The organism is Sphaerotilus sulfidivorans, from assembly GCF_013426975.1.
Classification (GTDB): Bacteria; Pseudomonadota; Gammaproteobacteria; order Burkholderiales; family Burkholderiaceae_C; genus Sphaerotilus; species Sphaerotilus sulfidivorans.
Window position 1 is genome coordinate 55,198 of sequence record NZ_JACCPY010000010.1, and the last position, 55,793, is coordinate 110,990.

The 55,793-nt window shown below is 69.7% G+C and carries 52 protein-coding genes (2 of these 52 only partly in view); 25 read left to right on the plus strand and 27 right to left on the minus strand.

Annotated features, from left to right (window positions below):
- Together HZU84_RS08495 and HZU84_RS08500 are read right to left on the minus strand one after the other, a co-directional pair.
- On the minus strand, positions 1–1,866 hold the start of the coding sequence (locus tag HZU84_RS08495) for a glutamate synthase-related protein (RefSeq protein WP_149504392.1). Its footprint begins 2,892 nt before the window's first position; 1,866 of the gene's 4,758 nt are visible here — the first part of the coding sequence; the start codon lies at positions 1,864–1,866; its stop codon lies off the left edge, out of view.
- Positions 1,867–1,991: 125 nt separating this feature from the next.
- Positions 1,992–2,702 (minus strand): transposase, encoded by a 711-nt coding sequence (locus HZU84_RS08500; protein ID WP_149504393.1) that lies wholly within the window; start codon positions 2,700–2,702, stop codon positions 1,992–1,994.
- 133 nt (positions 2,703–2,835) lie between these two features.
- Here HZU84_RS08500 and cysK point away from each other — a divergent pair, with 133 nt between their 5' ends.
- A complete protein-coding gene (gene cysK / locus HZU84_RS08505) occupies positions 2,836–3,759 on the plus strand; it encodes a cysteine synthase A (RefSeq protein WP_149504394.1) in 924 nt (307 codons plus the stop codon).
- Positions 3,760–3,774: 15 nt separating this feature from the next.
- On the opposite strand, the gene HZU84_RS08510 is transcribed toward cysK, so the two are convergent.
- The 14 genes from HZU84_RS08510 to HZU84_RS08575 form a co-directional block, all read right to left on the minus strand.
- A complete protein-coding gene (locus HZU84_RS08510) occupies positions 3,775–4,962 on the minus strand; it encodes a HupE/UreJ family protein (RefSeq protein WP_149504395.1) in 1,188 nt (395 codons plus the stop codon).
- Positions 4,959–6,209, minus strand: a complete 1,251-nt coding sequence (locus HZU84_RS08515) for a hypothetical protein (RefSeq protein ID WP_149504396.1) — start codon at positions 6,207–6,209, stop codon at positions 4,959–4,961. The genes HZU84_RS08510 and HZU84_RS08515 overlap by 4 nt, the downstream gene beginning before the upstream one ends.
- 21 nt (positions 6,210–6,230) lie before the next feature.
- Positions 6,231–6,515 carry a hypothetical protein gene (locus HZU84_RS08520; protein ID WP_149504397.1) on the minus strand — a complete coding sequence of 95 codons (285 nt, stop codon included), beginning with the start codon at positions 6,513–6,515 and terminating at the stop codon, positions 6,231–6,233.
- A 47-nt stretch (positions 6,516–6,562) separates the two neighbouring features.
- Complete coding sequence (locus HZU84_RS08525) at positions 6,563–8,110, minus strand: DUF4331 domain-containing protein (RefSeq protein ID WP_375139028.1); 1,548 nt, start codon at positions 8,108–8,110, stop codon at positions 6,563–6,565.
- Positions 8,111–8,268: 158 nt separating this feature from the next.
- Entirely contained in the window at positions 8,269–8,994 is a 726-nt protein-coding gene (locus tag HZU84_RS08530; protein ID WP_149504399.1) for an anti-sigma factor, read from the minus strand.
- Between the two features lies 1 nt (position 8,995).
- Positions 8,996–9,625, minus strand: coding sequence for a sigma-70 family RNA polymerase sigma factor (locus tag HZU84_RS08535; protein WP_149504400.1), 630 nt, complete (start codon positions 9,623–9,625; stop codon positions 8,996–8,998).
- A gap of 66 nt (positions 9,626–9,691) precedes the next feature.
- Positions 9,692–10,819: a 3-dehydroquinate synthase gene (gene aroB / locus HZU84_RS08540; protein ID WP_180692854.1), complete on the minus strand. Its 1,128-nt coding sequence runs from the start codon at positions 10,817–10,819 to the stop codon at positions 9,692–9,694.
- Between the two features lie 34 nt (positions 10,820–10,853).
- A complete protein-coding gene (locus tag HZU84_RS08545) occupies positions 10,854–11,402 on the minus strand; it encodes a shikimate kinase (RefSeq protein ID WP_149504402.1) in 549 nt (182 codons plus the stop codon).
- A gap of 185 nt (positions 11,403–11,587) precedes the next feature.
- Positions 11,588–13,585 (minus strand): Ig-like domain-containing protein, encoded by a 1,998-nt coding sequence (locus HZU84_RS08550; protein ID WP_149504403.1) that lies wholly within the window; start codon positions 13,583–13,585, stop codon positions 11,588–11,590.
- 64 nt (positions 13,586–13,649) lie between these two features.
- A complete protein-coding gene (locus HZU84_RS08555) occupies positions 13,650–15,857 on the minus strand; it encodes a type IV pilus secretin PilQ (RefSeq protein WP_149504404.1) in 2,208 nt (735 codons plus the stop codon).
- Positions 15,854–16,429 (minus strand): pilus assembly protein PilP, encoded by a 576-nt coding sequence (locus HZU84_RS08560; RefSeq protein ID WP_149504405.1) that lies wholly within the window; start codon positions 16,427–16,429, stop codon positions 15,854–15,856. Before HZU84_RS08560 ends, HZU84_RS08555 begins: the two co-directional genes overlap by 4 nt.
- Positions 16,429–17,169 (minus strand): type IV pilus inner membrane component PilO, encoded by a 741-nt coding sequence (locus tag HZU84_RS08565; protein ID WP_149504406.1) that lies wholly within the window; start codon positions 17,167–17,169, stop codon positions 16,429–16,431. The genes HZU84_RS08560 and HZU84_RS08565 overlap by 1 nt, the downstream gene beginning before the upstream one ends.
- A 25-nt stretch (positions 17,170–17,194) precedes the next feature.
- Positions 17,195–17,842 (minus strand): PilN domain-containing protein, encoded by a 648-nt coding sequence (locus HZU84_RS08570; RefSeq protein WP_149504407.1) that lies wholly within the window; start codon positions 17,840–17,842, stop codon positions 17,195–17,197.
- Positions 17,839–18,918: a pilus assembly protein PilM gene (locus HZU84_RS08575; protein WP_149504408.1), complete on the minus strand. Its 1,080-nt coding sequence runs from the start codon at positions 18,916–18,918 to the stop codon at positions 17,839–17,841. The genes HZU84_RS08570 and HZU84_RS08575 overlap by 4 nt, the downstream gene beginning before the upstream one ends.
- A gap of 288 nt (positions 18,919–19,206) precedes the next feature.
- On the opposite strand from HZU84_RS08575, the gene HZU84_RS08580 reads away from it, so the two are divergent.
- Positions 19,207–21,594, plus strand: a complete 2,388-nt coding sequence (locus tag HZU84_RS08580; protein ID WP_149504409.1) for a penicillin-binding protein 1A — start codon at positions 19,207–19,209, stop codon at positions 21,592–21,594.
- Positions 21,595–21,637: 43 nt separating this feature from the next.
- Here HZU84_RS08580 and cyaY read toward each other — a convergent pair whose 3' ends face one another.
- Entirely contained in the window at positions 21,638–22,018 is a 381-nt protein-coding gene (gene cyaY / locus HZU84_RS08585; protein ID WP_149504410.1) for an iron donor protein CyaY, read from the minus strand.
- 24 nt (positions 22,019–22,042) lie between these two features.
- Here cyaY and lptM point away from each other — a divergent pair, with 24 nt between their 5' ends.
- On the plus strand, positions 22,043–22,207 hold the full coding sequence (gene lptM / locus HZU84_RS21105) for an LPS translocon maturation chaperone LptM (RefSeq protein WP_149504411.1): 165 nt from the start codon (positions 22,043–22,045) through the stop codon (positions 22,205–22,207).
- Between the two features lie 60 nt (positions 22,208–22,267).
- Here the strand turns inward: lptM and HZU84_RS08590 are convergent, their stop codons facing one another.
- The 3 genes from HZU84_RS08590 to HZU84_RS08600 form a co-directional block, all read right to left on the minus strand.
- Entirely contained in the window at positions 22,268–23,350 is a 1,083-nt protein-coding gene (locus tag HZU84_RS08590; protein WP_149504412.1) for a porin, read from the minus strand.
- Positions 23,351–23,493: 143 nt separating this feature from the next.
- Entirely contained in the window at positions 23,494–24,225 is a 732-nt protein-coding gene (locus HZU84_RS08595; RefSeq protein ID WP_180692855.1) for a DUF3047 domain-containing protein, read from the minus strand.
- 130 nt (positions 24,226–24,355) lie between these two features.
- Entirely contained in the window at positions 24,356–25,282 is a 927-nt protein-coding gene (locus HZU84_RS08600; RefSeq protein ID WP_149504414.1) for a porin, read from the minus strand.
- Positions 25,283–25,586: 304 nt separating this feature from the next.
- On the opposite strand from HZU84_RS08600, the gene coq7 reads away from it, so the two are divergent.
- Positions 25,587–26,237: a 2-polyprenyl-3-methyl-6-methoxy-1,4-benzoquinone monooxygenase gene (gene coq7 / locus HZU84_RS08605; RefSeq protein WP_180692856.1), complete on the plus strand. Its 651-nt coding sequence runs from the start codon at positions 25,587–25,589 to the stop codon at positions 26,235–26,237.
- A 16-nt stretch (positions 26,238–26,253) separates the two neighbouring features.
- Here the strand turns inward: coq7 and HZU84_RS08610 are convergent, their stop codons facing one another.
- From HZU84_RS08610 to HZU84_RS08620, 3 genes are all read right to left on the minus strand, one after another.
- Positions 26,254–26,847 (minus strand): FlgO family outer membrane protein, encoded by a 594-nt coding sequence (locus HZU84_RS08610; RefSeq protein WP_149504415.1) that lies wholly within the window; start codon positions 26,845–26,847, stop codon positions 26,254–26,256.
- A gap of 54 nt (positions 26,848–26,901) precedes the next feature.
- Positions 26,902–27,546, minus strand: coding sequence for a FlgO family outer membrane protein (locus HZU84_RS08615; RefSeq protein ID WP_149504416.1), 645 nt, complete (start codon positions 27,544–27,546; stop codon positions 26,902–26,904).
- Between the two features lie 497 nt (positions 27,547–28,043).
- Positions 28,044–28,478, minus strand: a complete 435-nt coding sequence (locus HZU84_RS08620; protein WP_149504418.1) for an OsmC family protein — start codon at positions 28,476–28,478, stop codon at positions 28,044–28,046.
- 322 nt (positions 28,479–28,800) lie between these two features.
- On the opposite strand from HZU84_RS08620, the gene ilvA reads away from it, so the two are divergent.
- Entirely contained in the window at positions 28,801–30,333 is a 1,533-nt protein-coding gene (gene ilvA, locus HZU84_RS08625) for a threonine ammonia-lyase, biosynthetic (RefSeq protein WP_149504419.1), read from the plus strand.
- A 122-nt stretch (positions 30,334–30,455) separates the two neighbouring features.
- Positions 30,456–31,541, plus strand: a complete 1,086-nt coding sequence (locus tag HZU84_RS08630; RefSeq protein WP_149504420.1) for a nicotinate-nucleotide--dimethylbenzimidazole phosphoribosyltransferase — start codon at positions 30,456–30,458, stop codon at positions 31,539–31,541.
- Between the two features lie 6 nt (positions 31,542–31,547).
- Here HZU84_RS08630 and HZU84_RS08635 read toward each other — a convergent pair whose 3' ends face one another.
- Complete coding sequence (locus HZU84_RS08635; RefSeq protein WP_180692857.1) at positions 31,548–32,174, minus strand: hypothetical protein; 627 nt, start codon at positions 32,172–32,174, stop codon at positions 31,548–31,550.
- A gap of 56 nt (positions 32,175–32,230) precedes the next feature.
- On the opposite strand from HZU84_RS08635, the gene gspG reads away from it, so the two are divergent.
- The 11 genes from gspG (at position 32,231) to gspF (ending at position 43,028) form a co-directional block, all read left to right on the plus strand.
- The gene (gene gspG, locus HZU84_RS08640; protein ID WP_037481015.1) at positions 32,231–32,665 is read left to right on the plus strand and encodes a type II secretion system major pseudopilin GspG; all 435 of its coding nucleotides are present in this window, start codon (positions 32,231–32,233) and stop codon (positions 32,663–32,665) included.
- Positions 32,662–33,177 (plus strand): pilus assembly FimT family protein, encoded by a 516-nt coding sequence (locus HZU84_RS08645; protein WP_244954312.1) that lies wholly within the window; start codon positions 32,662–32,664, stop codon positions 33,175–33,177. Before gspG ends, HZU84_RS08645 begins: the two co-directional genes overlap by 4 nt.
- Positions 33,161–33,526 carry a type II secretion system minor pseudopilin GspI gene (gspI, locus tag HZU84_RS08650; protein WP_149504421.1) on the plus strand — a complete coding sequence of 122 codons (366 nt, stop codon included), beginning with the start codon at positions 33,161–33,163 and terminating at the stop codon, positions 33,524–33,526. Before HZU84_RS08645 ends, gspI begins: the two co-directional genes overlap by 17 nt.
- 5 nt (positions 33,527–33,531) lie before the next feature.
- Entirely contained in the window at positions 33,532–34,272 is a 741-nt protein-coding gene (locus HZU84_RS08655; RefSeq protein ID WP_257644558.1) for a PulJ/GspJ family protein, read from the plus strand.
- Entirely contained in the window at positions 34,269–35,273 is a 1,005-nt protein-coding gene (gene gspK / locus HZU84_RS08660) for a type II secretion system minor pseudopilin GspK (protein WP_149504423.1), read from the plus strand. Before HZU84_RS08655 ends, gspK begins: the two co-directional genes overlap by 4 nt.
- A gap of 144 nt (positions 35,274–35,417) precedes the next feature.
- The gene (gene gspL / locus HZU84_RS08665; RefSeq protein ID WP_149504424.1) at positions 35,418–36,650 is read left to right on the plus strand and encodes a type II secretion system protein GspL; all 1,233 of its coding nucleotides are present in this window, start codon (positions 35,418–35,420) and stop codon (positions 36,648–36,650) included.
- A complete protein-coding gene (gene gspM, locus HZU84_RS08670; RefSeq protein WP_257644559.1) occupies positions 36,647–37,171 on the plus strand; it encodes a type II secretion system protein GspM in 525 nt (174 codons plus the stop codon). Before gspL ends, gspM begins: the two co-directional genes overlap by 4 nt.
- Before the next feature lie 13 nt (positions 37,172–37,184).
- Positions 37,185–38,111: a type II secretion system protein N gene (gene gspN, locus HZU84_RS08675; RefSeq protein WP_149504425.1), complete on the plus strand. Its 927-nt coding sequence runs from the start codon at positions 37,185–37,187 to the stop codon at positions 38,109–38,111.
- A 2-nt stretch (positions 38,112–38,113) separates the two neighbouring features.
- Complete coding sequence (gene gspD, locus HZU84_RS08680; RefSeq protein WP_244954314.1) at positions 38,114–40,354, plus strand: type II secretion system secretin GspD; 2,241 nt, start codon at positions 38,114–38,116, stop codon at positions 40,352–40,354.
- A gap of 32 nt (positions 40,355–40,386) precedes the next feature.
- The gene (gene gspE, locus HZU84_RS08685; protein WP_149504427.1) at positions 40,387–41,802 is read left to right on the plus strand and encodes a type II secretion system ATPase GspE; all 1,416 of its coding nucleotides are present in this window, start codon (positions 40,387–40,389) and stop codon (positions 41,800–41,802) included.
- Positions 41,802–43,028: a type II secretion system inner membrane protein GspF gene (gene gspF, locus HZU84_RS08690; RefSeq protein WP_149504428.1), complete on the plus strand. Its 1,227-nt coding sequence runs from the start codon at positions 41,802–41,804 to the stop codon at positions 43,026–43,028. Before gspE ends, gspF begins: the two co-directional genes overlap by 1 nt.
- Here the strand turns inward: gspF and HZU84_RS08695 are convergent.
- The gene (locus tag HZU84_RS08695; protein ID WP_180692858.1) at positions 43,021–44,805 is read right to left on the minus strand and encodes a diguanylate cyclase; all 1,785 of its coding nucleotides are present in this window, start codon (positions 44,803–44,805) and stop codon (positions 43,021–43,023) included. The genes gspF and HZU84_RS08695 overlap by 8 nt on opposite strands.
- A gap of 316 nt (positions 44,806–45,121) precedes the next feature.
- Here HZU84_RS08695 and HZU84_RS08700 point away from each other — a divergent pair, with 316 nt between their 5' ends.
- On the plus strand, positions 45,122–46,063 hold the full coding sequence (locus HZU84_RS08700; RefSeq protein ID WP_244954315.1) for an AAA family ATPase: 942 nt from the start codon (positions 45,122–45,124) through the stop codon (positions 46,061–46,063).
- A gap of 2 nt (positions 46,064–46,065) precedes the next feature.
- Here HZU84_RS08700 and HZU84_RS08705 read toward each other — a convergent pair whose 3' ends face one another.
- Positions 46,066–46,674: a histidine phosphatase family protein gene (locus HZU84_RS08705; RefSeq protein WP_180692859.1), complete on the minus strand. Its 609-nt coding sequence runs from the start codon at positions 46,672–46,674 to the stop codon at positions 46,066–46,068.
- Positions 46,671–47,414, minus strand: coding sequence for a Crp/Fnr family transcriptional regulator (locus HZU84_RS08710; protein ID WP_149504431.1), 744 nt, complete (start codon positions 47,412–47,414; stop codon positions 46,671–46,673). The genes HZU84_RS08705 and HZU84_RS08710 overlap by 4 nt, the downstream gene beginning before the upstream one ends.
- Before the next feature lie 171 nt (positions 47,415–47,585).
- On the opposite strand from HZU84_RS08710, the gene HZU84_RS08715 reads away from it, so the two are divergent.
- From HZU84_RS08715 to HZU84_RS08745, 7 genes are all read left to right on the plus strand, one after another.
- Positions 47,586–49,532 (plus strand): AMP-dependent synthetase/ligase, encoded by a 1,947-nt coding sequence (locus HZU84_RS08715; RefSeq protein ID WP_149504432.1) that lies wholly within the window; start codon positions 47,586–47,588, stop codon positions 49,530–49,532.
- Positions 49,529–50,332: an ABC transporter ATP-binding protein gene (locus HZU84_RS08720; RefSeq protein ID WP_149504433.1), complete on the plus strand. Its 804-nt coding sequence runs from the start codon at positions 49,529–49,531 to the stop codon at positions 50,330–50,332. Before HZU84_RS08715 ends, HZU84_RS08720 begins: the two co-directional genes overlap by 4 nt.
- 20 nt (positions 50,333–50,352) lie before the next feature.
- The gene (locus HZU84_RS08725; protein ID WP_149504434.1) at positions 50,353–51,282 is read left to right on the plus strand and encodes a branched-chain amino acid ABC transporter permease; all 930 of its coding nucleotides are present in this window, start codon (positions 50,353–50,355) and stop codon (positions 51,280–51,282) included.
- Positions 51,283–51,306: 24 nt separating this feature from the next.
- On the plus strand, positions 51,307–52,371 hold the full coding sequence (locus tag HZU84_RS08730; protein WP_149504435.1) for a branched-chain amino acid ABC transporter permease: 1,065 nt from the start codon (positions 51,307–51,309) through the stop codon (positions 52,369–52,371).
- A 65-nt stretch (positions 52,372–52,436) separates the two neighbouring features.
- Positions 52,437–53,765, plus strand: a complete 1,329-nt coding sequence (locus HZU84_RS08735) for an ABC transporter substrate-binding protein (RefSeq protein ID WP_149504436.1) — start codon at positions 52,437–52,439, stop codon at positions 53,763–53,765.
- A gap of 39 nt (positions 53,766–53,804) precedes the next feature.
- Positions 53,805–54,617, plus strand: a complete 813-nt coding sequence (locus HZU84_RS08740; protein WP_037484426.1) for an ABC transporter ATP-binding protein — start codon at positions 53,805–53,807, stop codon at positions 54,615–54,617.
- Between the two features lie 58 nt (positions 54,618–54,675).
- Positions 54,676–55,793: the 5' portion of a phenylacetate--CoA ligase family protein gene (locus tag HZU84_RS08745; protein ID WP_149504437.1), read on the plus strand. 151 nt of this gene lie beyond the right edge of the window; the window shows 1,118 of its 1,269 coding nt (coding positions 1–1,118); the start codon lies at positions 54,676–54,678; its stop codon lies off the right edge, out of view.

Consider the following 55,793-nt stretch of genomic DNA (forward strand, 5'->3'; position numbering starts at 1 on the left):
GGCCTCGACGCCGGCCTTGCCCCAGGACAGCGGATAGGTGATGTTCAGCTCATAGGGCTTGAACTTGCCGCCGGTGTGGCGCTCGATGTTGCGCAGGCGCGCCATGTCCTGGAAGTCCAGGATCGGCTGCGAGACCTCCAGGCGCATCGGCGGGTTGACCGCGTTGATGTCGAGCAGGTTCGGCTTCGGGCCGATGAAGCTGTTGAGCGACATCACGATCGCTTCGCGGATCGGGTCGATCGGCGGGTTCGTGACCTGGGCGAACAGCTGCTTGAAGTAGTTGTACAGCGGCTTGTTCTTGTCCGACAGCACCGCCAGCGGGCTGTCGTTGCCCATCGAGCCGATGCCTTCCTCGCCGTTGGCGGCCATCGGCGCCATCAGGAACTTGATGTCTTCCTGGGTGTAGCCGAAGGCCTGCTGGCGGTCGAGCAGGCTGACCTCGCTGGCGATCGGCGCGGCATCGGCCGGCACCGCGTCCAGGCGGATGCGCACGTTCTCGATCCACTGGCGATAGGGCTTGGCCGACGCGAACTGGTTCTTCAGCTCCTCGTCGTCGATGATGCGGCCCTGCTCGAAGTCGATCAGGAACATCTTGCCCGGCTGCAGGCGCCACTTCTTGACGATGCGGTTCTCGGCGATCGGCAGCGTACCCGACTCCGAGGCCATCACCACCAGGTCATCGTCGGTGACGATGTAGCGGGCCGGGCGCAGGCCGTTGCGGTCCAGCGTCGCGCCGATCTGCTTGCCGTCGGTGAAGACCATCGCGGCCGGGCCGTCCCACGGCTCGATCATCGCGGCGTGGTACTCGTAGAAGGCGCGGCGGCGCTCGTCCATCGTCGCGTGCTGCTCCCAGGCTTCCGGGATCATCATCATCGCGGCATGCGCAAGCGGGTAGCCCGACATCGACAGCAGCTCGAGCGCGTTGTCGAAGGTCGCGGTGTCCGACTGGCCCTCGAAGCTGATCGGATAGAGCTTCTTCAGGTCGTCGCCCAGCACCGGCGACTTCATGACGCCTTCGCGGGCGCGCATCCAGTTGAAGTTGCCCTTGACGGTGTTGATCTCGCCGTTGTGCGCGACCATCCGGTACGGGTGGGCCAGCGGCCACTCGGGGAAGGTGTTGGTCGAGAAGCGCTGGTGCACCAGGGCCAGCGCCGACACGCAGGCCGGATCCTGCAGGTCGAGGTAGTACTTGCCGACCTGGTCGGCCAGCAGCAGGCCCTTGTAGATGATGGTGCGGCACGACATGCTGGGCACGTAGTACTCGCGGCTGTGCGTGAGCTTCAGGCGCTGGATCGCGGCAGACGCGGTCTTGCGGATGACATACAGCTTGCGCTCGAGCGCGTCCGGCACGATCACGTCGGCGCCACGGCCGATGAAGATCTGGCGGATCACCGGCTCGGTCTTGCGCACGGTGGGCGACATCGGCATGTCGGCGTCCACCGGCACGTCGCGCCAGCCCAGCAGCACCTGGCCCTCGGCCTTGACGGCGCGCTCGAGCTCCTGCTCGCAGGCCAGACGGGAGGCGTGCTCCTTCGGCAGGAAGATCATGCCGACGCCGTACTCGCCCGGCGGAGGCAGATCGACGCCCTGCTTGGCCATCTCGGCGCGGAAGAACTCGTCCGGGATCTGGATCAGGATGCCCGCGCCGTCGCCCATCAGCGCGTCTGCGCCGACCGCGCCGCGGTGGTCGAGGTTCTCGAGGATCTTCAGACCCTGCTCGACGATGGAATGCGCCTTCTGGCCCTTGATGTGCGCGACGAAGCCGACGCCGCAGGCATCGTGTTCCTGGGTCGGGTCATACAGACCGCCGGCAGCGAAGGTCTGGATCTCTTGGCGGGACGCGGGTCCCGAGGCGGCCTGGCTCATGGCGCACTCCTAGGAATGACAATAGGGAAAACCGTGCGAATCTACCGCAGTGCAGCAGACCCCTCAAGCAAAACAAAAAGGGGTCAGACTCCTTGAATCCAGATCCGATCAATCCACAAGAAGAATTAGGGACAGACTGGATCCGCCTTGGACGACCGTGCCGGACGCCCCCGGGGACGCGGCGCCATCGGACGCTCGCAGGAGGCGCCCAGTTTTGCAAGAAACGCGCCAGAACCCAGCGCCCAACCCTTGGTGGCGCTGTCGGTGTGCTGCTGCACCTCCTCGGGCGTCAGCGGCTCGTCGAGCAGGCGCTGCCAGGCCAGTTCACGCTCGAAGGGCGTGTTGCCGAGCTGCCAGTGGCACAGATGCGTGCTCACCAGCGTGTCGCGCCGGCGCCCGAGATGGTGCATCGCGCTGGACCAGGCGTAGTCGCCCGCCGGCGTGGGCGGAATCAGGCGCTGGGGGTTCTGCTCGATGTAGCGCATGCAGGTCAGCAGGTGCGGCCCGTTCTCGATGACGGTGGCACGGAAGCGCCCGTCCCACAGCGTGCCGATGCGGCCATGGCGGCGGTTGAAGGCCGCGACATAGCGCCGGCCGATCGCCTGCAGCATCTTGCTCAGCGCCTCGGCGGTCGGCGGCGTCACCAGCAGGTGCAGATGGTCGTTCATCAGCACATAGGCATGCACCGCGACCCGGTGCAGCGCGGCCGACTCGCGCAGCGCGGCCAGGTAGGCCAGGCGGTCCTCGTCGTCGAGAAAGATCGGCTGGCGGTTGTGGCCGCGCTGGATGACATGGTGAGCAAGACCGGCGATGGAGAGGCGAGGCAGTCGGGCCATGAGCGGGAACCGGGACAGGTCGGATCGGACAGGGGGAGGCTTGGCCGACGGTGATGCTGTCGATGGGCCAGAATGCACATTTTCCACCCCCCATCCCATCTGTCACGCGCTCGTACCAGGGCAAGGAACTCCGATGAAAGCTGACAACGTTCTCGCCACGATCGGCCGCACGCCGCACATCCGCGTCAACCGCCTGTTCGGCGCGGGCCATGAGGTCTGGATCAAGTCCGAGCGCGGCAATCCCGGCGGCTCGATCAAGGACCGCATCGCGCTGGCGATGATCGAGGACGCCGAGGCCAGCGGCGCGCTGCAGCCCGGCGGCACCATCGTCGAGCCGACCTCGGGCAACACCGGCGTCGGCCTGGCGATGGTGGCCGCGGTCAAGGGCTATCCGCTGGTGCTGGTGATGCCCGAGAGCATGAGCATCGAGCGCCGCCGCCTGATGCTGGCCTATGGCGCGAAGTTCGTGCTGACGCCGCGCGAGAAGGGCATGAAGGGCGCGATCGAGAAGGCGCAGGAGCTGGTCGCCGCCACGCCCGGCGCCTGGATGCCGCAGCAGTTCGAGAATCCGGCCAATGTCGCGGTGCATGTACGCACCACGGCGCAGGAGATCCTGGCCGACTTTCCCGAGGGTCTGGACGTGCTGATCACCGGCGTGGGCACCGGCGGCCACCTGTCGGGCTGCGCGCAGGTGCTCAAGGCAGCCTGGCCGAACCTGAAGGTGTTTGCGGTCGAGCCGGCGGCCTCGCCGGTCATCAGCGGCGGCGCGCCCGCGCCGCACCCGATCCAGGGCATCGGCGCCGGCTTCGTGCCGAAGAACCTGCACACCGATCTGCTCGACGGCGTGATCCAGGTCGAGGCCGAGGCCGCACGCGAGATGGCCCGCCGCAGCGCCCGCGAGGAAGGTCTGCTGGTGGGCATCTCCAGCGGCGCCACGCTGGCGGCCATCGCCCAGAAGCTGGCCGAGCTGCCGGCCGGCAGCCGCGTGCTCGGCTTCAACTACGACACCGGCGAGCGCTATCTGTCGATCGAGGGTTTCCTGCCGGTCGAGGGCTGAGCCCCGCGCCGCCGCTCAGAGCTGCGGCAGCAGCGACAGGTCCAGGCCGCGCTCGGCGGTCCAGACCAGCGCCAGCAGCGCGATCGCGCCCGAGCCGCCCTGCACCGCCAGCCGCCGATAGGCCGGCGCATGGCGCAGCGCGATCGCCAGCGGCAGCAGCAGCGCCACCAGCGCGAGCTGGCCCAGCTCCACACCGAGATTGAAGCCCAGCAGCTGCAGCAGCAGCTGGTCCTCGCGCAGGCCGAGGTCCTGCAGCGGTCCGGCGAAGCCCACGCCGTGGATCAGCCCGAACAGGCCGACCAGCGGCCAGCGCGGCCCGGGCAGCAGCGGCCGCAGGTTGTCGAGCGCCGCCAGCAGCACACTGACGGCGATCAGCGCCTCCACCCAGCGCGTGGGCGGCGGCAGCACCCCGACGGTGACCAGCCCGAGCGTCAGCGAATGCGCCAGCGTGAAGGTGCTGACCAGCACCAGGGCCTCGCGCCAGGCCGCCGATGCGGTCTCGCGCGGCGTCCAGCCATCGCCCTCGCGGCGCCAGACCGCCACCAGCAGCAGCGTGACCAGGAACAGGATGTGATCCAGGCCGATGGCGATGTGGTGCATGCCCTCGCGGACGAAGTCGAGAAAGCCGCCGCCCGCCTGCGCCAGCATCCAGGACCGCTCGCCCTCGCCGGCAATCAGCACGGCAGCCTGCCCGTCTGACGCCGGCTGCCCGGCCGTCTCCGCCACAGCGATGTTCAGCAGGCCGCGGTGGCTCGGATCGGTGCGGGCGAACAGCCGGTAGTCGAGCTGCGCCACCTGGACCGGGGCCGCACAGGCCCAGCTGCTGCGCAGCACCAGGTGCTGGCCATCGGCATGGCGCTCGACCTGCATCGGTGCGCGTGCGCTCAGGCGGCAGTCGGCGCCGTCGGCACGCGGCTGCAGCGCCGCATCGACCAGGCGGATGATGTCGGCCTCGCGGGAGCGGATTTCGCCCCAGCGCAGCACACCGTCGTCATCGGTATCCAGAACCAGCTCGCGGTCGAGGTCACGCAGCGACAGGTCGATGCGCTGCTCGATGCGCTCGCCGTCGATGCGCCAGTTCAGATAGGCATCGCTGGCCTGATGCGCCCGGGCCGGCGCCAGCGCGACGAACAGCAGCACCAGCACGGCCAGCAGATGCCCTGGCCACAGCATCGGATGCATGGCGGCAGATCGGATCTTCATGTGCGTTCTCCCGGACGCCGGACACCGTCGGCAGCCGCGTCGGTCGGGGCGGCGCGCAGTCTCACGTCGACACGCGCCGGATCGCGGGTCCAGGCCTGCAGCAGCCGCACCGCCTGCGCGGTCTGGCCGGCACGCAGCGCGCTGCGCCACAGCAGCACCGCATCGGCCGGCTCGCGCTGGCCCGCCCAGTTCTCCTGGGCCAGCGTCCAGGCGCGGGCCGGATCGCGGCCCACATCCAGCGCCAGGCGCGCTTCTTCACGCAGATGCGGCTCGCCACGGCGGCGTGCCGCATCCAGCCGCGCTGTCATGCCCGACAGCACCGCAGCGGCCCGCGCATCGCCCAGGCGATGCAGCGCGATCGCGCGGCGCAGCTGCAGCGCGTCGGCCTCGACTGGGCCGACCGACACCGCCGCCAGCGCCTCGGCAGCGCGGCCGCGGTCGAGCAGCCAGTCGGCCCGCGCCGCCTGCGCATAGGGATCACCGCCCTGCCCGGCCGCCTGGGCCAGCAGCCGCTCGGCCTCGGTGTCATCGCCCAGCCGCACCGCCAGCTCGGCGCGCACCAGCGCCAGCCAGCGGTCATCGGGCGCCTGACGGGCCAGCGCGTCCAGACGAAGATCGGCCTGGCGCGGATCGAGGTCGCCGCGCAGGCTGTCGATCTCGACCGCACAGACCTCGGCCGCCCGGGCCAGCCCCGCACCGGCGGCCGCCAGCTCGGGCGCCTGCAGGGCGCGGCAGGCGCGCGCCGCCTCGGCCAGCCGCCCCTGCACCTGCAGCACCGCGACCTGCGTCAGCCCGGCCTGGGCCCGCAGCGCCAGCGGCACCGACGCGTCGCCCACCAAGGCATGCAGGTCGAGCAGCGCAGGCGCGAACTCATGCCGCGCCTGCAGGATCGTGGCGCGCAGCAGCCGCACCGGCGCAGGTGCCTCGCGCTGCGCCCACCACGGCGACAGCGCGGCCTGTGCGGCGCCGTACTCGCGCGGATCGCCCTCGCGGCGGGCGCGGTCGATCGCCTCGCGCGCCACCGACAGCGCCAGCGGCAGACGCGAGGGATCGCGCTGCAGCTCGGCACGGGCGCGGCGCTCGGCCAGACCGGGTCGGGCCGGCAGCCGCTCGACCACCTCCGCGTCGGACGCCGGCGTGAACGGCGCCGCCAGCAGCGGCCCGGCGAGGGCCAGCAGGAGGATCAGCGCCAGACGGGGAGCCCGCAGGCGCGAGGCGGTGTGCGGCGGCGCGGAGGCGATGGGCATCGGCACAGCTCCTGGCGCCGCTCAGCGCAGCTCGACCGGCTCGGCGGTCTCGGAGGTCGGCGGCACGACCATCGCCAGATCGATCGGCTCGGCGGTGTCGTCGGACTGGGCCAGCAGCGCCGAGGCGAAGCCGCTGTAGGCCTCGGCCGAGACGGTGGCGCTGGCCGGCACCTCGGTGATGACGGTCGCGCCGGCATGGGCCGCGGTGTCGCCGCTGCCGCCGCCGCAGGCCGCCAGCAGCAGGGCCAGGCCGGCCGCGCCCAGAAGGCGGCCGCCGCGGCGGCGCCAGGACAGGCAAGAGGTCATGGTGATGCTCCGGATGAGGATGGTGGAATGCGCGTTCGCCTCGCGGCTCACTTGCTGCCGGGCACCGGCGTGTTCAGGTAGGGAAAGCCGGACAGCAGCGGCACGACACCCTGGTCGACCGCGTCATGCAGCTTCAGCGCCGTCGCGCCCAGCGGCACCGCGGACGGACGGCAGGCCGAGCCGAAGCCGAGCTTGTCGGTGTCGCCATTGGCCAGGCACAGCCCGCCCATCACCGCCACCAGCGAGATGTCGACCACATCGTCCTTGGGCCGGCGGCCATTCGGAAAGCCGGCGTTGTCGTTGCCGCCGGCCAGCAGGTTGCCGACGATGCCGAGCCGGTTCTGCTCGGCGTAGGCCACCGGCGCGATGCCGGTGTTCAGCCGCAGCATTTCCGAGGCGACGACGTTCTTCGGCTGGTTCACGCCCTTGATGCCGGTCAGGAAGGTGGTGACCAGATCGGTGCGCGGCAGGTTGGTCGGCGCGGTCTTCGGCAGGTTCAGCGCGATCTCCAGCAGCGCCGGCAGCGTCGGATGGGTCACATAGTCGGCGAACTGCGCGTCGCCCGAGGGCTTCGAGGCGTTGAAGCGGTCCTTGTCCTTCAGCCCGATGACCACCTCGTTGACCAGGGGCATGCCCAGGCGAGACACCTGCGTCCAGGCACCGCCGGCGCGCTCGCTGGCCTGATGCCCGCTGCCGGGCTTGCCGTCGATCAGCCGGGCCTGGCGCAGGCTGGCGCTGGTCCAGCCGCCGATCACGTCGTCGCCGTTGGTCAGGCAGCTGCGGTGGATCTCCAGCGCGATCGCGGTGACGTTCTTCGCGCCGAGCGGGTTGGGCACCGCGCCGGTCAGCGCCGGATCGGTGATGACCGAGACCGGCGCGTTGACCAGGTCGAAGACCGGACCGAGATTGACCGCGAACGGATCCTGGCGCTGGCCGACAAACATCCGTCCCGGCGTCGCGCAGCCCGGAATCGCGACCGCATGCACATGCTTGGCGGCGTAGCCGGGATAGTCGGGAATCGTCTTGACGCCGATGTTGTCGACCGGCTTGGCAAAGGTCTCGCTGCCGGTGCCGACCTGGGTCAGCGCCTGGCGGGTGCCGGTGCGGCGGTCGCCGCGCACCACCTGCACGGTGTAGGTCTCGGCCAGCTGCAGGTTCGGGTCGCCCACCTGCGAGACCTGGCCGGACTGGACCAGCGGAATGCCCACCGAGCGGTCGCCGATCTTCAGGCTGGTGCCGGCGCCGCCGTTGGACAGGGTGTTGCGGAAGCGGAACTGGAAGCTCAGGTCCTCCTTCGCGTCCCCGTTGTTGTCGATGTGGATCTCGTAGAGCGCGTTCGGATCGAGCGCGAAGTAGTTCGGGCCGCCGTAGGCGTCCTGCAGCGGCAGGTAGTTGGCGATCAGCGTGACGAAGTCGGAGCGGCCGGCCTCGTAGCTGCGGAACATGTAGAAGTCGCTGGCGTCGACCTTCGGGGCGGTGGTGATGAAGGGCGCCTCGCGGTGGCTGGAAGCAAGTGCGGAACCGGAAAGCAGCGTCAGGGCCAGCGGGAGGGCAGCCAGCGGGCCGCCGATGCGTTGCAGGGTCGTCGACAAGATCTGTCTCCTTGGAGCCGGGTCGGGAAAGCGGACGGGGGTGACACCGCGATGCGGCATCTGTCCATTCCCTACGCACCCCGGACAGGAGCGGATGCAGCCCCACGATTCAGGGGGTCTTTCGACGTCAGACCCGGTCGGATGCCGGATCGGACTCCGGATCAGATGCCGATCTGGCCGACCGAGACGACCGGCCCGGTCGGCTGGCCGGTGGGCGAGCCGCCCGCGGGCTCGACGCTGATCGCGAAGGCGCGGGTATCGTCGAGCAGCCGAGCCCGGCGCAGCACGGTCTGTCCGTGCGCATCGACCAGACCGAGCGAGCGCGGCGCCCCGTCGGCCGGCAGCGCCCACAGCTCCAGCGCACGCCCGGTCTCGAGCGGGACCAGATCGATCGGACGCAGCACCAGGGCCTGGCCATCGGCGCTGACGCTGGCGACGAAGCTGGCGTGCATCACTCCGCCCCCCGATCCGCCACCCGACTTCGGGCTGGCTCCCAGCACCACCACGATCGGCGCACCGTCCGGATCGGCGGACGGCGGCTGCAGCATCAGCACCGCCATGCCCAGCGCTGCCGCGCTCGCCAGGCCGCTGAGCAGGCGCCACGGCAGCAGCTGCTGCCACCAGCGTGCGGGCGCCTCGTCGGGCGCCGGTGCCGGCTCGCCGAACAGGCGCCGCTCGATCTGCTGCCAGACCCGGTCGGGCGGCGCGACCGGCGCCACGCTCAGCGACATCGGCTCCAGCCGCAGCCGCCAGCCCTCGACCGCCTCGCGCAGCGCCGGATGCGCCGGCAGCAGCGCCTCGAAGCGCCGGCGGGCGGGCCCGCGCAGCGTGCCCAGCACATAGGCCGCCGCCAGCCGGTCGGCCCGTTCGCGTCGTCCGTAGTCCATGTCAGCGCTCCCGGGCCACCGCGTGGCCCAGACAGTCCTTCAGCGCCAGCAGCGCGCGGCGCACCCAGCTCTTGACCGTGCCCAGCGGCTGGGCGAGATGCTCGGCCACCTCGGCGTGCGACAGCCCCTGGTAGTAGGCCAGCGCGACGCACTGCTGCTGCTCGGCCGACAGCCCCTGCACGCAGCGCGAGAGCTCGCGCGCCTCGGCCGCCTGGTGCAGCAGTTCCTGCGGCCCGGCCGCGTCGTCGGGCAGATCGGCCAGCAGGTCGCCGCCCTCCTCGTCGTCCTCGTCGTCGGCGACATGCCGGCTGACGGTGCGCACCTCGCCGCGACGGCGGCGCAGGCTGTCGATCGCACGATGGCGCGCGATGCTGGTCAGCCAGGTCAGCGGCTGGCTGCGCTGCGGGTCGAAGCTTCCGGCGGATTGCCAGAGGCTGATGTAGATGTCCTGCAAGAGATCCTCGGCGCGGGCTGTGTCAGGCTGTATACGCAGCACGACGCCAAACAGATGCGCAGAGGTCTCGCGGTAGAGCGCCGCGAAGGCCTGGCGGTCGCCCAGGGCGATGCGCGACAGCCAGGCGGCCAGCCGGTGGCTGCGCTGGGCCCAGGCGTCGACAGGCGTGCTCGGCATCGGCGGGACTCCTTGGAGGGAATGGTCGGGCGAAACGGCACCCGGCCAACCGGACCGGGCAGACCGTCAGCCGGCGCTGCAGTGTGCCGCGAGCACCTCGCGCACCATCGCTTCAGGAGCCCCCTGCATCCGGGCACTTCCGAGGCGATCGATGACGACGAAGCGGATCTCGCCGCCCTCGGACTTCTTGTCGATCTGCATCAGCTGCAGGTAGCGCTCCGCCCCCAGGGCCGGGCCGACCACCGGCAGGCCGGCGCGCTCGCACAGCAGGCGCACCCGCGCGACGAACTCGGCCGGCATCAGGCCGAGCCGCGCCGACAGGTCGGCGGCCATGACCATGCCGCAGCCGACCGCCTCGCCGTGCAGCCATTCGCCGTAGCCCAGGCCGGCCTCGATCGCGTGGCCGAAGGTGTGGCCGAAGTTCAGGATGGCGCGCAGGCCGCTCTCGCGCTCGTCGCAGCCGACCACCTGCGCCTTGATCTCGCAGGAGCGCTTCACCGCCTGCGCCAGCGCCGCCTTGTCGCGCGCGCGCAGCCGCTCGACGTTGGCCTCGATCCAGGCCAGGAACTCGGCATCGGCGATCGGGCCGTACTTGATGACCTCGGCCAGTCCCGCCGACAGCTCGCGCTCGGGCAGCGTGTCGAGCGTGTCGAGGTCGCAGATCACCCGCACCGGCTGGTAGAACGCGCCGATCATGTTCTTGCCCAGCGGGTGGTTGATCGCGGTCTTGCCGCCGACCGACGAGTCGACCTGCGACAGCAGCGTCGTGGGCACCTGCACGAAGGGCACGCCGCGCATGTAGCAGGCCGCGGCGAAGCCGGTCATGTCGCCGATCACCCCGCCGCCCAGCGCGAACAGCACCGTCCTGCGGTCGCAGGTGGCGCCCAGCAGCGCGTCGTAGATGCGCTCGAGCGTCGCGGCGTCCTTGAAGGCCTCGCCGTCGGGCAGCTCGACCGTCAGCACCCGTGCGTAGTGCGGCGCCAGCGCCGCCTGCAGCCGGGCGGCGTACAGCGGCCCGACGGTGGTGTTGGTGACGATCATCGCGGTCTGCGCCTTCGGCAGGCCGGTCCAGGCGGCGGGATCGTCCAGCAGGCCGGTGCCGATCAGGATGTCGTAGCTGCGATCGCCCAGCTCGACGCGGACGGTCTCGCGGATCGGGGCGGCGGGGGAAGGAGCGGCGGAGGTCGTCGGCATCATGGCGGGCGGATGATCGTCGTCGGCGGCCGGGTCAGCGGCGGGAACGGGAAGGAAAGCTGCCGGGCAGCGGCCGCTCGTCGTCGGGCACGACGCCGGCCAGCTCCAGCTGCATCAGGATCATGTTGACCAGCGTCGGCACCGAGGGGCGGCCGGTCTCGATGACGAAGTGCGCGGTCTCGCGGTAGAACGCGTCGCGGTCGCGGTAGAGCTCGCGCAGCTTGCGCAGCGGGTCGGCCACCTGCAGCAGCGGGCGCTGGGTGTCGTGGCGCAGCCGGCGAAACAGCTCCTCCGGCGAGGCACGCAGGTAGACGACGACCGAGTTCTCCCTGAGCGCGCGGCGATTGGCCTCGCGCAGCACCGAGCCGCCGCCGGTGGCCAGCACGATCGGCGGACGGATCTGCACCAGCTCGGCGATCACCTGCTGCTCCAGGTCGCGGAAGGCCTGCTCGCCCTCGCGCTCGAAGTAGGCGCGGATCGACATGCCGATGCGCTGCTCGATCTCGACGTCGGCATCGACGAAGCGCCAGCCCAGGGCGGCCGCGAGATGCCGGCCGGCGGTGGACTTGCCGGCGCCGGGCATGGCGACAAGACTGACGGAGGAGCCGGGGCGGACGCGGGGGTCGCCCCCGTCGGACGAGATGGAAGACACGCGGGCGGGGGAGGAAGTCGGACAGGTCGGAAAAAGACGCGAACGGCGCCGGAACGCGGGGTTCCGGCGCCGTCACGGGCGTCAAGTCTAACGCGGGCGCGGTCGCGCCCCGTGGATCAGTTGATGCTGCCGAGGTCGTAGGTGTAGCTCTGGCCGTTGGGCATCTTGATCGTCAGGTCGATCGCGCCACGCGCCTCAAGCGCCTTGGTGCAGTCGTCGAGTTCGACGATCAGGCGGTGCCCTGTCGGGGCAGTACCACTTGGAATCGGGCTGTTGTCAATTCGAATGGACGCGCCTTTGGCTTTTGTCGTGACGGCCAGCGTCGCACCAATCGGGATTCTGTTGCCCCCAAGGGCATCAGCCTCCGAATTAGAGTCTCGAACACAGATATCGCGAGTCACACGGCAAACCGATGTCGTCGGCTGGAAAGACAGACCCAAAGAATTCGTTGTAGGGGTCGACCCTGAACAGCTATCCACCTGCAGACGAGGAGCATCTCGAGAGTCGGACAGGACGAAGACAATTCGCTCCTTGAAGCGGACATAGGTGTTGCCATCCCACGTGCCATTGGCAGTCAGGCCGGCCAGGTACTCGCCATTGGCGGTGTCCATCAGATCGTTTTCGTCCTTGTCGATGTAGAGCTGGCCAAGATCCTCGAATGTCTCGCCCGGGGTGTAGAGCTGATCACCGTTCGTGTCGACAAAGGACTCTTCACCCTGCGCATAGGCCAGCACCGTGACACGACCATTGGGCGGCCTGTAGTTGCTGGACACGAACTTGGTCGTGCAGACGCCATTCACTGTCGTGCATTTGGCGGGAATGATGCTCGCGCCCTCGGCCACGAAGCTGACGGCCGTGCCATCGGACACAGGATTGCCAAACCGGTCATTGAGCTGGACACGGATCTCGCTTTCAGTCCCATCACGCGACCATGCATCGGGATTAAATGCAGCGGCGGCAAAACTGAACGCATTGTTCGTCGGCAGGCCGGCATTGATCGCCAGCACATTCGACAGAGTCATCAGCGGCGACCCTGTCGGCAAGACGGCATCAGAACCATCAGCGTTCAGCACCTTGGCACGCACACGAACCGGGGTCGGCGTGGACTTGGCGGTCACGGAAACCGTCACAATGCCGTTGGCATCCGTCGGCAGGGATGTGGCGCCCAAGATGGCCACATTCGGAATATCAAGCGAAAACGCGACCATGCGATTGGCGATCACGCCGCCGGAAGGGTCCTTGAGCTTGAAAGACACCTGGGAAGAAATCGCACAGCCACTGCCGGCCAGGCAGATCTTGTCCGGCGAGGCCGAGACGAACTCGAGCGACTGAGCGATCGGCGCGGCCACCACCAGATCGACCTGCTTCTGCTGGCTGGTGCCGGAGAGCGAGGCGCTGATGCGATCGGTCGCCGCGCAGCCCTTGTCCTGGTAGGTGGTCGAAGCGCTGGTGCCGGTCACGGTGATCGAGGTCGGCGACAACACGGCCTTGCCGGCGGTGGCGCAGGTCGACGAGAAGTTGACCGTCACCGGCGAAGCCGACGAGGCGCCGCTGACATTGACCGTCACCACGGAAGCCCCATACGACGAGATGCTCTCTGGAGAGACTGCAGCCGAGGTCAGGCTGACATTGGTCGCAGAGACGGTGAAGACCTTCTGAGCGGTCAGCGCAGTGGTCTCGCCGGCAGGCGTGAAGCTGGCCGTCACGATGTCGGCCCCAACCTGACCCGCCACCGGCTTCAGCGTGGTCGTGGCCTGACCATTGGCATCAGTCTTGACACGCGCGACGTCGACCGTCGCTGCGCCGTTGCTCACAGAGAAGGTCACCAGCACATCGGCAGCCGCACTGCCATTGGCATTTTTCACCTGGGCAGTCACCGTGCCCGGCGTCGAGGCGCTGACCGTGTCGGAGGTCATCGCCACCACGATGCTGGCCGCAGTCGCCGTCGTCGAGCCGGAGCTCGTGCTGCTGCCCGAGGTCGATTCGCTGGTGGTGCAGCTGCCAGAAAACGAGGTGCAGCCTGCATCGCTGCCGCCCCCGCCGCAGCCGGCCAGCAAGGCCGCTGCCGCCAGGGCCAGCGCACTGGCACGCAGTGCCGTGATCGTCGTCGTCATGAAATCAATCCCCTGCCTGTCGGTCGATGTTCGTCTTGTGGCCGCCCTCCCCTCGCGGGCGGGCTCAGCGTGCCGGTGCGTTGCGGTCGGTGATGACCTTGGGCGTCAGGAAGACCAGCAGCTCGGTCTTGTTCGACGACCGCGTCTTGTTGCGGAACAGCGCGCCCACATACGGAATGTCGCCCAGCACCGGCACCTTGTTGACCGACTCGGTCTCGTCGATCTGGAAGATGCCGCCGATCACCACGGTGCCGCCGTTCTCCACCAGCACCTGCGTCTTCACATGCTTGGTGTTGATCGCGAAGCCGGCCGAGGTCGACTGGCCGACACTGTCCTTGTTGACATCGACATCGAGAATGACGCTGCCCTCGGGCGTGATCTGCGGCGTGACCTCGAGCTTGAGGTTGGCCTTGCGGAACTGGATCGCGGTGGCGCCGCTGGAGGTGGCCGACTGGTAGGGCAGCTCGGTGCCCTGCTCGATCAGCGCCTTGACCTGGTCGGCGGTGATGACCCGCGGGCTCGACACCAGCTTGCCGCGCCCTTCGGCCTCCAGCGCCGACAGCTCCAGGTTCAGGAAGCGGTTGGACGCCGCACCGAACAGCGACAGCGCGAAGCTGGCGGCACTCGCGCCGCCGAAGGAGGAGGTGTTGGCCGGCAGGTTGACGAACTGGGTGTTGCTGAAGTCGACCTGCTCGCTCTGGTTGGTCTGGTAGCCGATCGCGTTGTAGTTGCCGCCGATCGCCAGATTGCCCACACCGGCGTTCCAGCCGGGCACGCCCCCGCGAATGCCGCGCATGTCCGAGCTGCCCAGCTTGATGCCCAGCGAGCGGCCGAAGGTGTCCTCGGCCTCGACGATGCGCGCCTCGATCATCACCTGACGCACCGGGATGTCGATGCGCGAGACCATCTGCGCGACCTCCTCGAGCTTGGCCGGAATGTCGGTGACGAAGAGCTGGTTGGTGCGCGCCTCGTAGAGCACGCTGCCACGCGCCGACAGCAGCCGGGTGGCGCTGGTGGACGCCCCGGCGCTGGCGCCGGAGGCGCCGCCGGAGCCGGTCTGCTGGCCGGTCAGCGCACGCGAGATCTCCTCGGCCTTGGTGTAGTTGAGCTGGAAGGCCTGGGTGCGCAGCGGCTCCAGCGCGGCGACCTGGGCCCGCGCCTCGAGCTCGGCCTTCTCCTTGGCGGCCAGCTCCTCCTTGGGCGCGACCCACAGCACATTGCCGGTCTTCTTCACGCCCAGGCCCTTGGCCTGCATGATGATGTCGAGCGCCTGGTCCCAGGGCACATCCTTCAGCCGCAGCGTGACATTGCCGGTCACGGTGTCGCTGGTGACGATGTTGAAGTTGGTGAAGTCGGCGATGACCTGCAGCAGCGCACGCACCTCGATGCTCTGGAAGTTCAGCGACAGCTTGTCGCCGCTGAAGCCCGGACCGGCGGTGAGCTTCTGCGGATCGACCTTGACCGGCCGGACCTCGAGCACGAACTGGTTGTCGCTCTGGTAGGCGCTGTGCTCCCAGTTGCCGCGCGGCTCGATCGTCATGCGCACCCGGTCGCCGACCTGGGTGGTGGAGACCGACTGCACCGGCGTGCCGAAGTCGGTCACGTCGAGGCGGCGACGCAGCCCCTCCGGCGCGGTCGAGCGCAGGAACTCGACGATCAGGTTCTGGCCCTGCTGGCGGATGTCGACGCCGACCTGGTTGCTCGGCAGGTCGACCACCACCCGGCCGGCGCCGTCGCGCCCGCGGCGGAAGTCGATGTCGCGCAGCGACTCAGGTGCGGTGTTGCGGCTGTCGGCGAAGTGCAGCGGTTCGGCCGAGGTACGCACGCCGGCGGCAGCGGCCGTGGCCGGCGTGCCGGAGGACACCTGCACCGGCTCGAGCGTGACCACCAGCGCCTTGCCGTCGATCTCGGCACGGTAGCGGGTGGACTGCTTCAGGTTCAGCACCAGCCGGGTGCGGTCGCCGGCCTGGGCCAGCGCCACCGAGCGCAGATTGCCCTGGTTGACCTCCTGCTGCGACCGGCCGGTGGCGTTGATGACACCGGGCAGGTCCAGCGCCACCCGGGCGGGCGACTGCAGCACGAAGCCGGCGGGCAGCGCGGCCAGCGGCTCGGAGAGCTCCAGCCGGATCACCTCGCCGCCGTCCTTCACGCCGCTCGACAGCGACTGGATGGCGTTCTGCGCCCAGCCGAGCACCGGAGCGGCGGCCAGCGCGGCCAGCGTCGCCAGGCGAACGCTCCAGCGGGGGATGGGGGCTTTCTGGGTCGTCTTCATCGCTTCTCCTGGGCCCGCTCCTGGAGGGTCAGCGTGCTGGCGCGCTCGACGATTTCTCCGAGGGTGTCGGGCACGAGTTCGCGCAGGGCAATCTCGGTTTCCGTGATGCGGGTGACGCGGCCGTAGTTCTGGCCGAGATAGTCACCCACCTTGACTTGGTAGAGCAGGTTGTCGGCCTTCAGCAGCGCATGCGGCCGCCCGCCGCGCACGACGCTGCCGACCATCGTCAGCGCGTCGAGCGGGTAGGCCTCGAGCGGCTCGCGGCGCCGGTTCATCTCGGCGGCCAGCAGCGAGTTGGGCTGGCGGCTCTCCTGCTTGAGCGCCCCCTGCATCTTCTGGCTGCTGAAGGGTTCGGTCTGCGAGAAGGCCGCATAGGGCTGCGGATCGAACTTGCGCGGCGCCACCAGCGGCGAGACCTGCGGCTTGGCCACGCGGCGCTGCTCCTCCATCCAGGCACGCAGTTCCTCGTGCGGATCGGAGCAGCCCGACAGGCCCGCCAGGCCGGTCAGCGCCAGCAGGGCCAGCGCCGCGCGGGACGGTCGCCGCGACCGGCGGAAAGGACGGGCGGGCATCATGGCTGGCCTCCGGACTGCGGCGCGCCGCCAGGCTTGCCGCCCTTGGCCGCCTGCTGCGCCTTGCGATGCTCGGCGACCTCGGCCGGATCGAGATAGCGGTAGGTGCGCGCGGTGGCCTCCATCGCCAGCAGGCCGTTGGCGCTGGGCAGCATCTGGCCGCTGGCCTGGCCCGGCGTGGTGATCACCAGGTTGTGCAGCGTGACGATGCGCGACAGGTTGGCCACATCCGCCGCGAAGGCGCCGACGTCGTGGTAGCGGCCGGTCACCCGCAGCGCGATCGGCAGCTCGGCGTAGTAGTCCTTGATGATGACCTGGCCCGGCCGGAACAGCTCGAACTGCAGGCCGCGACCGAGGCCGGCCTGGTTGATGTCCGACAGCAGCGCGTCCATCTCGGCCTTGCCGGGCAGCTGGCGCTCGAGCTGGGTGACATATTCCTGCACCTGCAGCTTCTGCTTGCGCAGTTCGTCGAGATTGATCGCCTGCGACAGCTTGGCCTGGTACTCGGTCTTGAGCGTGGCCTCGCGGTTGCGCTCGGCCTCGAGCTCGTCGGCGGTGAGCGAGACCAGGCCGAGCCAGCCCAGCAGCACCACCAGGCCGGTCATCGCCGTCCAGGCGGCCACCTTGGGCAGCAGCGGCCACTGGCCGGGCTCGTTCGGATTGAGGTTGCGGAACTGGGACGACACCTGGTCGACCAGGGTGTCGAGCTCGATGTTCATGGACATGCGGGGAGAGGCCATGGTGATGCCGGTGCGATGGCGTCAGTCAGCCCTGGCGGGAGGCTGCTGCGGCTGCCGGCAGTCCGGCGCGGGAAGCCGCGGCACCCGGCAGCGGCGCCGCCGCCGGCTCGAGATCCTGCGGCCGGCGCAGCGTCAGCCGCACCGAGACGTCGTAGAGCCGCTTGGCATCGCGCACCGTCGAGACCGGCGCGGCCTTGATCTCGACCAGCTCGGGCTTCTCCAGCCAGGTCGAGCTGCGCGCGGTGTTGCGCAGGAATTCCGACACCCGCTCGTTGGTCTGCGCCACCGCGGTCACCGCGATGCTCTGGCCGTCCTGGCGCACCGTCGTCAGGTACATGCCCTCGGGCGTCTGCGCGGCCAGCTCGTTGAGCAGGTGCACCGGCATGTTGCGGTCGATCTGGAAGTTCTCGACCACCTGCTGGCGGGCCTTCAGCGCCTCGATCTCGGTCTTGAGCGACGCGATGTCCTTGATCTGGTTCTCGAGCCGCTGGATCTCCGACTGCAGGAAGGTGTTGCGCGAGTTCTGCTGCGCGGTGAGCTCGCCCAGCACCGCGTTCCAGCCCAGCGCGATGGCCGCGCCCGCAAGCGCAGCCGCGCCCAGACCCATGAAGAAGGCCTGGCGGCGCCGGCGCCGCTTCTCTTCCCGATGCGGGAGGAGGTTGATCAGGATCATTGGAGGAATCTCCGCATCGCCAGACCGCAGGCGATCAGGTAGGACGGCGCCTCGCGGCGCAGCTTGCTCTCGCGCACCGCGGAGCCGATGCGCATGCCGTTGAACGGGCTGACGATCTGGGTGGCGAAGCCGGTGAACTCGGTCACCCGCTCCTTCAGTCCGGGCAGCGTCGCCGAGTTGCCCGACAGCATCACATAGTGGACCTTGTGGTGCGGCGTGCTGGTGAAGAAGTACTGCAGCGCGCGGCCGATCTCCTGCGCCAGGCTGTCGATGAAGGGCGCCAGCAGCGTCGACTCGTAGTCCTCGGGCAGATCGCCGTTGGCGCGGCGCTGCTCGGCCTCGTCGAAGGTCAGGCCGTACTGGCGCACGATCAGCTGGGTGAGCTGCGCGCTGCCGAAGGTCTGGTCGCGGTCGTAGAGGATGTCGTCGTCGCGCAGCACCTTCAGGCTGGTCGAGTCGGCCCCGATCTCGAACAGCGCCACCAGCACGTCGCGGCCCTGGTTGGGCAGGGTCTCGACGACGCGGCTCATCGCCAGCCGCGAGGCATTGGATTCGATGTCGAGCACCACCAGCTTCAGTCCGGCCGACTCGGCCAGGCCCTGGCGGTCCTGGATGCGGTCCTTGCGCGAGGCCGCCAGCATCACCTCGACATCGCCGACCTGCTCGGTGCTGGGTCCGATGACGCAGAAGTCGAGGCTGACATCGTCGAGCGGGAACGGAATGTACTGGTGGGCCTCGGCCTCGACCTGCAGTTCCATCTCCTCCTCGGTCAGCCCGCCCGGCAGCACGATCTTCTTGGTGATGACCGCCGACTGCGGCATCGCCATCGCGACCTGCTTGGTGCGGGTGCCGCTGCGCTGCACCAGCCGCTGCACCGCCTCGGCCACCTCGTCGAACTTCTCGATGGTGCCGTCGTTGATCCAGCCCTTCTCGAAGTTCTCGCTGGCGAAGCGCTCGACGATGTACTCCCCGGAGGCGGTCTGACCGAGTTCGACCAGCTTGGCGCCGGACGAGTTGATGTCCAGCCCGATCAGGGACGCATGACGGCGGCCCAGCAGGAGGTCAAGAAAGCCCACGCAATTCCCCAATGCACGTCCGAAAACGCGCCGGACTGTTAACAAATCACTTCAATGCTATCAACAAAGGCATTGAGGGCCCAAGGATATCCCGGCTTTCGCATTCCGGGGATGTTGCAAAGCCGTCAACTGGCTGCGCAAGGCAAAGCTTGTCATGCGATCACGATACAGGAGCCGGGGCAAGGGGGCGCGCGCCCGCCGTTACAAACGTATCTCGTGGTTCGTGACCAGTTCCTATAATCCGCCGCGATCGGCCTGCCATCCGGCGGCCCCCTGTCCCGAGAGTCCATGAGCGATAAAGGCACTTCCCCGAACACGCCGAGTCCGGCCGGGACGGCGAACGGCGCCCGGAAGGTGCTGCGAACCCTGGGCTGGATCGTCGGCCTGCCGCTGGCCCTGCTGCTGACGGGCACGCTGCTGCTGGGCATCGCGCTGGCGATGGCCTACCCGAACCTGCCCGAGATCCACTCCCTGGTCGACTACCGGCCCAAGCTGCCGATGCGGGTGGTTTCCTCCGACGGCGTGATGCTGGGCGAGTACGGCGAGGAACGCCGCAGCTACCTGCCGATCGAGCAGATCCCGAAGGTGATGCAGGACGCGGTGCTGGCCATCGAGGACGCGCGCTTCTACGAGCACGGCGGCATCGACTACAAGGGCATCCTGCGCGCGGCGGTCGAGAACCTGCGCGACTCGCGCAGCCAGGGCGCCTCGACGATCACGATGCAGGTGGCGCGCAACTTCTACCTGTCGACCGAGAAGACCTTCACCCGCAAGATCTACGAGATCCTGCTGTCGCTGAAGATCGAGAGCCAGCTGAGCAAGCGCAAGATCCTCGAGGTCTACATGAACCAGATCTTCCTGGGGCAGCGCGCCTACGGCTTTGCGGCGGCCAGCGAGATCTACTTCGGCAAGCCCCTGAAGGACATCACGGTGGCGGAAGCCGCGATGCTGGCCGGCCTGCCCAAGGCACCGTCGGCCTACAACCCGATCCGCAACCGCAAGCGCGCGACCCTGCGCCAGCGTTACATCCTGGAACGAATGGTCGAGAACGGCTTCATCACCGAGGCCCAGCGCGACGAGGCGCTGGCTCAGGAGCTGAGCTATCCCAGCCCGCGCGGCAGCGACATCCATGCCGAATACGCGGTCGAGACCGCGCGCCAGCTGATCTTCGCCCAGTACGGCGAGGAGGCCTACACCCGCGGCCTGACGGTCGAGCTCTCGCTCGATGCCGGCGAGCAGATGCAGGCCTACCGCGCGCTGCGTCGCGGCCTGCTGAACTACGAGCAGCGCCGCGCCTACCGCGGTCCGACCGGCTTCGTCGAGCTGCCGGTGACCGACGCCGGCCTGGACGTGCGCATCGCCGAGGCACTGGAGGACCATCCCGACTACGACGATGTTCGCGCCGCCATCGTGACCGTCGCCTCGCCGCGCAAGGTCAGCGCGATGCTGCAGAACGGCGAGACCATCACGATCAGCGGCGCCGGCCTGAAGCTGGCGGCCTCGGCGCTGGGCGAACAGGCGCCGCCGGCGCAGCGCGTGCGGCGCGGCGCGATCATCCGGGTCATGAAGTCAGGCAGCGCCGGCGACTGGAGCATCGTCAGCCAGCCCGAGGTCGAGGGTGCATTCGTCGCGCTCGATCCGCGCACCGGCCACATCCGTGCGATGGTCGGCGGCTTCGACTACGCCAAGAGCAAGTTCAATCATGTGACCCAGGCCTGGCGCCAGCCGGGCTCGAGCTTCAAGCCCTTCGTCTACTCGGCGGCGCTGGAGAAGGGTTTCTCGCCGGCGACCGTCATCAACGACGCGCCGCTGTTCTTCGACGCCGGTACCACCGGCAGCCAGCCCTGGGAGCCGAAGAACTACGACGGCCAGTTCGACGGCCCGATGTCGATGCGTCGCGCGCTGGCCAAGTCGAAGAACATGGTCTCGATCCGCATCCTCAAGTCGATCGGCCCGAGCTATGCACAGCAATGGGTGACGAAGTTCGGCTTCGAGGCCGACAAGCATCCCGCCTACCTGACGATGGCGCTGGGCGCGGGTTCAGTCACGCCGATGGAGATGGCCGACGCCTATGCGGTCTTCGCCAACAGCGGCATGCGGGTCGATCCGGTGCTGATCACCCGCATCACCGATGCGCGCGGCCAGGTGATCGCGCAGGCCCGCGCGCCAGCCGGCCATGACGAGCGCCTGCGGGTGATCCCGGAGCGCAATGCCTTCATGACGAACAGCCTGCTGCAGGAAATCACCCGCAGCGGCACCGCCGCCAGCGCGCAGGCGCGGCTCAAGCGGCCGGACCTGTACGGCAAGACCGGCACCACCAACGATTCGCAGGATGCCTGGTTCACCGGCTTCAGCTCGTCGCGGGTCGCGGTGGTGTGGATCGGCTACGACAAGCCGCGCTCGCTGGGCGCCCGCGAGACCGGCGGCGGCCTGGCCCTGCCGGTCTGGATCGACTACATGGGCCACGCGCTGCGCGGCGCGCCGGTGGTCGAGTACACCCCGCCCGACGGCGTGATGCAGGTCGGCGGCGAGTGGTACTACACCGAGAACGCGCAGGGCGGTGGCGTGCGCTCGCTGGGCCTTGACGAGGGCCCGCCGCGCACCGGCGAGGAAGAGCGCAAGGGCATTCTCGACCTGTTCCGCTCCGAGGACAGCGGCGCCAGCGCGCCGCAGTGAGAGCGATGGCGCCCGGCCGGAGGCCAAGGCGCCATGGTGGCGGTCAGGCCGCCGGCGCCTCGAAGCGCAGCGCCCGGCCGCCCTGGGCGCTGGCCTGCGCTGACAGCGCGGCAAAGAACTCCTCGCCGCTGCGGGTGTCGCGCCAGGCGCCGTCAGCCCAGCGGTAGTGGTAGCCGCCGGCACGGGCAGCCATCCAGATCTCGTGCAGCGGCGGCTGGGTGTTCAGGATGATCTTGCTGCCGCCGGGAAAGCTCAGCTCCAGCAGACCGCCGGTGCGGTGGGTGTCGATGTCGATGAGGTCCTCGTCGAGCCAGCGGTCGATCGTGGTCTCGATCGCGGCCAGCGCCGCATGGGCCAGACGAAGGTACTCGGCATCGGCGAGGCCGGAGGGCGTGCTGTGGGCGGGGGTGTCCGGAGTGGTCATGGCGGTCAGGCTAGAATCGTCTTCATGTTGCAAGGTGTGCTGAAAACGAGTGTAGCGCTGGCCTGCACGGTCCTGCTGGCGACAGGATGTGGCCAGAAAGGGCCGCTGACCCTGCCCCACGAAGCAGCAGTCACCCCGGCGCCCGCCCCCGCGCCGGCCTCAGGCCCGGTGCAGCCCGCCGCACGCTGAAGCGCACGGCACAGGCAAGGCATACAGGGTGCACAGGGCGGATGGACCTGCCCGAGCCGCTCAGAAGCGGTGGCGCACGCCCACCATCGTGCCGACCCGGCTGGTCGCGCCGTTGGCGAAGGTCAGGCTGTCGCGGAAGCGCGTGCGGTCGATCTCCAGGTAGACGTCGGTGCGCTTCGAGAAGGCGTAGTCGGCCACCACCGCGTAGAAATCGGCCTTGCCGTCACCAGCGATGGTGCGGCCGGTCTGGCGTGCATGCCAGTAGTGCGCGCCCAGGTTGAGCTGCGGCGTGAGCTGGTAGCCGGCGCCGACCGACAGCATGTCGCGGTGCTCGACATTGCCCAGCGCGAAGGTGCCATTGGTGCCGCCATTGCCCAGCAGCGAGGCGATGATCAGCGGATTGAAGCCGCTCTCGAACTTGTTGCGCGCCAGACCGAGCGAGGTGCTCCACGGACCGCTGCTGTAGGAGCCGCCCAGGGTGACGACCTCGCTCTTGCGCGCCGCGCCGTCGCGCAGCGCCAGATAGGCGCCACCCGCCGCGAAGCCGCCGCTGGCATAGCGCACATAGCCGCCGCTCGACTTGCCGCCGGTGGCCGCGCCCTCGGACACGCTGGCCTGGACCGCTGCGCGCCACGGACCGCTTTCGACCAGGTACTTGACCATGTTGCTGTTGCGCGCGCCCAGCGAGAAGCCGATCTCCGGCTTGAAGGCCTCGATGTAGGGCGAGTAGCGGAAGGACGCGTAGGTCGAGGTGAAGACATCGAACAGCACGTTGTACTGACGACCCACGGTGATGCGACCGAAGCCGCCCTGCAGGCCGACCCAGGACTGGCGCCAGAAGTCGGTCGACGAGGCGCTGCTGCCCTCGTCGGCATTGAAGCGATGCTCGAGATTGCCCAGCGCGCGCAGGCCGCCACCGAGATCCTCGGCGATGTTCAGGCCCAGCCGGCTCTGCGACATGCCGGCGGTCACCTGGCTCTGGGAATCGCCCCGAGTGGCTGCGGTCGCGCCATCGTTGGTGGTGTGGCGCAGCGCCAGATCGACGATGCCGTAGATCGACACCGCGCTCGGCGCAGGCGTCTGGGCCAGCACGCCGCCATGCAGGGCGGCAGTCGCTGCGGCAAACAGGAGGGTCTTCTTCATGGGGACTCCGTCAGCAAGGTGAGACACCGCCATTCTTGGCCCTCGCCCGCCGGACGTGCAGTCTGGAAGATCCCGAGGCCGCCGGCTCACATCTCGTCACCACAGTGACAGAAGGGGCATGACGACGCAGGCGCCACGCCGGATCAGAACAGCCGTGCCGGCCCGTAGCAGGCCTCGGCACGGCCCTGGGTGTTGTCGGCGTCGGTCATGTAGGCCAGGCTGGTCAGCGGCCCCGACGGCTCGCCGAAGGCCCGCTCGAAGTCGGCGCGGACATCACGCTCGTAGTGGCGCCAGCCGTTGAGCTGGCCACGACCGGACTCCACGACGATCTTGCGGATGCGGTCGCTGCGGCTGCTGACGATGACGCTGCCGACCGGCGCCTGCGCATCCCACACATACATCAGCGTGGCGTAGGGCGGCATCTCGCCGGTCAGGGTGTGCGCCAGGTCGAAGAGCATGCGGTTGCGCGCGTTCAGCCTCGACAGATCGCCGTCGAAGGCCAGCACCACCCGGGCGACCGCATCGTCGCTGTCGGCCTGAGCCACCGTGGCGCGCTCGTCGAGGTCGGCGGCCCACCAGGAAAAGCGCAGCAGGCGAGCCTCGGTGCGTGGCGCCTGCAGCCGCATCCGCCACAGGCTGGCCGAGCGCTCGGCCCGCGCGTGCAGGCAGGGCTGGCCCAGCCGCTGCGCCGGGCGGTAGAGCGTCTCGCGCTTGCCCGGCAGGCGCTGCATGCCCCCTGCGTCGGTCGCCACCACCGGCGACTGCGGATCCTCGGGCAGGCTGGCGGGCCGCTCGACGGCAGAGGGCAGGCCTGCGCAGCCCGCCAGCACGAGGCTGATCGCCGCCAGCACGAGCCGGCCCCGGGAAAGGATCATCGTCATGGGGAGAGGCGCCATGGAACAGCAAGGTATCAGTCCGTCTACCCATGACAAAAGGCAGAAGGCCACCCGAGGGTGGCCTTCTGCGCATCTTCGATCTTCAAGCCTGCAGGACGCAGGCCGGAAATCAGAAGGTGTGGATCACGCCGAAGTCGTAGCCGGTCTTCTCGGTCTTGCTCAGCAGGTCGTTGACGCGGGTCACGTCGGTGTACAGCTGGGTGCGCTTCGACAGGTTGTGGCGATAGCCCAGCGAGACCTTCTTGGTGGCGTCAGCGGTGCCGACTTCTTCCTGAGCGTAGCCAGCCAGGACTTGGCCAGCAGCACCAACGCTGACGGTCACACCAGCCAGGGCCTGCTTGACGCGGACGTTGCTGTTGTTGTCGCCACGGCCGATGCCCAGCGAGACCTTGGCCGGGCCGAAGGTGTACGAACCACCCAGGGTGGCCAGGTTGTCGTTGGCGCCGGTCGGGTTGTCGTACGAAGCGGCGACCATGAACGGGCCGGCAGCGTACTGAGCAGCGACCGAGTACGGACGATCGACGCCACCCGCCGGGGTTTCGGCGATGTCGGCAGCGACCTTCAGGCCACCGAAGGCGCCGTCGTAGCGGACCGAGTTGTCGGTGCGCAGACGAGCGACCGACTTGGTCAGCGATTCGCCACGCAGGCCGGCGACGGTATCACCACCGAACGGATCGATGACGTTGGTGATCAGCGAGAAGGCGGCCGTGTACTGGCGGCCCAGGTTCACGGTGCCGAACGAGCCACCCAGGCCGACGGTCGAGAGGCCGTGCCAGAAAGCGGTGTTCGTGACGGTGCCGGTGTCCGGGTTGAAACGGTGCTCGAACTGGAACAGGGCCTTCAGACCGCCACCCAGATCCTCGACGCCACGGAAGCCCACGCGGCTGCCCGAGCCGTCGGCGACTTGCTTGTCAGCCGAGCCAGCAGCCTTGGCGAAGCCCAGATCCAGCTTGCCATACAGCGTGACCGACGACTGGGCCGAAGCGGCACCGGCGAAAGCGCCCAGGACGGCGAGAGCGAGCAGAGACTTCTTCATGCAAATATCTCCTAGGTTGAACTAGAGGGTCCTGCAGCACGAGGTGTCGTCGCACGACACTGCCCGGGCCAGGCCGACCTCCTCATCGGAAGCTGACGGTATTGCACCAGAGCCGTTCTCGCATTGCCAAGCGAGACAACACCGAGCGGGAATTGGCCGTTGCTGCAACACAACAAGCAGGACTTTCGTGACACTGACAAGTCGGAAGTGCCTCGCGACTGTCACGCAACGACGCAGCAAGTGGCGTGGAAACGCCTGCATCTGTCGCAATTCGTCATCGGCGCCCCACTACACTGCCAGCGCCATGAAGATCACATTCTCGCCGATCGACCGCCTGGTGTCGGTCATGGACCAGAGCCTGCGCACCGTCTGGAGCCACCACCATGCCAGCCGGCCGACACCGTGCCCCGACCCTCAGACCGCGGCCGAGACGCCTGAGCTGGACGAGGCCGAACGCCGCCTCTCGGGCGCGCTGATGCGGGTGAACCATGTCGGCGAGGTCTGCGCGCAGGCGCTCTACACCGCGCAGGCGCTGGCCACCCGCGACGAGCGGCTGCGCGAGCAGCTCGAGGAAGCCTCGCGCGAGGAGACCGACCATCTCGCCTGGACCGAGCAGCGCCTGAAGGAACTCGGCGACCGACCCTCGCTGCTCAACCCGCTCTGGTATGCCGGCGCGTTTGCGATCGGCTGGGGCGCGGCGCGCCTGGGCGACCGTGCCAGCCTGGGCTTCGTCATCGAGACCGAGCGCCAGGTCGAGCAGCATCTCGACGGCCACCTGCAGCGCCTGCCGGCCCATGATCACGCCTCGCGGGCGATCGTCGCGCAGATGCGCGACGACGAGATCCGTCACGCCGAAGCCGCGCAGGCCGCCGGCGGCATCCGCCCGCCGCTGCCGGCGCGCTGGCTGATGCGCGCGGCGGCGAAGGTCATGACCGCCACCGCGCACAGGATATGAGCCAACAGCAACGACATCACTTCATCATGAAGGTGATGTCAGTCTCGCCTGTAAGAAGGGGGGTGCAGCGCCACTGCACCTCACGCGACGCCATGTGCGTGATCACGGAGTCCGTGATGCGCACCGCACGGGCGACAACCGTCAACCGATCTGGCGCAAGGCTGTAGGTCGCCACCATCGCCACGGGCAAAGCCGCTGACTGCTCACGCAGCACGCTGCTGTCACGCGACAGCGCCATCAGCCCGTCGGGAGTCAGGCTGAAGTCTCTGGCCATCTCCACCTGCTTGATCGGCGTGCGACAGTTTCGGTGCAAGCTTTCCCTGAAAATCTCGCTGGCGGCCAGCCCGAAGGCATGGGGCTGATAGGACTGCACATCCACGACATCCGGCACCAGCAGCGGATGGGACGATCGATAATGATCCGGAGCCACACCCCCGGCAACCTGGCAGACTTCGGACGATATCTCGTCCATCATCTGCTTCAGATCAATTCTCGAGAGAATGCGGTCTGTTGGCATCGCGCAATGCCCGACCACCTTGCCCGGCTGAGCTGCACAGCCCATCAGGAAAATCGATGCAGCAAAAAGCGGAATCATCCGCACCTTGTTCATCCCAGCCAAGATCAACCGCATCGCACTGCCCTTCAGCTTGGTTCGGCCTTGCTGTCAACGCGAAAATCTTACCACGGGCAGAACAGGTGGCTTGTCCACCAATGCAGCAACAAAAGCATCCCGGGGGAACCGTGTCTGCGCCGTCGACAGAACCTGACCCGATGCGACATCCAGAACCCGGACGCTCAGCAGAACGCCATCCTTGGTCGTGGTATAGGTCCCCGTGACGACATTGGCCATCGGCATCGATTCGCGGATCTTCATGATGTCCCGGCTGAGAATGAATTCACCGGAATCATTGATGATGAGATTGCGGGTCATGCGCATGTCAGCCACCAGCCAGCCTCGCACGACCAGTTCATGCATCAGATGCTCGCCAATCAGCCGCCCGAACGATGACGATTCGCTCAGATCGCCCAGCGGCGAGAAGCTGGTGACCACCGTCTGGCGAGACTTGCCGTCTGGCGACACATTGCGGTTGATCTGCTCGGCGAGGAAGATCATTCCGCTGTTGAAGATGCCTGCAGGCGAGCCCGCGTGGTGCGAAATGATCGGCTCGTAGCGGTAGACATTCGGCTCGACATAGTGCTGCCGACGCAGATCCATGCGCTCATCGATCAGCACGACTGGCTGCGCCACAGCAGCGGCACCTATCAGGCTGGCGCCAGCCAACGCAAGGAGGACACGGGGGGAATTCATGACTGCGCCCTCTCACATCACTTGCAGCACGGCGAGGACCCACAGGCAGCGTAATAACCACCCGTGGAAACCAGCTGGGATCGATCGACCGGGCGAATGCGATCATCCACCTCCGGAATCTGTACCCGATAAGTGACCGGATAATCATTGCACGCACCCGGACGGGTCACTGCAGTGGCATAGTAGGGAGCAGGCTTGCAGGTTGCACAGGACGACACCACGGGCGCCGGCTGCTCCACTGAATTTCGGACTTCTACCGTCGAGCAACCGGACATCAGCCCGATACCCAAAAGGGAGAACAGAGTGGAGAAGACGGTCTTCATTGCTGCAACTTCCTGTGATTGAACCTACTGCTTCACAGATCGGCCCCTCTACCGAGGAAACCTGACCACTGAAGTCATCCAGACTTCGCCTGACAAGTATCGACAGGCGAACCGACGGATTGAGGGCAAACAATCACGCGGCGCAGCAAACCTGCAGCCGACCGTCCCGAAGAATCAACCGCCCGCAGCGGTGTCGACGATCTCGACCTCCAGATCGATCTGCGCCGTCTTGGCCAGCATCGCGGTGGCCGAGCAGTATTTCTCGTAGGACATCTGCACCGCGCGCTTCACCGCCGCCTCGGGCAGCTTCGCGCCGCTGACGACGAACTTCATGACGATGCGGGTGAAGACCTTGGGCTCGGTCTCGGCGCGGTCGGCGCTCATCTTCACCTGGCAGCCCTGCACCGCATGGCGGCCGCGCTTGAGGATCAGCACCACGTCATAGGCGGTGCAGGCACCGGCGCCGGCGAGCATCGTCTCCATCGGGCGCGGCGCGAGATTGCGCCCGCCGCCCTCGGGGGCGCCGTCCATCATCAGCAGATGACCGCTGCCGGTCTCGGCGGAAAAGGCCATGCCCGAGGCCGGCATCCAGTTAATCGTGCACTCCATCGTTCGGTCTCCGCGAAAAAGGGCCCGATTGTGACGTGCGACCGCGCACCGCTGCACACGCCGGCCGGCAACGGCATGGCCGATGCGCTCGTTCTCGTTGCAATGCAGCAATTGCTTTGGTACAATTTCGAACAAGCAATCGGGACTGTCCCTAGAACTTTTCAAACGACGGACACTCCCAAGCACTGGTTGTCTCCTCCACCCTCCTCCATAGGTGGATTGAGCCCGAGGCCACAAGCCTCGGGCTTTTTTTCGTCCGCCATCCGGGTTTGCGCGACACTAGCGGCCGTTTCTGACCTTGTTCCCGCTCTTGCTCCCGCCCATGTCCGACGACCGCCAGACCCTGCTGAACCATTACCTGAAGCGCATCCTGACCGCCCGGGTCTACGACGTCGCGCGCGAGACCGAGCTGGAGCCGGCGCGCCACCTCTCGCGCCGGCTGGGCAACCAGGTGCTGCTCAAGCGCGAGGACAACCAGCCCGTCTTCAGCTTCAAGCTGCGCGGCGCCTACAACAAGATGGCGCACCTCAGCCCGGAGCAGCGCGCGCGCGGCGTCATCTGCGCCTCGGCCGGCAACCATGCGCAGGGCGTGGCCCTGGGCAGCCAGCGTCTGGGCTGCCGCGCGGTCATCGTGATGCCGGTGACGACGCCACAGGTCAAGGTCGACGCGGTGCGCCACCTCGGCGGCGAGGTCGTGCTGCACGGCGACAGCTACAACGACGCCTACGACCACGCGCTGAAGGTCGCCGAGGCCGAAGGCCTGACCTTCGTCCACCCCTTCGACGATCCGGACGTGATCGCCGGCCAGGGCACGATCGGCATGGAGATCCTGCGCCAGCACGAGGGCCCGATCGACGCGGTCTTCGTCGCCATCGGCGGCGGCGGCCTGATCTCGGGCGTGGCGGCCTACATCAAGGCGGTGCGCCCGGAGATCCGCATCATCGGCGTGCAGACGGTCGACTCCGACGCGATGCTGCAGTCGGTGCGCGCCGGCCAGCGCGTGCGCCTGAACGACGTCGGCCTGTTCGCCGACGGCACCGCGGTCAAGTTCGTCGGCGAGGAGACCTTCCGCGTCGCGCGCGAGCTGGTCGACGAGTTCATCGTCGTCGACACCGACGCGGTCTGCGCGGCGATGAAGGATGTCTTCCAGGACACCCGCTCGATCCTGGAGCCGTCGGGCGCGCTGGCGGTCGCAGCGGTCAAGCAGTACGTGGCGCGCGAGGGCTGCGCCGACCGGACCTTCGTCGCGATCACCTGCGGCGCCAACATGAACTTCGACCGCCTGCGCTTCGTCGCCGAGCGCGCCGAGGTCGGCGAGGAGCGCGAGGCCCTGTTCGCGGTGACGATCCCCGAGGAGCGCGGCTCCTTCAAGCGCTTCTGCGAGCTGATCGGCCCGAGGAGCGTCACCGAGTTCAACTACCGCATCAGCGACGAGCGCATCGCGCACATCTTCGTCGGCCTGAGCACGAAGACCCGCGGCGAGTCGGCCGAGATCGGCGCGCTGTTCGCGGCCCAGGGCTTCGGCGCGGTCGACCTGACGCATGATGAACTGGCCAAGACGCACCTGCGCCATCTGGTCGGCGGCCGCTCGGAGCTGGCCCGCGACGAGCGGGTCTTCCGCTTCGAGTTCCCGGAGCGGCCGGGCGCGCTGATGCGCTTTCTCTCGAGCATGCACCCGGACTGGAACATCAGCCTGTTCCACTACCGCAACCAGGGCGCCGACTACGGCCGCATCCTGGTGGGCATCCAGGTGCCGGCGGCCGACGGTGCGGCTTTCAGCGAATTCCTCGACACGCTGGCCTATCCCTTCACCGAAGAGACCGACAACCCGGTCTACCGGCTGTTCCTGCGCTGAATTCACGCGCCGGAATGCACTGAAGCGCCACGGGATGCCGGGGCACACGGGTCACGGCCGGGCGGGCTGGCGCACACAATCTGTCGCCTTCTCCCTCGCCCCGTCCTGAACCCGGATTTCCGATGTCTTCCGCTGCCCGGCCCCTGATCGTCCCGACCGCCCACCCCCAGCTCGAGGAGGCGCTGCGCTTCAAGCTCGAGCGTCGCGTCGCCACCGCCGGCGGACTCGGCGAGCTGGTGCCGCTGGCGCTGCGCCTGGGGCTGATCCAGGGCACGCTGCGCCCGCGACTGCGCCAGCCGCAGTTGCTGCTGTTCGCCGGCGACCACGGCCTGGCGGTCGACCTGAACCCGCCGCAGCACCACAGCACTGCCGCACAGATCGAGGATCTGCTGGCCTGCCGGGTGCCGCTGCCGGTGTTCGCCCATCAGCAGGGCATGACGCTCGACATCGTCGACTGCGGCCTGGCCAGCGCGATGCCTGCCCGGCCGGGCATGCTGCTGCGCAAGATCGCGCATGGCACCCGCAACGGCCGCGTCACCGCGGCGATGACGCTCGACCAGGTCAATGCCGCGCTGCGGGCCGGCATGGAGATCGCAAAGGCGCTGCCGGGCAATGTGCTGGGCTGCGCCGGGCTGGGTGTGGGCTCGGGTGCCTCGGCCGCGCTGGTCATCTCGCGCATCACCGGCCTGCCGCTGCGCGAGCTGGTGCGCTCGGGCGCACGGATGGACGAGGACGAGCTCAACCATGTGCTGACGGTGCTGCACAGCGCCCACTCGCGCCACCCCGGCAGCGAGGATCCGGTGCAGGCGCTGGCCAGCTTCGGCGGCTTCGAGATGGCGGTCATGGTCGGCGCGATGCTGAGCGCGGCCGAGCGGCGCATGCTGATCCTGGTCGACGGCATGAGCGCCTGCGCCGCGCTGCTGGTGGCCTCGCAGATCGCGCCGGCGGTGGTCGACTATGCGCTGTTCTGCCGCAGCACCGACCACCGCGGTCTGGATGTGGTGCTGGCCGGCTTCGAGAGCGCGGCGCTGCTGGCGCTGGGCCTGGAGTCGATCGACGGCACCGGCACCGCGCTGAGCTGGCCGCTGGTGCGCGCCGCCTGCGCGCTGCTCACCGAGGTCGAGGACACCGTGGAGCCGATGCCGCCGCCGGCCGAACCCGCCGAGACCACGCCGTCGGACTTCGACCCACGCCCGGTGCGCGGCTGAGACGCTTCAGCGCACCATGGGCGGCTCGACCACCCCGCCGCTGACGGTGCCGGCCCCTTCGGGCTGCGCCTGGATGATCGGCGGCTGCCCCGGCATCACGCCGTCGGGCGGAACCTGGATGGGCGGCACCGGCTGCATGCCCTCCGGCATCATGCCGGCCGGCGCAGGCGCAGCCGCTGCGCTCTGCTGACCCGGCACGCCGGTGGCCGGCGGCGGCAGCTGAGGCAGATCGAGCGTGAGCTGCGCGGGCGCGCCGGCCGGGCCGAGCGTGACCTGACGGGCGCTCACCGACTGCAGCACCCAGCTCGAGTCCACTGCGGCGCCGACGCGCACCACGCGCGCCGGCTGACCGTCGACCGCCAGCGTCGCCCAGCCTTCGCCGCCGCTGCGGGCCACCGCACCGATCAGACGAAAGCGTGCTGCCGCCTCAGGTGCGGCCGCCGGCAGACCGACGGCGGCGGCCGGCAGCGCACCGAGCATGCGCAGCACATCGCCACGCACCGCCTGGTCGGTAGCGACCGTCTGCACCTGCGGCGGCAGACCGCCCGGACGCACGCCCAGGCGCAGGCCCCAGAAGACCAGGCTGCCCGCCAGGGCGGCCCATACCAACCATGCTGTCCAACGTGCTGCCATGGCGCCGGATTATGATCGACGACCCCGCCGACTCATCGCCCGACAGGATTGCCCGAATGAAAAGTTCGCGTCTCGCCCGCACTGCCGCACGCGGCTTCACGCTGATCGAGCTGATGGTGGTGCTGGTCATCATCGGCGTGCTGGCCGCGCTGGTCGTGCCCAACGTGCTCGACCGTGCCGACGATGCCCGCGCCACCGCCGCCCGCACCGATGTCAACAACCTGATGCAGGCGCTCAAGCTCTACCGGCTCGACAACCAGCGCTACCCGACCAGCGAGCAGGGCCTGCAGGCGCTGGTGGCCAAGCCGAGCGCCGCGCCGGTGCCGGGCAACTGGAAGCCCTATCTGGACAAGCTGCCCGCCGACCCCTGGGGCCGCGCCTACCAGTACGCCAATCCGGGCGTGAAGGGCCCGATCGACGTCTTCAGCTACGGCGCGGACGGCCAGGCAGGCGGCGAAGGCAAGGACGCCGACATCGGCTCCTGGCAGTGAGCCGTTCCGGCCAGCGCGGCGGCCAGCGCGGCTTCACGCTGCTGGAGCTGCTGGTGGTGGTGGCCATCGTCGCGCTGGCCAGTGCGGTCGTCACGATGGCGCTGCCGGACCCGGCCTCGACCCGGCTGGAGCGCGAGGCCTCGCGGCTGGCCGCGATCCTGGAGGCCGCACGGGTGCAGGCCCGCGCTTCGGGCACGCTCGCCGGCTGGGCACCCGGACCGGGCCGACCGGGCAGCTTCGGCCCGGACGATCGCGCCGAGGACGCCGACTTCCATTTCCAGGGCCTGCCGCCGCAGCACGGCCTGCCGCAGCACTGGGCCGAGCGCGAGCTCTCCGGCCGCATCGAGGTGCAGCTGCCGCCCGGCCAGCGCGCGCTGGTGCTCGGGCCGGAGCCGGTCATTCCGGCGCAGCAGCTGGTGCTGCGGCTCGAGGACCGCAGCGTGCGCCTGGGCAGCGACGGCCTGGCGCCCTTCGCGGTGATCAGCGAGGACGGCGATGCAGCCCCGCGCTGAACGCGGCCTGACCCTGGTCGAGGTGCTGGTGGCGCTGACCATCGTCGCGCTGACGCTGGCCGCCGGCATCAAGGCCGCCGGCGCGCTCAGCGGCAACGCCGAGCGGCTGGAGAGCACGCTGGCCGCGCAGTGGTGCGCCGACAGCCATCTGGCCAACCTGCGCCTGTCGCGCCAGCTCCCGCCGGTGGGCGACAGCGAATTCAGCTGCGAGCAGCTCGGGCGCAGCTATGCCGGCCGGGTCTCGGTGCGGCCGACGCCCAATCCGCTGTTCCGCCGCATCGACGTGCGCATGCTCGATGCCGACGGCCAGAGCCTGCTGACCTACAGCACCGTGATGTCGAGGCTCTGATGCCGATGCGCCCCCCTCTTCCCGGATCGCGGCCACGGTCGCGGTCGCGCGGCTTCACGCTGATCGAGCTGCTGGTCGCGCTGTCGATCATGGCCGTCATGGCCGCGATGGCCTGGCAGGGCGTCGACGCGGTGGTGCGCAGCCGCGAGATCACCCAGGCGCACATGGAGCGGCTGCTGCGTCTGCAGTCGGTCATGTCGCAGTGGGAGATCGACCTGCGCGAGGTGCATGACTCCCAGGTGGTGCCGGGACTGAACTTCGACGGCGCCACGCTGCGCCTGACCCGCCGCCGCCCCGAGGGCCTGCAGGTGGTGGCCTGGACGCTGCGCGGCGGCACGCTGTGGCGCTGGAGCTCGCCGGCGGTCACCGCGATGGACGCGCTGCAGGAGCACTGGATGCGCAGCTACCAGCTGCTGGGCAGCGAGGCCGGCACGCTGGCGATGCTGCACGGCGTCAGCCAGTGGCAGCTCTATCACTATCACCAGAGCAGCAGCAGCTGGAGCAATGCGCAGTCCAGCGGCGACCTGGCCGGCAGCGCACCGGCGGCAGAGCCGGCAACAACGCCCGGGCGGCAGGACGGCCAGAGCCCGGATGGCGGCGGCGCTGGCGCCGGCAACAGCGCGACGCCGCCGGTCATCGTCAACCAGGAAGCCCTGCCCGACGGCGTGCGCCTGCTGCTGCAGTTCGGCGAGGGCGGCACCGCCGCCGGCACGCTGACCCGCGACATCCGTCTGATCCATCCATGAGACCGATCTTCCTCGCCCGACGCCGCGCGCTGCCGGCACGCCCCCGCGGCGCGGCGCTGCTGACCGCGATGATCCTGGTCACCGTGGTGGCGACGCTGGCGGCGGGCATGCTCTGGCAGCAGTGGCGCGCGCTGCAGGTCGAGGCGGCCGAACGCACCCAGACCCAGGCGCAATGGCTGCTGCAGGGCGCGATGGACTGGTCGCGCATGATCCTGCGCGAGGACGCCCGCAGCGGTGGCACCGACCATCTCAACGAGCCCTGGGCCGCGCCGCTGGCCGAAGCGCGCCTGTCGACCTTCCTGGCCGCCGACCGCCAGATGAGCGAGGGCATGCCCGACGCCTTCCTGTCCGGCCGCATCGAGGATGCGCAGGCACGCTACAACCTGCGCAATCTGATCCAGCAGGGCAAGATCAGCCCGCCCGAGCTGCAGACGCTGACGCGGCTGTGCGAGCACATCGGCCTGGGTGCGGATGTCGCGCAGCGGCTGGCGCTGGCGCTGCGCCGCGCCACGCCCGGCGGGGCCACCGAGGCCGAGGCCGAATCGGCCACCGGCACGGCGGCCTTGCCGCTGATGCCGCCCTCGGTCGACGAGCTGGGCTGGCTGGGCCTGTCCGAGCCGGTGGTGCGCACGCTCAGGCCCTATGTGGTGCTGCTGCCGCGCGAGACGCCGGTCAATCTGAACACCGCGCCCAAGGAGGTCATCGCCGCGGTGCTGCCCGGCATCGACCTGGCCGGCGCGCAGCGCCTGGTGCAGGCGCGCCAGCGCGATCCGCTGCGCTCGCCCGACGAGGTGCAGAAAGTGCTGGGCGAGCGCGCGCTGACCGACGCCCGCCGGGTCAGCGTCAACAGCGCCTATTTCGTGGTGACCGGCTCGCTGCGGCTCGACACGATGATGATCGCGCAGCGCTCGCTGATCGAGCGCCAGGGCCGCGAGGTGCGGCTGCTGTCGACCCGGCGGCTGACCGATCCGCTCGAGCTGCAGGCGCTGCTGCAGCCCTGAGGCGCCCTTGGAGCAGCACGCCCCCCGTCGATCGATGCAGAACCAGGCCGGAAATGCCGCTCTGTTCATGAAACGGACACCACGCCCGGTCACAGTCCGCCCCCGCCCCGCGCCCTACAATCGGCCCGAATTGACCGAACCCGCATGAGCCTGCTCGTTGTCCAACTGCCCGACCGTCCGCGCCTGCATCCGCAGGCCCGCACGGCTGCGGCACCCGCACAGGAACTGGGCTGGGTGCTGAGTCTGGACGGCCGCACTGTCCAGTCCGAAGGCCGCTGCGCCGCCGCGCTGCTGCCCCAGGCAGGCACCACGGTGCTGGCCTGCGGTCCGGCCGATGTGGCCTTCCACCGCATCGACTGGCCCAAGGCGCCGCCGGCCCGGCTGCGCGCGGCGCTGGCCGGCCTGACCGAGGAGGCGCTGCTCGACGAGACCGACGCGCTGCATCTGGCCGCCGCACCCGATGCGCGGGCTGGCGAGCCCGGCTGGCTGGCCGCGATCGACCGCGACTGGCTGGTGGCGCAGATCGGCGCGATCGAGGCCGGCGGCCGGGCGGTCGACCGGATCGTGCCGATGCTGTGGCCCGACACGCTGGCGCGCGGCCATTTCCATGTCGACCCGGCCGACGAACCGCCGCGCCCGCGCCTGAGCTGGGCCGACGCGCAGGGTGTGTCGACCTGGCCGGTGGCGGGCTCGCTGGCGCGCTCGCTGCTGCCCGAGCCGCTGCCGGGCGACACGCTGTGGACGGCCGAGCCGGCCGCCGCCGCGCCGGCCGAGCGCTGGCTGGGCCAGCCGGTGCAGGTCACCCGTCAGGCCGAGCTGCTGCTGGCCGCCGCGCAGAGCCCCTGGAACCTGCGCCAGTTCGAGCTGGCACCGCGCCACCGCGGTCTGGCCCAGCTGCGCGAGGGCTGGCGCCGCTTCATGACCCCGGCCTGGCGGCCGGTGCGCCTGGGCCTGCTCGGGCTGGTGCTGGTGCAGGTGGTCGGCCTCAATGCCTGGGCCTGGCTGCAGGAGCGCGAGATCCGCAGCCGCCGGCTGGAGATGACCCAGCTGCTGACCCGCACCCATCCGCAGGTGCGTGCGGTGCTGGATGCCCCGGTGCAGATGGAACGGGAGAACGAGATGCTGCGAACCAGCGCCGGCCGCGCCGGCGACGGCGACCTGGAAACGCTGATGCAGGTGGCCGCCAGCGTCTGGCCCGAGGGCCGCCCGCCTCAGACCGTGGCCTTCGAGCCGGGCCAGATCCGCCTGGGCGTGCAGGGCCTGCCGCCCGAGCTGCTCGAGCAGATGCGCACCACGCTGGCGCCCGGCGGCTGGCGACTCGAGCCGGGCGCCGATCAGGTGCAGATCAGCCAGGCCCGCGGCGGAGCGTCCCGATGAGCCGCCCCGCCCGGGCCCCGGACGAGCGCCTCGGCGCGCTGATGCAGCAGCTCGCGCCGCTGCGCCAGCGCTGGTCGGCGCTGGCCCCGCGAGAGCGCCTGCTGGTCGGCGCCGCCGCGCTGGTGCTGGGCTTCTTCCTGCTGTGGAGCGTCGCGATCGCACCGGCGCTGCGCAGCCTGTCGACCGCGCCGGCCCGACTGGCCGAGGTCGATGCGCAGCTCGCCCAGATGCGCCGCCTGGCTGCCGAAGCGGGCGAGCTGCGTGCGCTGCCGCCGGTGGCGCCGCCCAAGGCCGAGGCCGCGCTGCACTCGGCCACCCAGCGGCTGGGGGCGGCCGCACGACTGCAGGCCAGCGGCGAGCGCATCACCGTGCAGTTCACCGCCATCGAGCCGGCGGCGCTGGCCGCCTGGCTCGACGAGGTGCGCAGCGCCGCGCGGGCCCGGGTGGTCGAGGCCCAGCTCGGCCGCAGCGGCAAGGGCTACAGCGGCAGCGTCGTGCTGACGCTGGCCGCACCGCGCTGACGAGGCCGCCCGCATGAGCCGCCGCCCCGACCTGCCGCTGCACTCCCGCCCCTGGCGCCCGACCTACCAGCCCAGCGTCGGCCCGCTGTCGACCTTCGACGATGCGCTGACGCGCTCGCGCACCGGCTGGGTCGCGCAGGCCCGCTCCAGCCGCCGCTGGGCGGTGGCCGGCGCGCTGACCGGCGCGCTGGTCACGCTGCCGCTGGTCGCGCCGGCGGCCTGGCTGGCCCAGGCGGTCAGTGCGGCCACCCGCGGCCATGTGCTGCTGGCCGATGCCCGCGGCTCGCTCTGGGCGGGCGATGCGGTGCTGGTGCTGACCGCCGGCCCCGGCAGCCGCGAGGCCATGGCCCTGCCCGGCCGGCTGGGCTGGCGGCTGAGCCTGGACGGCCTGGCCGCGCAGCTGACGCTGCGCCACGACTGCTGCCTGGGCGGCGAGCCACGACTGATCGTGCGCCCGGGCCTGGGCCGGGTCGAGGTGCGGATCCAGCCCTCGCCCGACAGCCCGGACGGGCGCATCGGCCAGTGGCCGGCGGCCTGGCTGGTCGGCCTGGGCACGCCGTTCAACACCATGCGGCCGGGCGGCGCGCTGCAGCTCGGCACGCAGGACCTGCGCCTGACCTGGGCCCGGGGCCGCTTCTCGATGGAAGGCAGCGCGATGCTGGAGCTGCGCGATCTCTCCTCGCGCCTGACCACGCTGCCCCGCCTGGGCAGCTACCGCCTGACGGTGCGCAGCGATGCGGCCCAGGCGGGCACCGCGCAGATCGGGCTCGACACCCTCGACGGCGCGCTGCAGCTCAGCGCCACCGGCAGCTGGGGCGCCGGCGGCCTGCGCCTGCGCGGCGAGGCCAGCGCCCGCGAGGCCGAGCGTCCCGCGCTCGACAACCTGCTCAACATCATCGGACGGCGCCAGGGCGCGCGGTCCCTGCTCTCGATCGGATGACCATGAAGCCGTGCTCCCGCCCTCCCGTGCCGCCGCGCCTGCTCGCCGCCGCCCTGGCCGGCCTGACCGCGCTGGGCGGTCTCGCCCCCGCCTCCGACGCGCTGGCCCAGCAGGGCAGCCGCCGCGCGGCCGCCGCCAGCGCCCAGAAGGTCACCGTCAACTTCGTCAATGCCGAGATCGACGCGGTCGCGCGGGCGATGGCGGCGATCACCAAGCGCCAGATCGTGGTCGACCCGCGGGTGCGCGGCCAGATGACGCTCTACAGCGAGCAGCCGCTGACCGAGCGCGAGGCCTTCCTGAACTTCATGTCCGCGCTGCGCGGCCTGGGCTTCACCGTCATCGAGGTCTCCGGCCTGCTCAAGGTGGTGCCCGAGGCCGAGGCCAAGCTGCAGACCGGCACCGTCTCGGTCGGCCAGGTGGTGCGATCGGGCGACCAGATCCTGACCCAGGTCTTCAGCCTGAAGCATGAGAACGTCAACAACCTGGTGACGGTGCTGCGTCCGCTGATCTCGCCGAACAACACCATCAACGCCAACCCCGGCAACAACACGCTGATCATCACCGACTACGCCGACAACCTGCAGCGGCTGGCCAAGATCATCGCGGCGCTGGACACGCCGGCGGCCACCGATGTCGAGGTGGTGCCGGTCAGGCATGCGGTGGCCTCCGACATCGCGCAGATGGTGCAGCGCTTCGCCGACAGCTCGGCCGGCGGCACGCCCGGCGCGGCACCGGCCACCACCGGCGGCGCGGTCTCGGTGCTGGCCGACCCGCGCACCAACGCGCTGCTGATCCGCGCGCCCAATGCCGCGCGGCTGGCGGCCATCCGTGCGGTCATCGCCAAGCTGGACCAGCCGCCCACCGGCGCCGAGGCGACCGGCAACATCCGCGTCGTCTACCTGAAGAACGCGGATGCCACCCGGCTGGCCACCGTGCTGCGCGCGGCCTTCAGTGCCGGCGGCAGCGGCGGCGGGGCGGGTGCCTCCGGCGGCCTGTCAGGCGCGGGCGGACTGGGCAGCAGCACCGCCGCCAGCGGCGGCGGGCTCGGCACGATGGCGGGCCAGAACGGCAGCAACGGCGCCTCGACCCAGTCGACCAGCCCGGTCAATGCCGCGGCCAGCCCGTCGACCGGCGGCTTCATCCAGGCCGATCCGGCCACCAACGCGCTGATCATCACCGCGCCGGAGCCGATGTACCGCCAGCTGCGTGCGGTCATCGACCAGCTCGACGCGCGCCGCGCCCAGGTCTATGTCGAATCGATGATCGTCAAGATCGACGCGAACAAGACGGCCGAGTTCGGCTTCCAGTGGCAGGGCCTGCTGGGCAAGAACGGCGACAAGTACGGTCTGGTGGCCGGCACCAACTACGGCGCGACCGGCAACATCGTCAATCTGTCGACGACGACGACCTCCTCGCTGAGCGCCACCACCACCGCCTCGAGCCTGCTGGGCAACGGCCTGAACGTCGGCCTGATCCAGGCGGTCAACGGCGTCTACACGCTGGGCGCTCTGGCGCGCTTCCTGGAGTCCGAGGCCGGCGCCAACGTGCTGTCGACGCCCAATCTGGTCGCGCTCGACAACGAGGAGGCCAAGATCGTCATCGGCCAGAACGTGCCCTTCGTCACCGGCAGCTTCACCGGCACCGGCTCGAGCAGCAACTCCACCAACCCGTTCCAGACCATCGAGCGCAAGGATGTCGGCCTGACGCTGCGCCTGAAGCCGCAGATCGGCGAGAACGGCACGGTGCGCATGCAGGTCTACCAGGAGAACTCCAGCGTCGTCAGCACCAGCACCACCAGCGGGCCGACCACCGACAAGAGCGCGATCGAGACCACCGTGGTGGTGGACGACGGCCAGATCATGGTGCTGGGCGGCCTGCTCAAGGACGAGTTCGGCGACGGCGAGGACCGGGTGCCGGGTCTGGCCTCGCTGCCGCTGGTCGGCAACCTGTTCAAGTCGGGCTCGCGCAAGCGGGTCAAGACCAATCTGCTGGTCTTCCTGCGCCCGGTGGTGATGCGCACGCAGGCGGACGCCACCGCGCTGACGCTGGACCGCTACGAGGCGATCCGCGCCCGCCAGCAGACCAGCCAGCCGACGCCGTCGGCGACGCTGGGCAACATCAACGACTCGCCGGTGCTGCCGGCCCTGCCCGAACGACCGGCCGCCACGCCGTCGGCACCCATGGCGCCCACAGCGCCGGCAGCGCCGCGGACACCGGCCGCCGCCAACGGCTCCCTGCCCTGACCCGAAGCCCGATCCCGCCAAGGAATCCTGCCGTGCGCCATCCCCTGCCCTATGCCTGGGCCAAGTCGCAGCGCCTGCTGCTCGAGGACGACGGCGAGCGCCTGGTGCTGTGGGCCGATGCCCAGGCACCGCGCGCCGCGCTGGCCGAGGTCATGCGCCTGCATGCGGTCGATGCGGTCGAGCTGGAGGCCTCCGAGCGTCTGGCCCAGCGCATCGCCCAGGCCTATGCCGGCGGCGAGTCCAGCGCCGCGGCGGTCATCGGCGAGGTCGAGAGCGCGGTCGACCTGAGCCGCATGATGCAGGACCTGCCCGCCGTGGAGGATCTGCTGGAAGCCGCCGACGACGCGCCGATCATCCGCATGCTCAACGCGCTGCTGACGCAGGCCGCCAAGGACGGCGCCAGCGACATCCACATCGAGCCCTACGAGCGCTCCTCGGCCGTGCGCTTCCGTGTGGATGGCACGCTGCGCGAGGTGGTTCAGCCCAACAAGGCGCTGCACGCGGCCCTCATCAGCCGGCTGAAGATCATGGCCGAGCTCGACATCGCCGAGAAGCGCCTGCCGCAGGACGGCCGCATCTCGCTGCGCATCGGCGGGCGCGCGATCGACGTGCGGGTGTCGACGCTGCCCGGCGTGCATGGCGAACGCGCGGTGCTGCGCCTGCTCGACAAGGGCGAGGCCAAGTTCTCGCTGGCCAGCCTCGGCATGCAGGGCGACACGCTGGCGCGCTTCTCGCAGCGCATCGCCCAGCCGCACGGCATCGTGCTGGTCACCGGCCCGACCGGCTCGGGCAAGACGACGACGCTCTATGCCGCGCTCGGCCAGGTCGACACCTCGACCACCAATGTGCTGACGGTCGAGGACCCGGTCGAGTACGAGCTGGCCGGCATCGGCCAGACCCAGGTCAACGCCAAGATCGACCTGACCTTCGCCAAGGCGCTGCGCGCCATCCTGCGCCAGGATCCGGACGTGATCATGATCGGCGAGATCCGCGACCATGAGACGGCGCAGATCGCGGTGCAGGCCTCGCTGACCGGCCACCTGGTGCTGGCGACGCTGCACACCAACGACGCGCCCAGCGCGGTGACCCGCCTGACCGACATGGGCATCGAGCCCTTCCTGCTGTCGTCCTCGCTGCTGGGCGTGCTGGCGCAGCGCCTGGTGCGCAAGCTCTGCCCGCACTGCCGCAGACAGGGCGAGGACGGCCTGTGGCATCCGGTCGGCTGCGACCACTGCGGCCACAGCGGCTACAAGGGCCGCACCGGCGTCTACGAGCTGATGACGGTCGACGAGCGGGTGCAGGCGCTGATCCATGCGCGTGCACCCGAGTCCGAGCTGATCGCCGCGGCGCGCGGCGCCGGCCTGCGCTCGATGCGCGAGGACGGCGAGCGGCTGGTGGCCGCCGGCATCACCTCGATGGAAGAGCTGCTGCGGGTGACGAGGGACTGATGCCCGCCTACCGATTCGAGGCGCTCGACGCCAGCGGCAAGACCCAGAGCGGCCTGCTCGAGGGCGACAGCGCCCGCGCGGTGCGCGCGCAGCTGCGGGCGCGGTCGCTGGTGCCGCTGGAGGTCAGTCCGGTGACCTCGGAGAGCGAGGCCACCGGCAGCGGCGCGGGCGCCTCGCTGCTGCGCCGGCGGGTCTTCACCGCGACCACGCTGGCGGTCTGGACCCGCCAGCTCGCCGGTCTGGTGGCCGCCGGCCTGCCGCTGGAACGCGCGCTGACCGCACTGGCCGACGAGGCCGAGGAGCCGCGCCAGCGCGAGCTGCTCGCGCATCTGCGCGCCGAGGTCAATGCCGGCTCGCCCTTTGCGCGCGCGCTGTCCGGCGCGCCGCGCGAGTTCGACGAGGTCTACCGCGCAGTGGTGGCCGCCGGCGAGCAGAGCGGCCAGCTCGGCCGGGTGCTCGAGCGCCTGGCCGACGACCTGGAGGAGCGCCAGGCGCTCAAGGCCAAGCTGATCGGCGCGACGCTGTATCCGGCCATCGTCTCGGTGGTGGCGGTCGTGATCGTCATCTTTCTGGTGACCTATGTGGTGCCGCAGGTGGCGCAGGTCTTCGCCGGCAGCAAGAAGGCGCTGCCGCTGCTGACCAGCGCGATGCTGGCGGTCAGCGCCTTCCTGCGCCAGTGGGGCTGGGCGCTGCTGCTGGCGCTGATCGGTGCGGGCGCCACGCTGGTGCTGATGCGCCGCAACGAGGCCACCCGCGAGCGGCTGGATGCGGCGCTGCTGCGCCTGCCGCTGTTCGGCCGGCTGGCGCGCGGCTACAACGCCGCGCGCTTTGCCGGCACGCTGGCGATGCTGGCGGGCTCCGGGGTGCCGATCCTGAAGGCGCTGCAGGCCGCGGCCGAGACGCTGTCCAACCGCGCGATGCGCGCCGACGCGATGGAGGCGCTGGTGCAGGTGCGCGAAGGCGCGCCGCTGGCCTCGGCGCTGGCGGCGAAGAAGCGCTTTCCAGGGCTGCTGGCGATGTTCGCCCGCCTGGGCGAGCAGACCGGCGAGCTGCCGCTGATGCTGCAGCGCGCCGCCACCCAGCTCGGCGCCGAGGTGCAGCGCCGCGCGATGCAGACCGCGACCATCCTGGAGCCGCTGCTGATCGTCGGCATGGGCGGCATCGTCATGGTGATCGTGCTGGCGGTGCTGCTGCCGATCATCCAGCTCAACACCTTCGTCAAGTGAAGCGCCGCACCTGGCGCTTGCCGGCCTGCTTGCCCGCATACATCGCCTGATCGGCGCGCTCGAGCAGCACGGCGATGTCGCGCCCGTCGTCCGGCACCATCGCCAGGCCGATCGTCGCGCCGACGCGGCAGGGCTGGCCCGGCTCCACCTCGATGTCGGGCGCGATCGCATCCAGCAGCGCCTGCCCGAGCCGCAGCGCTGCCGGCTCGTCCGGCAGGCCGGCGGCCATCACGACGAACTCGTCGCCGCCGATGCGGGCCACCAGATCGGTCTGGCGCACCTGGGCCTGCAGGCGGCGGGCCACCTCGACCAGCACCCGGTCGCCGGCCTGATGGCCGAAACGGTCGTTGACCGGCTTGAAGCCGTCGAGGTCGAGCAGGAAGAGCACGGTCGCCTGGCCGGGCCGGACGCGTTCCAGCAACGGTCCGGCCGCCTGTTGCAGGCCGCGCCGGTTGAGCGCACTGGTCAGCGCATCGGTCTCGGCCAGCAGGCGCAGGCGCTCGCCATCATGGCGCACCCGCTCGGCCGCGCGCCGCAGCGCGGCCACCCGCACGCCGGTGACCACCAGCCACATCACCATCTCGGCCAGCGATGCGATCTGGAAACCGTGCAGCACCAGGGGCGTGGCGGGCAGCCGGCCGCTGATCAGCAGCGCCAGCACCAGCACGCCGGCGGTGTAGACCGTCCAGCCCGCCAGGATGTAGCCGGCCGCCGCATCGCCCTGACGCCAGCGCCGCCAGGCCAGCGGCAGCGCCAGCAGCGTCGGCAGCTGGCCCAGCACCTTGGCGATGCGCTGCCCGTCGCGATAGCTCAGCAGGCCGAGCAGCACCAGCAGCGCCGCGCCGGCGCACAGCAGCGCACCGATCTTCATCGCCCATGACAGCCGCGGCGACAGCTCCGCGATGGCCAGCGCCCGGTTGATGAACAGGAAGGTGCCGGTGATGCCCAGCAGCACGCAGACCGGCGGTATCTTCTCGGCCAGCGTCGGATATTCGCTCCACAGGTGCTGCATGCCCACGCCCTGGAAGGCGATCTGGAACAGCCCCAGGCTCAGCACGCTCAGGCCGTAGTACGCGAACATGCGGTCGCGCAGGCTGTACCACTGCGCCAGGCTGTACAGCAGCAGCGACAGCATCACCCCGGTCGCCAGCCCCTGCACCAGCTGCGCGCGCTCCTCGTGCAAGCGGTGCATCTCGGGCGTCATCAGCCACAGCGGCACGATCAGGCTGCCGGAGCTGCGCACCCGCAGGATCAGCTCATGGCGGCCCCGCTCCAGCCGCAGCGGCATCAGATGGGTGCGGGCCAGCAGCGGGCGCTCGCGGCCGGTCAGCCGGTCGCCATTGCGCAGCATCGCCACCTCGCGGCCGTCGCGCAGCACCTGCAGGTCCACCTCGTCGAGTGCCGGATAGGCCACATCCAGCAGCCATTCGCCGGCCGCCTGCGGGCCGATCTCGACCTCCAGGAAGAGCCAGAGCGTGCCGGCATGTTCACCGAAGTTGGCCAGGGGCACCGCAGGCCGTTCAGCCCGGTCACGCAGCACGCGGGCCGCACTGAAGTCGAGCGCGTGGCCATCGTCGCGCAGCACCTTCAGGCCGGACCACACCTCCAGCGCAGCGCCAGCGCGCGAGTCCAGCCGGAGCAGCTCCGGGGCTGAGGTCGGGGCCAGGGCGGCGCGCGCCGACGGCAGGCCGGGCACGCCAAACACACCAAGCAGGCCGAGCAGCAGGATCGTCCTCAGCAGCCGCGGCAGCCATGGCGGCCGCAGGGCTGCCGTCACGCGCCCTGCCGGTCGTCCTGCGATCGCCCCTGATCCCGCTGTCCTCGACATCTGCCCCACACACCCTCGTCGGCCCATGCCCCATCGCACCGCAGCTCGCACTGTGATGCCGCATCGGCCGATGCAGTCAGCAGATCAACCCCCGCTTGCGGGAGCATCCCGGAGTGACAGGCCGTCCTGGCCTGCGGCATGCTTGTCTCCAGCGCAGGTTCCCGGATTCCCGGATCTTCAGGAGACTGACATGCTGCCCCCACGCACGGAACTGGTCTGCACGACGGGTGCGGACTCTCCCCGCGGAGCGATCCCGATCGCGCGGATGCGCTCCGTCTACCGGCTCGACGAGGTCGAGCGGCGCCTTGGCAAGCTCGCCGGCAAGGAGCACGAGAACCTGCGTGCCACCTACGAGCGCATGCTGGAAAAAGGCCCCGAACGCTTCCAGGTCAAGCCCGCCGGCCTGCCGGCGATGGCGCACCTCTACGAGGAGCTGCCCAACTTCCATGCGGTGCTCGACGACGTGCGCCGCCAGATCGCGCTGTGCGAGGACAGCGGCGATGCGCTCGAGATCACGCCGATGCTGCTGCTGGGCCCGCCCGGCGTGGGCAAGACGCACTTCGCCAGGGCGCTGGCCGGGCTGCTGGGCACCGGAATGGGGATGGTGCCGATGAGCTCGCTGACCGCCGGCTGGGTGCTCTCGGGGGCCTCGAGCCAGTGGAAGGGCGCACGGCCCGGCAAGGTCTTCGAGACGCTGGTCGACGGCCAGTATGCCAACCCGGTCATTGTCATCGACGAGATCGACAAGGCCGGCGGCGAGCAGGCCTACGATCCGCTGGGCTCGCTCTACAGCCTGCTCGAGCACGACACCGCGCACAGCTTCACCGACGAGTTCGCCGAAGTCGCGATCGACGCCAGCCAGGTGATCTGGGTCGCCACCGCCAACGACGAGCGCACGATCCCCGAGCCGATCCTCAACCGGGTCAACGTGCACGAGATCGAGCGGCCGGACGCGGCCGCAGCCCGCCAGATCGCGCTCAGGCTGCACGCCTCGATCCGCGCCTCGCACGACTGGGGCCGGCGCTTCGACGAGACGCCCTCCGAGGCGGTGCTCGAGCGCTTCGCCGAGATGGCGCCGCGCGAGATGCGCCGCGCCTGGATGACCGCCTTCGGCAACGCCAAGCTGGCGCGGCGCACCACCATCCTGGTCGCCGACCTGCCCGAGGCCGGCGCAGGGCGGCGCTCGCCGATCGGCTTCGTGCACTGAGTTCAGGGCGCCGGCCGGATCCGCCCCAGCAGCGGCAGGTCGGCGTCGCGCACGTTCAGCACCACCGCCTCCCCGGGAGCCGGAAAGACGCCGGTCAGCGCGGTGATGTTGACCTGGTGCGTGATCACCACCAGCACGCCCGGCCCTCGCCACTGCCGCAGCAGCTGCCGCGCGTCGGCCGTCCGGGCCTCGCGCCGCTGCGGCGTGCCGAAGAAGGAATCGAAGACTTCGGCCTCCTGCACCGGCTCGCCGAAGGCCAGGCGTGCGGTGTCGCGCGCCCGGCACCAGCGCGAACTGAGCACCCGGCCGACCCGGATGCCGCGCTCGCGGAAAGCCTGGCCGATGCGCCGCGCCTGATCGCGCCCGACCTCGTCGAGATTGCGCTGCGTCGTGCAGTCGTCGAGCCGGAAACCCGGCGGATCGCCGCCGCCCGGCGCCTCGGCATGACGCATCAGCACCGCCGCGCCGTCGTCCATCGCCAGCCAGATGTCGGCGTTCTCGGCCGGCCCGGCGGCCAGCGCCTGCGACAGCACGCCCGCCAGCAGCACGGCCACGCCGGCGCGCCAGGCCAGGACGATTCGCGCCCTTGCGCCGGGTGCGGCAGCCGTCATGTCGCCATCCTCTCCAGGCCGGCCCTGCGGCTGTCCGGCGCGTAGGTGCGCAGACCAGGCAGGTCCAGCACCCGCACGCCGCCGTACTCGATGCGGATGAGCTGCTGCGCCTGCAGCGTGCGCAGCGCCTCGTTGACCCGCTGGCGCGACAGGCCGACCAGATAGCCCAGCTCCTGCTGGGTGATGCGCAGCATCTCGCCGACCGCGGGGTACAGCACAGGATGGAACAGCGCCGCCAGATTGCGCGCCACCCGCGAGTCGGGATCATGGATGCGGTCGATCTCGCGCGCCGCGATGAACTGGCCCAGCCGCTCGTTGAGCTGGTTCACCACGAAGCGGTTGAACGGCAGACTGTGCGCGATCAGCTCATGGAAGACCTCGACCGGGATGCCGGCCACCACCGATCGGCGCAGCGCCTCGATGTTGTAGCGGTAGGCCTCGCACTTGAGCAGCGTGCCCTCGCCGAACCAGGCCCCGGGCGGCACGCCGGTGAAGGTCAGCGGCGCGCCGCCATCGCCCGCATCGCTGCTCATCTTCAGCAGGCCGTCGACCACCCCGAACCAGTAGACCGCCGGCCGACCGGTGCGGCACAGCACCTCGCCGGGCTCGGCCTGCACCACCCGCATCGCGCCGGCCGCCAGCCGTCGGTGCGAGGACGACAGCGTGCCCAGCCAGAGAATGCCGTCCAGCTCCGCCGCAGAGGGAAGGCGAGAGCGCTCGCGCAGCGTCATCAGGCTCATCGGGATGCCTCCAGATCGGGAAACTCCGCTTGGGAGAGTCCCTAGGATTGTCGTCAGGCTGACATCCTGACGTCAAACCCGGACTTACCATGCCTCACGGACAACAAGACGGATCCGCCGCCCGGCACCGATCCGCATCCCACCCGACAACGAGGACGAGGAGACGCCAAGGTGAGCTCGACCTTTCCGCGCCTGCTGCTGGAACATGCCCGGCAGCGCCCCGATGCAGACGCCATCCGGGAGAAGGAATACGGCATCTGGCAGACCCGCAGCTGGCGCCGGCTGGCTGACGAGGTCGCCCGCATGGCCGCCGGCCTGGCCGCGGCCGGCCTGCAGCGCGGCCAGCATCTGGTGGTGGTCGGCGACAACCGGCCGCGACTGACGATGGCCATGCTGGCCGCGCAGTGCCTGGGCGCCATTCCGGTGCCGCTCTACCAGGATGCGACCGGCGCCGAATATGTCTTCCCGCTGAACAATGCCGAGGTCGGCTTCGCGGTGGTCGAGGACCAGGAGCAGGTCGACAAGCTGCTCGAGGCCCGCGAGCAGTGCCCGCAGCTGGCGCGCATCTGGTACGACGATCCGCGCGGCCTGCGCAAGTACGACGAGCCCGGCCTGGCCTCGATCGACACGCTGCTGGCCGAGGGCGAGGCCTGGGCGGCCCGCCATGCGGGCTTCTTCGATCGGGCGGTCGAGGCGGTGCAGCCCGGCGATGTCGCGGCGATGTTCTTCACCTCCGGCACCACCGGCAATCCGAAGGGCGTGGTGCACACCCACCGCTCGCTGATCGACCGCGCGCAGGCCGGCGCGAAGTTCGACCGCCTCACCGCCGCCGAGGAGGTGCTGGCCTACCTGCCGCCGGCCTGGATCGGCCAGAACATCTTCAGCTACGCGCAGTGGCTGGCCTGCGGCTATGTCGTCAACTGCCCGGAATCGGCCGCCACCGTCACGATCGACCTGAAGGAGATCGGCCCGACCTACTACTTCGCGCCGCCGCGGGTCTTCGAGGGCCTGCTGACCAGCGTGACGATCCGCATGGAGGATGCCGGGGCGCTGAAGAAGAATCTCTTCAAGACCTTCATGGACCATGCGCGCCGGGTCGGCCCGGACCTGATGGACGGCAAGCCGGTCGGCTTCATGGACAGGCTGAAGTACCGCCTGGGCGATCTGTGCATCTACGGCCCGCTGCGCAACACGCTGGGCCTGAGCCGGGTGCGGGTGGCCTACACCGCCGGCGAGGCGATCGGCCCGGACCTGTTCACCTTCTACCGCTCGATCGGCATCAACCTGAAGCAGCTCTACGGCTCGACCGAGACCGCCGTCTTCGTCTGCCTGCAGCCCGACCACGAGGCGCGCGCCGACACGGTGGGCGTGCCCTGCGACGGCGTCGAGATCCGCCTGGCCGAATCCGGCGAGATCATGATCAAGTCGCCGGGGCTGCTGAAGGAGTACTACAAGAACCCCAAGGCGACCGAGGAGGTGCTGACCAGGGACGGCTGGTACCACAGCGGCGACGCCGGCTTCATCGACGCCACCGGCCACCTGAAGATCATCGACCGCGCCAAGGATGTCGGCCGCATCCGGGGCGGCGTGCACGACGGCGCGATGTTCGCCCCGAAGTACGTCGAGAACAAGCTGAAGTTCTATCCCTTCATCAAGGAGGCGGTGGCCTTCGGCGACGGCCGCGACCGGGTCTGCGCCTTCATCAACCTCGACATGGAGGCCGCGGGCAACTGGGCCGAGCGGCGCAACCTGCCCTACGCCGGCTACACCGACCTGGCCGGCAAGCCCGAGGTGCTCGCGCTGATGCGCGAGTGCGTCGAGAAGACCAATGCCGACCTGGCGCAGGACGAGATGCTCGCCGGCAGCCAGATCCATCGCTTCCTGGTGCTGCACAAGGAACTCGACGCCGACGACGGCGAGATGACCCGCACCCGCAAGGTCAAGCGCGGCGCCATCGCCGACAAGTACCGGGTGCTGATCGACGCGATGTACGACGGCCGCTCCGAGCAGTTCATCGAGACGGCGGTCAAGTTCGAGGACGGCCGCAGCGGCAGCGTCTCGGCGACGCTGAAGATCATCGACGCGAAGACCTTTCCCGCGGTCCGGAGGGCGGCATGAGCAACAGCCACGACAGCAGCGGCAAGAAGATCGGCGACGTCATCCTGGACGTGGCCAACATCTCCCTGCGCTTCGGCGGCGTCAAGGCGCTGACCGACATCAGCTTCAATGTGCGCGAGCACGAGATCCGCTCGATCATCGGCCCGAACGGCGCCGGCAAAAGCTCGATGCTGAACTGCATCAACGGCGTCTACGCGCCGCAGGAGGGGCAGATCACCTTCCGCGGCCAGCGCTTCAGCCACATGAACCGCCGGCAGGTCGCCGAGATGGGGCTGGCGCGCACCTTCCAGAACCTGGCGCTGTTCAAGGGCATGAGCGTGATCGACAACATCATGACCGGGCGCAACATGAAGATGAAGAGCAACCTCTTCCTTCAGGCGCTGCGCTGGGGCCCGGCCGAGCGCGAAGAGTCGGCGCACCGCGAGCATGTCGAGCACATCATCGACTTCCTCGAGATCCAGGCCTTCCGCAAGACGCCTGTGGGCCGGCTGCCCTACGGCCTGCAGAAGCGGGTCGACCTGGGCCGGGCCCTGGCGATGGAGCCGCAGGTGCTGCTGCTCGACGAGCCGATGGCCGGCATGAACGTCGAGGAGAAGCAGGACATGTGCCGCTTCATCCTCGACGTCAACGAGGAGTTCGGCACCACGATCGTGCTGATCGAGCATGACATGGGCGTGGTGATGGACATCTCCGACCGCGTCGTCGTGCTCGACTACGGCAAGAAGATCGGCGACGGCACGCCCGACGAGGTGCGCAGCAACGAGGACGTCATCAGCGCGTACCTCGGCACCAGCCACTGAACCGCAGGGAGACACGCAACATGGGATTCTTCCTCGAGACCCTGATCGGCGGCCTGATGACGGGCATGCTGTATTCGCTGATCGCGCTCGGCTTCGTGCTGATCTTCAAGGCCTCCGGCGTCTTCAACTTCGCGCAGGGCGCGATGGTGCTGCTGGCCGCGCTGGCGATGGCGCGCTTCTCCGAATGGATCCCGGCCGGCCTGGGCATCGAGAGCAAGACGCTGGGCAACATCCTGGCCTTCGTCGCCGCGATGGCGGTGATGGTCGGCGTGGCCTGGGTGATCGAGCGCTGGGTGCTGGGCAAGCTGGTCAACCAGGAGGGCATCACGCTCTTGATGGCCACGCTGGGCGTGACCTACTTTCTCGACGGCGCCGGCCAGACGATCTTCGGCTCGGACATCTACAAGATCGACGTCGGTCTGCCCAAGGACCCGATCTTCCTGCTGGAGAACGTCTTCCAGGGCGGCATCCTGGTCGGCCAGGAGGATCTGTATGCGGCGCTGATCGCCGCCTCGATGGTGGCGGTCCTGGCGGCCTTCTTCCAGTACACCGCCACCGGCCGCGCGCTGCGTGCGGTGGCCGACGACCACCAGGCCGCGCAGTCCATCGGCATTCCGCTCAACCGCATCTGGGTGATCGTCTGGTCGGTGGCGGGCTTCGTGGCGCTGGTGGCCGGGATCATCTGGGGCAGCAAGCTGGGCGTGCAGTTCTCGCTGTCGCTGGTGGCGCTGAAGGCGCTGCCGGTGGTGATCCTGGGCGGCCTGACCTCGGTGCCGGGCGCGATCATCGGCGGGCTGATCATCGGCGTGGGCGAGAAGCTCTCGGAGGTCTACATCGGCTCGATGGTGGGCGGCGGCATCGAGATCTGGTTCGCCTATGCGCTGGCGCTGATCTTCCTGCTGGTGCGTCCGCAGGGCCTGTTCGGCGAAAAGATCATCGACCGCGTCTGAGTCCGAGTCTGAGGAGACACCCCCATGCTTTACCGTGAGAACGGCCAGTTCAAGACCAGCTACGCCTCGGACCAGCAGATCTTCCCGATCGCGCAGGACCGGCTGGGCATCCTGCTGCTCGTCGCCTTCGCGGCGGTGGTGGTGCCGATGGTGGCGTCGGAGTACATCTTCCGCGCCATCCTGATCCCCTTCCTGATCCTGTCGCTGGCGGCGCTGGGGCTCAACATCCTGGTGGGCTACTGCGGCCAGATCTCGCTGGGGACCGGCGGCTTCATGGCGGTCGGCGCCTACGCGGCCTACAACTTCTTCGTGCGCATCGAGGGCATGCCGGTGGTCCCGGCGCTGCTGCTGGGCGGGGTCTGCGCGACGGTGGTGGGCGTGCTGTTCGGCATTCCGTCGCTGCGCATCAAGGGCCTATACCTGGCGGTGGCGACGCTGGCGGCGCAGTTCTTCATCGACTGGAGCTTCCTGCGCATCAAGTGGTTCACCAATGACTCGGCCTCCGGCTCGGTGAGCGTCTCGGGCCTGCAGGTGCTGGGTCTGCCGATCGACACGCCGGCGGCGAAATACCTGTTCTGCCTGGCCTTCCTGTGCGTGTTCGGCCTGATGGCCAAGAACCTGGTGCGTGGCAATGTCGGGCGCGAGTGGATGGCGATGCGCGACATGGACGTGGCCGCCTCCGTCATCGGCATCCGTCCGGTCCAGGCCAAGCTGAGCGCCTTCGCGGTGTCGAGCTTCATCGTCGGCGTGGCCGGCGGCCTGTGGGGCTTCGTGCACCTGGGCTCGTGGGAGCCGGCGGCGTTCTCGATCGACCGCTCCTTCCAGCTGCTGTTCATGATCATCATCGGCGGCCTGGGCTCGATCATGGGCAGCTTCTTCGGCGCGGCCTTCATCGTGATCCTGCCGATCCTGCTCAACCAGATCCCGGCCTGGCTGGGCGTGCCGATCTCCACCGCGACCGCCTCGCACCTGGAATACATGATCTTCGGTGCGCTGATCGTCTTCTTCCTGATCGTCGAGCCGCACGGCCTGGCCCGGCTGTGGTCGATCGCCAAGGAGAAGCTGCGCCTGTGGCCCTTCCCGCACTGAATCGCGTCCGTCCCGTCCCCCGCCCCACCGCATGTTTCCTCACTCCCGCTGACCCGGAGGTTCCCATGAAGCTGAAGTCGCTCGCCCTTGCCGCCTCGATCGTCGCCGCCGTCGCCGGCGCGACCACCGCACCGGCCGCGTTCGCGCAGGCCAAGGAGCAGTTCTTCCCGGTGCTGGTCTACCGCACCGGCCCGTACGCCCCCAATGGCGTGCCCTTCGCCAACGGCTATGTGGACTACCTGAAGCTGGTCAATGCCAACGGCGGCCTCAACGGCGTGAAGATCTCCTTCGAGGAATGCGAGACCGGCTACGCCACCGACCGCGGCGTCGAGTGCTACGAACGCCTGAAGAGCAAGGGCGCGACCGTGTTCCAGCCGCTGTCCACCGGCATCACCTTCGCGCTGACCGAGAAGGCACCGGTCGACAAGATCCCGCTGATCACCGCCGGCTACGGCCGCTCGGAGTCGGCCGACGGCGGCGTGTTCAAGTGGAACTTCCCGCTGCTGGGCACCTACTGGATCAACGCCGACGCGCTGGTGCAGCATGTCGGCAAGAAGGAAGGCGGCCTCGACAAGCTCAAGGGCAAGAAGATCGCGCTCGTCTACCACGACTCGCCCTTCGGCAAGGAGCCGATCCCGGTGCTGCAGGAACGCGCCAAGATGCACGGCTTCGAGCTGCAGATGCTGCCGGTGACCGCGCCGGGCGTCGAGCAGAAGTCGACCTGGCTGCAGATCCGCCAGAGCCGCCCGGACTATGTCTTCCTGTGGGGCTGGGGCGTGATGAACTCCACCGCGCTGAAGGAGGCGGTGGCCACCGGCTATCCGCGCGAGAAGATGTACGGCGTGTGGTGGGCCGGCGCCGAGCCCGATGTCAAGGACGTCGGCGAGGCCGCCAAGGGCTACAACGCCGCGGCCATGCAGCACGGCGCGCAGCCCGATGCCAAGGTGGTGCAGGACATCCTGGCCAAGCTGCATGGCAAGGGCCAGGGCACCGGCCCGAAGGAGGAGGTCGGCTCGGTGCTCTACATGCGCGGCATGATCTCGGCGATGCTGGGCGTCGAGGGCGTCAAGCGCGCCCAGGAGCGCTTCGGCAAGGGCAAGGTCATGAGCGGCGAGCAGGTCCGCTGGGGTCTGGAGAACCTCGCGCTCGACCAGAAGAAGCTCGACGGCCTGGGCTTCGCCGGCGTCATGCGACCGGTCTCGACCAGCTGTCAGGACCATGTCGGCGCCGGCTGGGTCCGGGTGCACACCTGGGACGGCAAGAAATGGGGCTTCACCTCCGACTGGCTGCAGGCCGACGACATGATCCTCAAGCCGATGGTCAAGGCCGCGGCCGACAAGTACGCCGCCGAGAAGAAGCTCGAGCGCCGCAAGCCCGAGGACTGCCAGTCCTGATCGCCCTCGCCTGATCCCCCACCCCAGCGGACACGCCCCATGAGCACTCCGAACATCCTCCTGAACGTCAACGGCATCGAGGTGATCTACAACCATGTGATCCTGGTGCTCAAGGGCGTGTCGCTGCAGGTGCCCGAAGGCCGGGTCGTCGCGCTGCTCGGCGGCAACGGCGCGGGCAAGACGACGACGCTGCGCGCGGTCAGCAACCTGCTCGCCGGCGAGCGCGGCGAGGTCACCAAGGGCTCGATCGAGCTGCGCGGCGAGCGCATCGAGAAGCTCTCGACCTCCGACATGGTCAACCGCGGCGTGGTGCAGGTCATGGAAGGCCGGCACTGCTTCGCGCATCTGACCATCGAGGAGAACCTGATGACCGGCGCCTACACCCGCCGGGACGGCAAGGCGGCGGTGGCCGAGACGCTGGAGAAGGTCTACAACTACTTTCCCCGGCTCAAGACCCGCCGCACCAGCCAGGCCGCCTACACCTCCGGCGGCGAGCAGCAGATGTGCGCGATCGGCCGCGCGCTGATGGCCAACCCGAAGATGGTGCTGCTCGACGAGCCCTCGATGGGCCTGGCGCCGCAGATCGTCGAAGAGGTGTTCGAGATCGTGAAGGATCTGAACACCAAGGAGCGCGTGACCTTCCTGCTGGCCGAGCAGAACACCAACATCGCGCTGCGCTACTCGGACTACGGCTACATCCTCGAAAACGGCCGCATCGTGATGGACGGCGAGGCCCGGGCGCTGCGCGAGAACGAGGATGTCAAGGAGTTCTACCTCGGCATGGGCGGCGGCGACCGCAAGAGCTTCAAGGACGTCAAGAGCTACAAGCGCCGCAAGCGCTGGCTGGCCTGAGGCCTGCGCCTCTCCCCTCTCCCCACCTCTCTTCACCCCGAGCAAGAAAGGCTGCGCCGTGAGCGAGTTCTACGACGCACTGGAAATCCGCGACCCGGCCGAACGCGAGGCGGCGCAGTTCGCGGCGCTGCCGGCTCAGGTGGCGCACGCGCAGGCGGGCACGCCGGCCTTCGCCGAGCTGCTGGCCGGCATCGATGCCGCCGCGGTGACCGACCGCGCCGCGCTGGCGCGCCTGCCGGTGATCCGCAAAGGCGAGCTGCTCGAGCGGCAGAAGGCGCAGCGGGCGCAGGACGCCTTCGGCGGCTTCGCCGCGATCGGCTGGCGCGGCCAGGGCCCGGGGCGCGGCGCGCTGCGGGTCTTCCAGTCGCCCGGCCCGATCTACGAGCCCGAGGGCGCCGGGCGCGACTACTGGCGCATGGCGCGCGCGATCTTCGCCGCGGGATTCCGCGCCGGCGACCTGATCCACAACAGCTTCAGCTACCACCTGACGCCGGCGGGCTCGATGATGGAGACCGGCGCGCATGCGCTGGGCTGCGCGGTCTTCGCCGGCGGCGTCGGCAACACCGAGCTGCAGCTGCAGGCCATGACCGAGCTGCGCCCGCACGGCTACATCGGCACGCCGGGCTTCCTGAAGATCCTGATCGAGAAGGCGGCCGAGACCGGCGCCGACATCGGCTCGCTCACCAAGGCGCTGGTCAGCGGCGAAGCCTTTCCGCCCAGCCTGCGCGACTGGCTGGCCGAGCGCGGCGTGCAAGGCCACCAGTGCTACGCCACCGCCGACCTCGGCCTGATCGCCTACGAGACCGCCGCACGCGAGGGCCTGGTGCTCGACGAGGGCGTGATCGTCGAGATCGTGCGTCCCGGCACCGGCGACCCGGTGCCCGACGGCGAGGTCGGCGAGGTGGTGGTGACGACGCTGAACCCGGACTACCCGCTGATCCGCTTCGGCACCGGCGACCTGTCGGCCATCCTGCCCGGCCCCTGCCCGAGCGGCCGCACCGCGCCGCGCATCCGCGGCTGGCTCGGCCGCGCCGACCAGACCACCAAGGTGCGCGGCATGTTCGTGCACCCCTCGCAGGTGGCCGAGGTGCTGCGCCGGCACCGGGTGGACGGCCTCGGCCGCGCGCGGCTGGTGGTCGAGGGCGAGATGAGCGACGACCGCATGACGCTGCAGGT

Excerpts from the sequence above, each read along its gene's own strand:
- HZU84_RS08500 (WP_149504393.1), bottom strand. The coding sequence starts at position 2,702 with ATGGCCCGACTGCCTCGCCTCTCCATCGCCGGTCTTGCTCACCATGTC.
- cysK (WP_149504394.1), top strand. The coding sequence starts at position 2,836 with ATGAAAGCTGACAACGTTCTCGCCACGATCGGCCGCACGCCGCACATC.
- HZU84_RS08510 (WP_149504395.1), bottom strand. The coding sequence starts at position 4,962 with ATGAAGATCCGATCTGCCGCCATGCATCCGATGCTGTGGCCAGGGCAT.
- HZU84_RS08515 (WP_149504396.1), bottom strand. The coding sequence starts at position 6,209 with ATGCCCATCGCCTCCGCGCCGCCGCACACCGCCTCGCGCCTGCGGGCT.
- HZU84_RS08520 (WP_149504397.1), bottom strand. The coding sequence starts at position 6,515 with ATGACCTCTTGCCTGTCCTGGCGCCGCCGCGGCGGCCGCCTTCTGGGC.
- HZU84_RS08530 (WP_149504399.1), bottom strand. The coding sequence starts at position 8,994 with ATGGACTACGGACGACGCGAACGGGCCGACCGGCTGGCGGCGGCCTAT.
- HZU84_RS08535 (WP_149504400.1), bottom strand. The coding sequence starts at position 9,625 with ATGCCGAGCACGCCTGTCGACGCCTGGGCCCAGCGCAGCCACCGGCTG.
- aroB (WP_180692854.1), bottom strand. The coding sequence starts at position 10,819 with ATGCCGACGACCTCCGCCGCTCCTTCCCCCGCCGCCCCGATCCGCGAG.
- HZU84_RS08545 (WP_149504402.1), bottom strand. The coding sequence starts at position 11,402 with ATGCCCGGCGCCGGCAAGTCCACCGCCGGCCGGCATCTCGCGGCCGCC.
- HZU84_RS08550 (WP_149504403.1), bottom strand. The coding sequence starts at position 13,585 with ATGACGACGACGATCACGGCACTGCGTGCCAGTGCGCTGGCCCTGGCG.
- HZU84_RS08555 (WP_149504404.1), bottom strand. The coding sequence starts at position 15,857 with ATGAAGACGACCCAGAAAGCCCCCATCCCCCGCTGGAGCGTTCGCCTG.
- HZU84_RS08560 (WP_149504405.1), bottom strand. The coding sequence starts at position 16,429 with ATGCCCGCCCGTCCTTTCCGCCGGTCGCGGCGACCGTCCCGCGCGGCG.
- HZU84_RS08565 (WP_149504406.1), bottom strand. The coding sequence starts at position 17,169 with ATGGCCTCTCCCCGCATGTCCATGAACATCGAGCTCGACACCCTGGTC.
- HZU84_RS08570 (WP_149504407.1), bottom strand. The coding sequence starts at position 17,842 with ATGATCCTGATCAACCTCCTCCCGCATCGGGAAGAGAAGCGGCGCCGG.
- HZU84_RS08580 (WP_149504409.1), top strand. The coding sequence starts at position 19,207 with ATGAGCGATAAAGGCACTTCCCCGAACACGCCGAGTCCGGCCGGGACG.
- cyaY (WP_149504410.1), bottom strand. The coding sequence starts at position 22,018 with ATGACCACTCCGGACACCCCCGCCCACAGCACGCCCTCCGGCCTCGCC.
- lptM (WP_149504411.1), top strand. The coding sequence starts at position 22,043 with ATGTTGCAAGGTGTGCTGAAAACGAGTGTAGCGCTGGCCTGCACGGTC.
- HZU84_RS08590 (WP_149504412.1), bottom strand. The coding sequence starts at position 23,350 with ATGAAGAAGACCCTCCTGTTTGCCGCAGCGACTGCCGCCCTGCATGGC.
- HZU84_RS08595 (WP_180692855.1), bottom strand. The coding sequence starts at position 24,225 with ATGATCCTTTCCCGGGGCCGGCTCGTGCTGGCGGCGATCAGCCTCGTG.
- HZU84_RS08600 (WP_149504414.1), bottom strand. The coding sequence starts at position 25,282 with ATGAAGAAGTCTCTGCTCGCTCTCGCCGTCCTGGGCGCTTTCGCCGGT.
- coq7 (WP_180692856.1), top strand. The coding sequence starts at position 25,587 with ATGAAGATCACATTCTCGCCGATCGACCGCCTGGTGTCGGTCATGGAC.
- HZU84_RS08610 (WP_149504415.1), bottom strand. The coding sequence starts at position 26,847 with ATGAACAAGGTGCGGATGATTCCGCTTTTTGCTGCATCGATTTTCCTG.
- HZU84_RS08615 (WP_149504416.1), bottom strand. The coding sequence starts at position 27,546 with ATGAATTCCCCCCGTGTCCTCCTTGCGTTGGCTGGCGCCAGCCTGATA.
- HZU84_RS08620 (WP_149504418.1), bottom strand. The coding sequence starts at position 28,478 with ATGGAGTGCACGATTAACTGGATGCCGGCCTCGGGCATGGCCTTTTCC.
- ilvA (WP_149504419.1), top strand. The coding sequence starts at position 28,801 with ATGTCCGACGACCGCCAGACCCTGCTGAACCATTACCTGAAGCGCATC.
- HZU84_RS08630 (WP_149504420.1), top strand. The coding sequence starts at position 30,456 with ATGTCTTCCGCTGCCCGGCCCCTGATCGTCCCGACCGCCCACCCCCAG.
- HZU84_RS08635 (WP_180692857.1), bottom strand. The coding sequence starts at position 32,174 with ATGGCAGCACGTTGGACAGCATGGTTGGTATGGGCCGCCCTGGCGGGC.
- gspG (WP_037481015.1), top strand. The coding sequence starts at position 32,231 with ATGAAAAGTTCGCGTCTCGCCCGCACTGCCGCACGCGGCTTCACGCTG.
- gspI (WP_149504421.1), top strand. The coding sequence starts at position 33,161 with ATGCAGCCCCGCGCTGAACGCGGCCTGACCCTGGTCGAGGTGCTGGTG.
- HZU84_RS08655 (WP_257644558.1), top strand. The coding sequence starts at position 33,532 with ATGCGCCCCCCTCTTCCCGGATCGCGGCCACGGTCGCGGTCGCGCGGC.
- gspK (WP_149504423.1), top strand. The coding sequence starts at position 34,269 with ATGAGACCGATCTTCCTCGCCCGACGCCGCGCGCTGCCGGCACGCCCC.
- gspL (WP_149504424.1), top strand. The coding sequence starts at position 35,418 with ATGAGCCTGCTCGTTGTCCAACTGCCCGACCGTCCGCGCCTGCATCCG.
- gspM (WP_257644559.1), top strand. The coding sequence starts at position 36,647 with ATGAGCCGCCCCGCCCGGGCCCCGGACGAGCGCCTCGGCGCGCTGATG.
- gspN (WP_149504425.1), top strand. The coding sequence starts at position 37,185 with ATGAGCCGCCGCCCCGACCTGCCGCTGCACTCCCGCCCCTGGCGCCCG.
- gspD (WP_244954314.1), top strand. The coding sequence starts at position 38,114 with ATGAAGCCGTGCTCCCGCCCTCCCGTGCCGCCGCGCCTGCTCGCCGCC.
- gspF (WP_149504428.1), top strand. The coding sequence starts at position 41,802 with ATGCCCGCCTACCGATTCGAGGCGCTCGACGCCAGCGGCAAGACCCAG.
- HZU84_RS08700 (WP_244954315.1), top strand. The coding sequence starts at position 45,122 with ATGCGCTCCGTCTACCGGCTCGACGAGGTCGAGCGGCGCCTTGGCAAG.
- HZU84_RS08705 (WP_180692859.1), bottom strand. The coding sequence starts at position 46,674 with ATGACGGCTGCCGCACCCGGCGCAAGGGCGCGAATCGTCCTGGCCTGG.
- HZU84_RS08710 (WP_149504431.1), bottom strand. The coding sequence starts at position 47,414 with ATGAGCCTGATGACGCTGCGCGAGCGCTCTCGCCTTCCCTCTGCGGCG.
- HZU84_RS08720 (WP_149504433.1), top strand. The coding sequence starts at position 49,529 with ATGAGCAACAGCCACGACAGCAGCGGCAAGAAGATCGGCGACGTCATC.
- HZU84_RS08725 (WP_149504434.1), top strand. The coding sequence starts at position 50,353 with ATGGGATTCTTCCTCGAGACCCTGATCGGCGGCCTGATGACGGGCATG.
- HZU84_RS08730 (WP_149504435.1), top strand. The coding sequence starts at position 51,307 with ATGCTTTACCGTGAGAACGGCCAGTTCAAGACCAGCTACGCCTCGGAC.
- HZU84_RS08735 (WP_149504436.1), top strand. The coding sequence starts at position 52,437 with ATGAAGCTGAAGTCGCTCGCCCTTGCCGCCTCGATCGTCGCCGCCGTC.
- HZU84_RS08740 (WP_037484426.1), top strand. The coding sequence starts at position 53,805 with ATGAGCACTCCGAACATCCTCCTGAACGTCAACGGCATCGAGGTGATC.